Raw genomic sequence first — 47,523 nt, 5'->3', positions numbered from 1 at the left:
TAGGGCCTGTCCGGCGGATCAGGTCGGCTGCAAGGCGGAGGAGGGAGTCGACGCGGAGCGATGGGGGAGAGTGACGACAACGCGGCTGGGGGTCCCCCTCCGGGGGAGTGCGTGCCAGACCCCGCGACGCCGACATGATCCGCCGGACAGGCCCTGGCTGCGGGCACCCCGCGGGGCGTTCAGCCCCGAACCCCCCGCAGCGCCATCGACACCGCCGCGTCCGTGATCGTCGACGGCTCCTCCGCCGCCCCCAGCTCGATCCGCCGCACGGCCGCGTCCACAACCCCCTGCAGCAGCATCGCCGCAAGCCGGGGCTCCGCGTGCCCCATGTCCCGCAGCGCCTCGACGATCATCGCGACCAGCCCACCATGCGCGGCCCGGATCTTCTCCCGGGCCCCGGCGTCCAGCTCACTCGCGGAGATGGCGACCACGGCCCGATGCCGCCGATCCCCCACCAGGGCCAGCTGCGCCCGCACATACGCCTCGACCTTGTCCTCGGCCGACGACGCCCGCTCCATCGCCGCGGAGACCTCCGCGGCCCACACAGGAAAGTCGACCTCGCACAGCTCCTCGACCACGGCGGCCCGTGACCGGAAGTACTCGTACACGGACGACCGCGCGAGCCCCGTCCGCTCGGCGAGAGCCGGAAACGTCAGCGCCTCCGTCCCACCCTCGGACAGCAGGGAACGAGCCGCGTCCAGCAGGGCGGCTCGCTGCATCGACCGGTGCTCGGCCACGGAGGCCGCTCGAATCCTTGGCACGTCAACACTCTACGGACGCACCACCCACGACGGGAGTGCTCCCCACCGCCCGCTGCTGCTCACCGTCCGAAACTGGCCAGCTTCGCCCGCAGCTGAAGCACCGACTTCGTGTGGATCTGACTCACCCGGCTCTCGGTCACCCCCAGTACGTTCCCGATCTCGGCGAGCGTGAGCCCCTCGTAGTAGTACAGCGTCACAACGGTCTTCTCCCGCTCGGGCAGCGTGTTGATCGCCCGCGCCAGAAACCGCCGCAGCTCCCGGTCCTCGGCCACCTCGACGGGGTTGTCCGCGGCGGTGTCCTCCAGCGTGTCCATGACGCTGAGCCCGTCCCCGCCCTCACCCCCCACATGCAGCAGCTCCTCCAGCGCCACCACATTGGCCAGCGACAACTGGCTGAACACCGCGTGGAGTTCATCCACCGCGATGCCCATCTCGGCGGCCACCTCCCCCTCCGACGGCGTCCGCCGAAGCCGCGCCTCCAAGGTCGCGTACGCCCGCTCCACGTTCCGCGCCTTCTGCCGCACCGACCGCGGGATCCAGTCGAGCGCGCGCAGTTCGTCGATCATCGCGCCCCGGATCCGGGTGATCGCGTACGTCTCGAACTTGATCTCCCGGTCGATGTCGAACTTCTCGATCGCGTCGATCAGGCCGAACACCCCCGAGGACACGAAATCGGCCTGCTCCACGTTGGGCGGCAGGCCGACGCTGACCCGCCCCGCCACATACTTCACCAGCGGCGAGTAGTGCAGGATCAGCTGCTCACGCAGCCGCTCGTCCCCCGTCGTCTTGTACGACCGCCACAGCTCGTCGAGCGTCGAGGGAGCGGGCGGCCGCACGCTGCCACCGTCGCAGACGGCTGGGGGGATCGCCGCCCGGTCGGACCCGGAGGTGTGCTGGGCCATTCGTCGCCTTGTGCCGTTCTGCCGTGAAGTGCGGGAGCCTGGGTGAGCTGTCGCTCTGGTACGGGTCTGGTGTCGAGGTGCCGGTCTGCACCGGAATCCACGTGAGCGTAGCGTGACTGGAGTGTCGCGGTGCGCGAAGGCCAGGGCTCAGAGAGTGCGCAGATACGTTCCGCTAGGGGTCCCCCCGGGGCATGGCGGTCGCTCTGTGTGATTGACCGTGCGCATCAACTCCGGGAATTCCCAAGGGCGTCAAGGATCCCCCGGACGGCCGAACACGCTCGGTCAACATCGACTGCGACCTCCGCGGACCGAGGTCATCGCCTGGCGTGTCAACTTCCAGCCGTCGCCATGTCGTTCGACGTAACCAAGTGCTCGGAGTTCGTACAGCCGGGCGATGGCGTCGTCGTCCGTAGTCTGCGCCCCGCGGGCGATCTCGTCGGGTGGGGCCGCGCGGCTCCCGGGCAGGGCGCTGAGCACCCGCCGAGCGCCCGGCGCCAGGAGATCCCTTGGCAGGACGGGTCCGCGCCGGTCCGGAGCGAGCTCGCCCATGTCCCCGACGAGCTCGACAACTTCCGCGGCGTCCGTGACGAGGACGGCGTCCCCCCGCAACAGTTCATGCACCCCGGCGGAGAGCCCGCTGGTCGCCGGGCCCGGTACCCCTATCGTGTGGCGCCCCAACCGCTGCGCCGCCCGGGCCGTGGCGAGCGAACCGCTCCGATGCGCGGCCTCGACCACGACAGTGCCCCTGGTGAGCGCCGCGATCACCCGATTCCGGACGATGAACCGGCTGGGCGTCGGATGGTCCCCGGGAGGCAACTCCCCGATGACGAGCCCCTGTTCCGCGATCCTGGTGATCAACTGGGTGTGCCCGCGCGGATAGGGCCGGTCAACCCCACAGGCGAGCACGGCCACGGTGGCCCCTCCGGCAGCGAGGGCCCCCCGGTGGGCAGCCCCGTCAATACCGTAAGCACCCCCGGAGACAACCACCCACCCCCGCTCGGCGAGCCCACCACCGAGGACGGCGGCCATATGAGAGCCGTACTCGGTACAGGCCCGGGCCCCCACAACGGCCACAGACCGCAGCGCCCACATCCGCAAACTGGCCACCCCCCGAACCCAGAGCCCGACAGGCCGCGCATCCCCCAGATCATCCAGTTGCCCGGGCCACTCACCATCCCCCGGACGAACAAACCGAACCCCCGCGTCGCGAGCAACACCAAGATCCCGTCCAGGATCGGCCCACTCGGCCCGAGCCAGCAGCCCGGCCCACCGCTTCTCGCTCACCCCGTCGAGCCTGGCTCCCTTCGCCCGTAACCGCCGCACGACTTCCCGAGCCCCCAGTTCCCGCAGCCACCGCCCCGCGACCTCGTCCCCGGGCTCAAGAACCCGGGCGAGGAACACCCGGTCGTGGAGCTCCTCGTCCGGTTCACCATCGCGGCTCACGTCAACGCCCCGATGGCCATGGGGACCCCTCGGGGGACCCCGGTACGCAGTTGCAGCGCCAGGGCGACGTCCAGCGCGTCGGGCCGGTCGTGGCCGACCAGGTCGGCGACGGTCCAGGCGACACGGAGGACACGGTCGAGACCGCGGGCTGTCAGCACGCCCCGTTCCAGGCTGCGCTCGGCTTCGTCCATCGCGCCGGGCGCGGAGTACCAGCGGCTGCGCAGCTCCCGGCCCGGCACCTCGCTGTTCGTCCGCCACGGAGTACCGGCGAGGCGGGCCACCGCCCGGTCCCTGGCCTCCTGGACCCGGGCGGCCACCGTCGCCGTGGACTCGCCGCGGGCACCGCGCTCGGTGAGCTCGGCGCGGGTGACACGGTCCACCTCGACCCGCAGGTCGACCCGGTCCAGCAGCGGCCCGGAGAGCCGGGCCTGATACCGGCGGATGGCGGCAGGCGCGCATTCGCAGAAGTCGTCGTTCTGGGAGAACCGACCGCAGGGGCAGGGGTTGGCCGCGAGGACCATCAGGAACTTCGCCGGGAACCGGACGACCCCCGCGCTGCGCGCGATCACCACGTGCCCGGACTCCAGAGGCTGCCGAAGGGCGTCCAGAGCCTGACCGCTGAACTCCGGTGTCTCGTCCAGGAACAGCACGCCCCGATGGGACAGCGACACCGCGCCCGGCCGTGCGATGCCGGGGCCGCCGCCGACCAGTGCCTGCATCGTCGCCGAGTGATGCGGGGCGCAGTAGGGCGGGACGTCGATCAGGGGCTTGCCCGGAGGCAGCAGACCCGCCACCGAGTGCACCGCCGTGACCTCCAGCGACTCCTCCCTGGCCAACCGGGGCAGGACCGCCGGCAGCCGCTCGGCGAGCATCGTCTTGCCGGCACCGGGCGGCCCCTCCAGGAACAGATGGTGCCCGCCGGCCGCGGCGACCTCCACGGCCGTACGGGCCGAGAGCTGGCCCACGACGTCGGCGAGGTCATGGCCGCTGTCCTGCTGTGCCGCACCGGCGCTGTGCATCCCCGTGGCCGCGCCCGTGCCCGGCACCCGCAGTCCGGCGAGCAGCGGATCGGGGCGGCCCGGTTCGTGCGGTTCCTCGTCGGGCACGGGTTCGTCCGCCAGTACGGCGATCAGCTGGCGCAGACTGCGCACACCCAGCACGGAGACGCCCGGCACCAGGGAGGCCTCGGCGGCCGCGCACTCCGGTACGACCACCTGTTCGTAACCGGCGTTGGCCGCGGCCAGTACCGCGGGCAGGATGCCTCGGACGGGCCGTACCCGGCCGTCCAGGCCCAGCTCCCCGATCATCACGATGTCGGCGAGCACCCGTGGATCGATCCGCTCCGCCGCGCCCAGGACCGCGCAGGCGACGGCCAGGTCGAAGCCGCTGCCGGCCTTGGGGACCGACGCCGGGCTGAGCCCCACCGTCAGCTTCTTCTGCGGCCACTCGGCCCCCGAATTCACCACAGCCGCCCGAACCCGGTCCCGGCTCTCCGTCAGGCTCTTGTCCGGCAGGCCCACCAGTGTGAACGCGGCGACGCCCGGTTCGAGGTCGGCCTGGACCTCCACCACCACGCCCTCTACTCCGACCAGGGCCACCGAGCAGGTGCGTGCGAAGCCCATCACGCCACCCCCCGTACGTGTTCGACCACGGGGGCGCCCCGCTCGGGGAGGAGGACTCCGACGACGTCGATGCGAACGCCGCCTGGTGGTGCTCCTCCATGGGCCTGGATCCAGCGTTCGGCCAGGTGTCGTAGGCGCTCCGCCTTCTCGGGGGTGACCGCGGCCATCGGGTGTTCGAAGCAGTCGCTCCTGCGGGTCTTGACCTCACAGACGACCAGCGCGTCCCCGTCCCGCGCCACGATGTCGATCTCGCCGGTCCGGCCGCAGCGCCAGTTGCGCTCCAGGACCGTCATCCCGGCCTCGGCCAGCCTCCTGGCGGCCAGGCCTTCTCCGTACTTGCCGAGTGCACTGCGTGCGTTCATGTCGGCACCACCTCCGGCACCGACGATCACGCATCCACCCCCAAGAAAAGGATCTTGGTGGACAGCTCACCGCTTGTGGATAACTCCGTCACCCGCTCGGGAGCTCCAGGTCACTCTTGTTCAGCTCCTCGATATTCACGTCCTTGAACGTGAGCACACGCACCTGCTTCACAAAGCGGGCCGGCCGGTACATGTCCCAGACCCAGGCGTCCGCCATGGACACCTCGAAGAACACCTCTCCCTGGACCGAGTGCACCTGCATCTCGTAGTCGTTGGTCAGGTAGAAGCGCCGCTCGGTCTCGATCACGTATTTGAACAGACCGACGACATCGCGGTACTCCCGGTAGAGCTTGAGCTCCATCTCGGTCTCGTACTTTTCGAGGTCCTCGGCGCTCATGGCATGTTCCCCTTCAGCCGTGCGATCCCACCATTGTGCGCCAGTCCCGCGAGCCCCTAGACGATTTCGGTGTCAAGGGTCACGGGCCCGGCCGGGGGACCTTCGTCGAGCAGCCTGCGCAGCAGCTCGGCGAGTCTGGTCGGATACACCGTCTCATGTGCCCGGGTCAGTTCCTGACACGTCCACCAGCGCGCTCCGGCGACACTGCGCCGCTCCAGCTCGGTGAGGCCCATGGCCTCGGTGACCGTCTGTGCAGTTCGGGCCAGGTAGTACCACTCGTCCTGGTCCCAGCGGCGCCCCGCGAACGGGAACGAGCACGTCCGCCGCCAGAGCACCGGGCCGAGCTCGACCTCGGTGATGCCGGTCTCCTCGGCGAGTTCCCGCAGCGCGGCCTGTTCACGGGTCTCGTCGCCCTCGACGCCCCCGCCCGGCGTGAACCACCAGTCGTCGCTCACATCGTCCGGCTCATGCCCGTACAGCAGCAGGATCCGGTCCTCGGGGTCCAGCAGCACGACCCGGGCGACCTTGCGCATCCCGCCCGTGTATATGTCCTCAGCGAGCACCCGCGGGCTCCGTCCTGGTACGGGAGCGGCCCAGCCACCTGGCCAAGGGACCGTACGCGCCACCGCCGAGCACCAGCAGGCCGCCCACGACGATCATCACGCCCATCGTGCGCAGCGGCCCCGGCGAGGAGAGCGCGCCCAGCTCCTCGAAGCCGGAGGGGCGCTCCAGCATGCCGTCCATCGGCCAGACCACGGCATCGACCCGGGCGGTCACCGCGTCGCTCGCCACCGTGCCGCTCGCGGCGTCGGTCAGATGGGCCGTGGAGTCCAGCGAGCCCTGCCGCTCGTCACCGAGCAGAAACAGTCGCCCCTTGGGCACGGTGACGGTCGGGAAGTCGGTGATCTCGGCCAGGCTGTCCTCGGGCAGATACGGTTCGTCGACCTTCTTGCCGTCGACCGTCAGTTTGCCGTCCGTGCAACAGGCGACGGTGTCGCCGCCGACGGCCACGACCCGCTTGACCACGGGAGCGTTCGCCCAGGTCGCGTCCTTGAAGACGACGACGTCCCCACGGCGGATCTCGTCCCCGTCGACCCGCTCGGCCAGCACCCGGTCACCGGCGTCGATGGTCGGCGTCATCGAACTCGTGGGCACGGTGTACGGCCGGTAGACCACCGCCGCCCAGGCGAAGCCGCCCAGGAACAGCACCAGGCCCAGCGCCACCGCGAGCCCGGACAGTCGCTGTCCGGTCCTGCTGCCCGCCGGGCGCTTGCCCCCGCCAGTGCGCGGGGCCGTACGCGTCGTGCTCTCGCCACCCATGGATCCGCACCCTACCCGGGGGTACGCCCCCGGGTCAGCCCATGGTCTGGATCATTCGCCGCCCTGGCGGGATCGCTGACGGCGCCACAGGACGATCGGTACGACACCCGCGAGGGCCAGGCCCGAGGGCGCGACGGCCGCCGTCTGCGCGCTCAGGTTCTGGTCGAAGGTGTCCGGAACCGGCAGGGTGTCCCAGCGGTTGATCGGCCAGGCGACGACGATGGCGCGCCCGACGACCTTGTCGACCGGCACCATGCCGTTGTTGCCGTCCGACCGGTTGTAGCGCGAGTCCCGGGAGTTCTGCCGGTGGTCGCCCATGACCCAGATGTAGCCCTCGGGGACCTTCACCTTGAACTGGCCGCCGTCGGAGTCGTTGGTGCACGGCGTGTTGCCCGGGTAGACGTACGACGACTCGTTCAGGGCCTTGCCGTTGACCTTCACCGGGCCGGTGCCCTTGCACTCCACGGTGTCGCCGCCGACGCCGATGACCCGCTTGATCAGGTCCTTCTCCTCCGCGGACGGCATCAGGCCGATCCAGCTGAGGAAGGTCTGCAGGGCGTTGGGATCGGGCGTGGGCTCGCCGGCCAGCCAGTTGGCGGGGTCGTGGAAGACGACGACCTCACCGCGCTCGGGCTCGGAGCCGAACCAGGGCGTGAGCTTGTCGACAAGCACCCGGTCGCCCTGCTGGAGGGTGTTCTGCATCGAGGCGGACGGGATGGAGAAGGCCTGCACCAGGAACGTCTTGATCAGCAGCGCCAGCACCAGGGCGATACCGATCAGGATGGGCAGCTCCTTCCAGAAGGAGCGTGGCTTCTTCACCGTGGGGGCCGAGTCGCCGGGCCCCTGGCCGTCCGTGCGGGTCTGCTCCCCGGCCGTGCCGTCCTCGGCCGTGCCGGGGTCATTCCCGGAGGTCACAGCGCCGTCCGCGGCCGGGTCAGCCGCCTCCGCGGGGCGTCCGCGGTCCTCGCCGTCGTGCCCGGATCGTGCGCCTACCGCCACATCCCCCACGCCAACTCCTTACTCTGTGCCGCTGCCTGCCCCAGAGACGACGCAGGCCCACCACTCCCATAACGAGCGGGAGTTCCGCAGGGCTCGGGAGTCGGATCGATCCGTTCGGATCGTCGGAGGCAACCCTATGCGACAGCTCGGGAGCCGCGGTCGACCCGGTGACCGAGTCGGAGACGGATGCGTAGGTTTTCGGTTCGTCCAAGGTGCCCCAGTGACCGAAGGGCCAGGCGATGACCATGGCGCGGCCGACCACCTCGTCCTCGGAGACCGTGCCGCCGTTCTGGTCCTGGTGCGAACGGGAGTCGGCGGAGTCCGCGCGGTGGTCGCCCATCACCCACAGCCGCCCCTGCGGGACGGTGATGTCGAACTCGGTCAGGGACGGGACGTTTCCGGGGTAGAGGTAGTCCTCCTCCAGGGGGACGCCGTTGACGGTGACCCGCCCTTGCCCGTCACAGCACTTGACCCGGTCGCCGCCGACGCCGACGACTCGCTTGATGAGGTCCTTCTCATTGTCGGACGGCAGCAGACCGATGAAGGTGAGCCCTTCCTTGATCTGCTTGACGACGACGGGGTCCTCCTTCTTGACGGTGGGCTGCTCGTCCTGGAGCCAGCCGCCGGGGTCCTTGAAGACGACGACATCCCCGCGCTGCGGCTTGGAGCCGAACCACGGGGTGAGCTTGTCGACCAGGACCCGGTCGCCGATCTGGATCGTCTGCTCCATCGACCCCGAGGGGATCACGAAGGCCTGGACGAGAAAGGTCTTCAGGACGAGGGCTATGAGCACCGCGACCCCGACGAGGAGCGGTATTTCCTTGATCGCGCTGCGCCGGCGCCGTCGTTTGACCTTGCGCTGGAGCTTGCGCCGCTCCGCGCGCGTACGGCCGGCGCCGGAGCCGGAGGCGCGCCGGGAGCCGGTGGGCAGGAGGTCGTCGGCGGCGCTGCTGGCTGCCCCGCGTGGCTTTCCGCGGTTACCCATGGGCACCGTCCGCCTCTTTTGGCCCGATCGCCTCCGGGGCGCTCCAGCCGTCATCGGCGGCGGGCACGCGCGCGTAGGCGTCGGGGCGCTCCAGGCGGGTCCAGTGGGCGGTGGGCCAGACGATCCAGTCGGCCCTGCCGACGACGTCGTCGACGGGGATCATGCCGCCGCCCGGGGAGCCCAGGTGGTCGCGGGAGTCGCTGGAGGCGCTGCGGTGGTCGCCGAGGACGAAGAGGGTGCCCTCGGGCACGACGACGTCGAAGGACACGCTGGACGGGCCGTCCCCGGGGTACAGGAACGCCGATTCGTCGACCGACCGGCCGTTCACCTGGATGCTCCCCTCCTTGTCGCAGCAGACCACATGGTCTCCCCCCACACCGACAACGCGCTTGATGTAGTCGGCGTCCCCGAAATACCCGGTTCCGTCGAACACGACGACATCGCCACGCCGCGGCTGGGCACCGAAACGGTACGCCAACTTATTTACGAGAACGCGGTCCCCGATCCTCAATCCCCGCTCCATTGATCCGCTCGGAATCTGGAACGGCTGGAGCACGAACGTGCTGAGCAGCAGCAGGAAGAGCAGGCAGACCAGCAGGGTCAGGGTGATCCGTCCGCCGGGCAGCCACTCGGAGATCCGCGACACCAACGCGAAACGCGACCGTCCCTCCGGCCCCCTCGGATCCGAGGTGTCCTCGGCTTCGGAAGGGCGGGAGGAGCGGTCGCGCTCCGTCGGCTGTGCTTCGGTGTCCATCGGGGCCAGATGCTATCCGGCCCCGCTGTGACGTCCGGAAAGCGCTCAGTTCTCGCGCTTCTCCTTGATCTTCGCGGCCTTGCCGCGGAGCTCACGGAGGTAGTACAGCTTGGCGCGGCGCACGTCACCCTTGGTGACGAGCTCGATCTTCTCCACGATCGGGGTGTGCACCGGGAAGGTGCGCTCGACGCCGACGGAGAAGGAGACCTTGCGGACCGTGAAGGTCTCGCGGACACCGGCGCCCTGGCGGCGGATCACAACGCCCTTGAACTGCTGCACACGGGAGCGGTTGCCCTCGATGACGCGGACGTGGACGTTGACGGTGTCACCCGGGCGGAAGGCCGGGACGTCGCTGCGCAGCGACGCGGCGTCGACGGAGTCGAGCAGGTGAGACATTTCGTCTGCTTTCTTCGCCCATGCCACAGGTCATAGGCGGTAGCTGGTTTCCAAGAGGATGCTGTTCGCGTCGGGGCGGGCGTCGTGTCCCCCTGTGGCAGGGGCGCACACCGGACGGCGCACAACAGCGACCTATTCTTCCACGCCGTCCGGCCTGCGCCAAAATCGACCATGGGGCTCGCCCTCGGGATCCGGTGCCCAGCCCAGGATGGAGAGCATCTCGCGGTCCTTCTTGTCGAAGGCCTTGGGGTCGCAGCGCTCGATCAGGTCCGGCCGGTGAACGGTCGTGCGCTTGAGGGCCTCGTCGCGCCGCCAGCGGGCGATCTTGCCGTGGTGCCCGCTGAGCAGCACGTCCGGGATGCCACGGCCGCGCCACGCGGGCGGCTTGGTGTAGACGGGCCCCTCCAGGAGGTTGGCCATGGCGCCGGGCGCGAAGGAGTCGTCGCGGTGCGACTCGGCGTTGCCGAGGACACCGGGCAGCAGCCGGGCCACGGCCTCCGTGATCACCAGTACGGCCGCCTCGCCGCCGGCGAGGACGTAGTCGCCGATGGAGACCTCGTGGACCGGCATCCGGGTGGCGTACTCGTCGATGACCCGCCGGTCGATGCCCTCGTAGCGGGCCGGGGTGAAGATCAGCCAGGGGCGCTCCGAGAGCTCCACGGCGAGTTCCTGGGTGAAGGGCCGGCCGCTGGGCGTGGGGACGATCAGCACGGGCGCGTGGGAGCCCGTCTCGTAGCCGTCGGCCAGGACGGAGTCCAGCGCGTCACCCCAGGGGTCGGTCTTCATGACCATGCCCGGGCCACCGCCGTACGGCGTGTCGTCGACCGTGTTGTGCCGGTCGTAGGTCCAGTCGCGCAGATCGTGCACCTGGACGTTCAGCCGGCCACGCGCGCGTGCCTTGCCGACCAGGGAGACGTTCAGGGGCTCCAGGTACTCGGGGAAGATCGTGACGACGTCGAGCCTCATGCGCTCTCGTCCCCGGAGTCCCGCGTGGACGCGATCTCGGCGCGGTCGTCGATCAGGCCGGGCGGCGGGTCGATGACCGCCTTCTGCTCGGCGAGGTCGATCTCGGTGACGATCTCCTCGACGAAGGGGATCATCACCTCGCTGCCGTCGGGCCGCTCGACGATGAACAGGTCCTGCGAGGGCAGATGCGAGATCTCGGTGATCCGGCCGACCTCCATGCCGTCCTTGGTCACCACGTCCAGGTCCATCAGCTGATGGTCGTAGTACTCGTCCTCCTCCTCAGGCAGCTCATCGGGGTCGACGTCGGCGATGAGGAGGATATTGCGCAGCGCCTCTGCGGCGGTGCGGTCGCGCACGCCCTCGAAGCGCAGCAGCAGCCGGCTGCTGTGCACCCGGCCGGTCTCGATGGTGAGCGGGCCCGCGGATGCGGGATCGGTGGCCAATACGGCGCCGGGGGCGAGCCTGAGTTCCGGCTCGTCGGTACGTACCTCGACGGTGACCTCGCCCTTGATGCCGTGGGCGCGGCCGATCCGGGCGACTACGAGCTGCACTTTTCGAAGATCTCCTGTCGTACGTACGACTGCGGGCCGGGGACGGCACAGTGGCCCTCCCCGGCCCGAGCCGGTGCTGCGTTCGGCGTCAGCGGACGTGGTCCACGTCGACGAGGTCGACACGGACACCACGGCCGCCGATGGCACCCACGACGGTGCGCAGAGCGCGTGCGGTGCGGCCGTTGCGGCCGATCACCTTGCCGAGGTCGTCGGGGTGGACCCGGACCTCCAGCACGCGTCCGCGGCGCAGGTTGCGCGAGGCGACCTGCACATCGTCAGGGTTGTCGACGATGCCCTTCACGAGGTGCTCAAGCGCCTCTTCGAGCATGCTGCTCAGGCCTCGGTCGACTCGGACTCGGCGGCCGCCTCGTCCTTCTTCTCAGCCTTCTTCTTCTGGGTGATGGCCTCACCCTTGCCCTCGTCGTCGCCACCGAGGGCCTCGAACGACGGGCGCGCCTTCTTCGGCTCGGCAACCAGCAGCGGAGCCGGGGCGGGCTCGCCCTTGAACTTCTGCCAGTCGCCGGTCTTCTTCAGGATGGCGAGCACGGGCTCGGTCGGCTGGGCGCCGACGGAGAGCCAGTACGCCACGCGCTCGGCGTTGACCTCGATGCGCGAGGGGTTCTGCACCGGGTGGTACAGACCGATCTCCTCGATCGCACGGCCGTCACGACGGGTGCGGGAGTCGGCGACGACGATGCGGTAGTGAGGCGAACGGATCTTGCCCAGACGCTTCAGCTTGATCTTGACTGCCACGGGAGTGGGTTCTCCTGGATTTGACGTGGTTGGGCACGGCGAGATGGCCGCGTGGGGTTGCGGTACCCGAGTGCCCGATGGACGCGTCAGCCGGAGGAGAGAGGGGTCCTGTGCGGCTGTCGAGTACAGCTAGTCATTGTGCCACACCCTGCGGCTCGCTTCGGACCGAGGGCACGGGTGGCCGGGCATGGCTGAGGCGCACCCGGCGCGGAGGTGAGGTACGTCGGGTGCGCAGCCGGCGCGACGAGGTGCCACAGGTGGAGCGACACCGCGCGTAACCCACTGCACCGGCAGCCACGAGATGCCGGTACTCGGTCAGTGGTTACGCCGCGCCCACGACCTCGGGGATCCGGAACGGCTTTCCGCAGCCGCCGCAGACGATCGGGGCCTGCGCCAGGACGGAGGGGACGACGCGGACATTGCGGCCGCAGTCGCAGACCGCCTTGACGCGTACGCCGCCCCCGGAGGAGCCGTGCCGGGCCGCCGGGCCCCGGAAGGAGCGGGCCGTGTCCGCCGACGTCGCCGCCGTGTGCGCCTTCAGGGCGCGCTGGAGACGCTCGATCGTCGGACGGTAGCGGCGCTTGGCCTCCGGGTTCAGCGTGACCAGCGAGAATCCGCTGCTGGGGTGCGGTTCGTCGGGGTGGTCCAGGCCCAGCTCCTCTGCGATGGCGAGGAATCTGCGGTTGTGGTAGCGGCCGGCACGGGAGGTGTCGCGCACTCCTCGGGCGGCGGCGATGCCATGCACCGCCTCATGGAGAAGACGCTCGAAGGAGAGTTCGTGTCCGCACGCGGACGACGACTCTCCGATCAGGGACTCTGGCGCGGCGAGATCCGGCAGCTCGGGGTGGTGCCGCTGAATGTCGGCCCACGCCTGTGCCAGCTCTGCGGCGAGAACAGGTGGTGTCTGTGTCGTGCTCACGTAATGACAACGAGCCGGGGTGCCCCAGTGTTCCGATTCCGGGCCATCCCAAATAATTTGCACGTACCCGTCAGTTGCCGCTGATGCGTCCGGACGAGGGCGGGTGCGCTGATCTGCGGAGAAGCCTCACAGCTCACCATAAGCCGGTGCGTAGTCCTCCATACGCACTCGCGCGTACGTCGTCCCCGCGCGACGGGGTGGCAGTGTCCCGCAGAGGCGCAAGAGGCCTTTCGGTCGCTCTCGCACCTTCTGCCTCTTCATCAATAAGCGCGCGCGACGATCGCGACGTTACCGGGCGCGTCGTCGTCCGCCGGTACCGACCCGTCCTCGGCGACCAGACACCGTACGGTCACCGAGTGCTCGGCCAGCTCGGCCTCCCCCGCCGCGCCGAGCGCCGCCCACGGGATACGCGCCCAGCCGGTCGCGGCCGCCTCGACGGCCTCCTCGATGCTGGCCACCTCGGCCGTACGGGACTCCCGCCGCTCGCGGGACTGCTTCAGCAGCAGCGCCTGGTCGTCCTCCAGAATCCCGGGCAGCAGTTCTACGAGGGAATCGAGGGCCACCGGCTCCTTGCCGCCCGGAATCCGGCGCGCCACCATCGCGGTGCCGCCCTCCAGGTCGCGCGGCCCGATCTCGATCCGTACCGGCACGCCCTTGAGCTCCCAGTCGACCGCGCGCCGCCCGAAGGGGGTGTCCGTACGGTCGTCGACCTGCACCCGGATGCCCGCCGCCGTCAGCCGGTCGCCGAGCTCGCGGACCTTGGCCAGAACCGCATCGTCGCCCTTGATCGCGAGGACGACGACCTGGATCTGGGCGAGGCGCGGCGGGACACGGAGGCCGTTGTCATCTCCGTGAGCCATCACCAGGGCGCCGATCATGCGGGTCGTCGAACCCCAGGAGGTCTGCCAGACGAGTTCCTGCTTGCCTTCCTTCGAGAGGTACTGCGTATGGAAGGCCTTGGCGAAGTTCTGGCCCAGCTCATGACTGGTGGCCATCTGAAGCGCCTTGCCGTCGCCCATCATGCCTTCGAGCGTGAGGGTGTTGATGGCGCCCGCGAACCGCTCCTTGACGGTCTTGCGGCCGGGGACGACGTCCATGGCGAGGAGGTTCACCATGAAGTCCTCGTAGACCTGGCGATGGATGTGCGCGGCGAAGTCGCGGGCGTCCTCATAGGTGGCGTGCGCGGTGTGGCCCTCCTGCCACAGGAATTCGGTCGTACGAAGGAACAGCCGGGGCCGAAGCTCCCAACGCACCACGTTCGCCCACTGGTTGATCAGCAGCGGCAGATCGCGGTAGCTCTGCACCCACTTCGAGAAGTAGTCGTTGATGATCATCTCGGAGGTGGGCCGGACGACCGCCGGCTCCTCCAGCTCCTTGCCGCCGCCGTGTGTGACCACCGCCAGCTCGGGCGCGAAGCCCTCGACATGGTCGGCCTCCCTCACGAAGTACGACTGCGGGATCAGCAGCGGGAAGTACGCGTTCTGGGTGCCCGTCTCCTTGATGCGGGCGTCCATCTCCGCCTGCATCCGCTCCCACAGTCCGTACCCGTACGGTCGGATCACCATCGTGCCGCGCACCGGCCCGTTGTCGGCCAGCTCGGCCTTGCTGATCAGATCCTGGTACCAGCGCGGGAAATCATCCGCCCGCGGTGTGAGAACGGGTGCTTTTGCCATGGCGCGATGGTACGGGCCCACGTTGCCGGAATGTGAATTCTCGCCACAGGCACGGCCCGGCCACAAGCAGGGCCCGACGACCCCTGGACGCCGGGTCGAGCGCGGAGTTACCTGGCATACGGGGGGAGAGCGAGCGCACGTCACGGGGGCTAGGGAAACGGGCACAGCGGCAACTCTCGGCGGATTGGGGCGCTTTCGATGACACCTACGCTCGTGCGGCAACACCTGTCTCACGCGGGACCCACGCCCCGTGTGGACCTGTGGGCACGCGCGCGTGACTGGTCCGAGATCCAGGAGCGGATGCTCGTCCCGCTCTACGAGGCCGTCTACGAACGGCTCGAAGTGGGCTCCGGCACCCGGCTGTTGGGCCTCGGCTGCGGTTCCGGGCTCGCCCTGCTGATGGCGGCCACCCGAGGGGCCGCGATCACCGGTGTCGAACCCTCCTCGCCCGAGCGGCTCACCCTGGCCCGGCAGCGGCTGCTGCCCGAGCCATGGGGCGCACGCGCGCGTGCCGGCACCCGGCTCATGGACGGCTCTCCCAGGGACGCGGCCGACGCGGAGACGCCCGCGTACAGCCTGGTGACCGCTTTCGAGCCCATCGGGTGCCTCGCGGGCGACTCGGAGGGACTAGGCGAACTGCTTCAAGGGGCGAAGCCGCTCGCCGAACGGGGGGCGCCCGTGGTGCTGGCCGGCTGGGGTCCGCCGGAGCGATGCACCACGTCGTCCGTGCTGCGCGTGGCCACCAAACTGGCCGATCCACTGCGCAGCGCGGGCAGTTGGCGCCCCGCCCTTCGCGACGACCTGGAGGAGGTCGCCCAGCGCTCCGGCCTGCGCCCCGACGGCTCCGGACGTGTGGCGTGCCCCTTCGGCTACGCCGATGTCGAAAGCGCCGTACGGGGGCTGCTGTCGACCGGGCTGTTCGACGCGGCGATCTCCGCGACCGACCCGGCGCAGGTGGACAAGGAACTGACGGAGGCGCTGCATCCGTATCAACGGCCGGACGGGACCGTGTGGATGCCGAACGTGTTCCGGTACCTGATCGCCCGCGTCCCCTGAAGTCCCCGGCGGGGTAAGGGAGTTCCTTCAGGCGGTCGCGGACCCCGAGGACGCGACCGGCCAGCACTCATACGCCGAGGGCGCCCCGTCGGACAGGGACGCCCTCGATGCCGTAGAGCCGGGTCTCAGCCCATGAACTTCTTGAACTCGTCCGGCAGCTCGAAGTCCTGGCCGGCCTGCTGGCCCGGCAGCCCGAAGGCGCCTCCGCCCTGAGCCGCCGCCGCGCGCCGGGCGGCCTCCTCCTGCTCCTGCTGCTTGCGCTTCATCGGGTTGCCGGAGCGCTGCTTGCCCTTGGCCTTCTTCGGCTGCTTCTTCGTACGGCCGGGGCCGCCGCCCATGCCCGGCACCCCCGGCATGCCCGGCATACCGCCGCCCTGAGCCATGCGGGACATCATCTTGCGAGCCTCGAAGAACCGCTCGACCAGGTTCTTCACCGCGCTGACCTCGACACCGGAGCCCTTGGCGATACGGGCGCGGCGCGAGCCGTTGATGATCGTCGGCTCCTGGCGCTCGGCCGGGGTCATCGACTTGATGATCGCGGCGGTGCGGTCGACGTCACGCTCGTCGAGGTTGTTGATCTGGTCCTTGATCTGCCCCATGCCGGGCAGCATGCCGAGCAGCTTGGAGATCGAGCCCATCTTCCTGACCTGTTCCATCTGGGACAGGAAGTCGTCGAGGGTGAAGTCCTGGCCCTTCTTGGAGGCCAGCTTCTCCGCCATCTTCTGGGCTTCGGCCTGGTCGAAGGTCTTCTCCGCCTGCTCGATCAGGGTGAGCAGGTCACCCATGTCGAGGATGCGGGAGGCCATCCGGTCCGGGTGGAAGGCGTCGAAGTCGTCGAGCTTCTCGCCGTTCGACGCGAACATGATCGGCTTGCCGGTGATCTGCCGGATCGACAGGGCGGCACCACCGCGGGCGTCACCGTCGAGCTTGGAGAGCACCACGCCATCGAAGCCGACGCCGTCGCGGAACGCCTCGGCGGTGTTGACGGCGTCCTGACCGATCATCGCGTCGACGACGAAGAGGATCTCGTCGGGGCTGACCGCGTCCCGGATGTCCGCGGCCTGCTGCATCATCTCCTGGTCGATACCCAGGCGGCCGGCGGTGTCGACGATCACGATGTCGTGGACCCGGGACTTCGCGAAGTCGATGGAGTCCTTGGCGACCTTCACCGGGTCACCGACGCCGTTGCCCGGCTCCGGGGCGTAGACGGCGATACCGGCGCGCTCGGCGACGACACTGAGCTGGTTCACGGCGTTCGGGCGCTGGAGGTCCGCGGCGACCAGCAGCGGGGAGTGACCCTGCTCCTTCAGCCACCGGCCGAGCTTGCCCGCGAGGGTGGTCTTACCGGCACCCTGGAGACCCGCCAGCATGATGACGGTGGGCGGCTGCTTGGCGAACCGGAGACGGCGGGTCTCGCCGCCGAGGATCGTGACGAGCTCCTCGTTGACGATCTTCAGGACCTGCTGCGCCGGGTTCAGTGCCTTGGAAACCTCGGCACCGAGCGAGCGCTCCTTGACGCTCTTGATGAAGGTCCGGACGACCGGCAGCGCGACATCGGCTTCGAGGAGCGCGATGCGGATCTCGCGCGCGGTGGCGTCGATGTCCGCCTCGGAGAGCCGTCCCTTGCCACGCAGGTTCTTGAAAGTCGCTGAGAGGCGATCGGAGAGAGTATCGAACACGGCGCTCGCGGTCCTCGGGGTCGGTGGCTGTGGGAATCGCCCTCCAGGGTATCCCGGCGGCACAAGTGGCCGGGATCCCCCGGTCAGGCCCGCAGCGTCTCCTCCAGTTTCCGTGCCACGCCGGCCGCCTCGTCGCCCGGCAGGGGCGCTCCCTCGGGGCCGGTGACGTAGAAGGCGTCCACGGCGTTCGCGCCCAGCGTGCTCACATGCGCGCTGCGGACGCTTACCCTCGCGTCCTCCAGCGCCCGTCCGATCCGGAACAGCAGCCCCGGCGCATCCTGGGCCCGTACCTCGATCACCGTGGCGAGGCGGGAGGCGGTCGGGTGGACCGTCACGCGCGCGGGAGGCGCGACAACGCCCCGGCGCCGGGGATAGGCCGCGTCGCGTTCCGCCAGCCGCCCCGCGATGTCCAGGGAGCCGTCCAGCGCGCGTACCAGGTCCGCGCGCAGGCGGGCGGCCTGGGGCAGGGAGCCGTACTCCGCCGCGACCCGCCAGTTCAGCAGCAGGACCGTGCCGTCGACGCCGTCGGGGAGGTCCATGGCGCGCAGTTCGGCGGTGCGGACGGTCAGGCGGTGCATGGCGAGGACGCCGGACACGGCCGGGAGGACGCCGGGCTGGTCGGGGACCGCGATCAGCAGCTCCACGCCGAGCGGTTCCGGGTCGCCGGAGGGCTGCTCCTCCGTCGCGGGCGGCTCGGTCTGCGCGCGCAGGGCCAGCACCGGGCTCCCGGTCGCTACGGCCTCGATGGCCAGCCGCTCCTGCTCGGCGGTCGGCGCGGCGGCCTCCGGCTCCTCCGGCACGTCCCCGGCGAGCACGGCGGCGACGCGTTTGACCAGGTCGGCGACGAGCGAACCGCGCCAGGACGACCAGGCGGCGGGGCCGGTGGCCAGGGCGTCCGCCTCGGTCAGGGCGTGCAGCAGCTCCAGCGTGGACTGGGTGCCGACCGCCTCGGCGACCGAGCGGACCGTGGCCGGGTCCTCCAGGTCGCGCCGGGTGGCGGTGTCGACGAGCAGCAGATGATGGCGTACGAGGGCGGCGAGTACGGCGACGTCCTCGCGGTCGAAGCCGATCCGGGCCGCGACATCGCGCGCGATGATCTCGCCGGCCACCGAGTGGTCGCCGGGCCAGCCCTTGCCGATGTCGTGCAGCAGCGCGGCGACGAGCAGCAGGTCGGGGCGGTGGACTCGGCGGGTGAACTCGGAGGCGCGGACGGCGGTCTCGATGAGGTGCCGGTCGACGGTCCAGATGTGCACGGCGTTGCGCTGGGGGCGGCAGCGGACCCGCTCCCAGTCGGGCAGCAGGCGGGTGATCAGGCCTTCGGCCTCCAGCGCCTCCCAGACCTCGATCGTCGGACGGCCGGAGCCGAGCAGGGTCACGAGCTGTTCGCGGGCCTCGGCGGGCCAGGGTGTGGGCAGCGGGCGGGTGGTGGCGGCCAGGCGCCGTACGGCGTGCAGGGAGAGCGGGAGTCCGGCCTGTGCGGCGGCGGCCGCGGCGCGCAAGGGGAGCACGGGGTCGCGTTCGGGGCGTGCGGCGCGGGCGAGCACCACCTCGCCGTCCTGTTCCACGACGCCTTCGGCCAGCGGCGACCGTTCCGTCACCGGCTTGCCGCCGCCGAGCATGGCGCGCAGCCGGGGCCGCACGGCGCGCGACCGCAGTACGCGCCCCACTTCACGCCAGGTGACATCACTGGCGTACGAAATGACCCGCGCCGCCTCGTACACCTGCCGCAGCAGGGTGTCGGCGTCGAGGAGTCCCAGCTCGGCGGCGACCTGGTCCTGTTCCTGGAGTGCGAGCCGGTCGGTCGCGCGGCCCGTGGCCAGATGCAGGGCGTCGCGTACGTCGAGCAGCCGGCGCCGGGCGTCGTCGAGGCCCTCGCGGGGGGCGTCGGCCAGCCAGGAGGCGGCGACGGCACGCAGGATGGTCGCGTCCCTCAGGCCGCCGCGGGCTTCCTTGAGGTCGGGTTCCAGGAGGTACTGCAACTCGCCCTGGCGCTCGGCGCGTTCGGCGGTCAGTTCCTGGAGTTCGGGCAGGCGCTTGGGCGCCTGGTTGCGCCAGTCGGCGAGGACGGCGGTCCGCAGTCCCGCGGTCAGGCCGAGGTCGCCGGCGATGTGCCGGGCGTCCAGCAGGCCGAGCTGGACCTTGAGGTCCTCCCCGGCGGTCTTACGGGCCTCGCCGGGCGTGCGTACCGAGTGGTCGAGGGCGAGGCCGAGGTCCCAGACGGGGTACCAGATCCGGTCGGCCAGGGCGGCGACGGCGTCCGCGTCGGAGCCGTCGTGCAGCAGGAGCAGATCGAGGTCGCTGCGTGGGGACAGCTCGCCACGGCCGTAGCCGCCGACGGCCACCAGGGAGACCCCGCGCATGCCCTCGGCTCCGGCGGCGAACAGGCCGGTGAGCCAGTCGTCGGTGAGCTCCGCGAGGGCGGTACGGCGCGGCGGCCCGGACCGCGCCCCCTCGGTGAGGAGGCGCAGCCGGGCCGCCGCGTAGCCGCTGGGTCCCGAGTCATCTGCTTCTTTCCGCACGTCCGTACTCGTCACCCAGCGACTCCTGTCTTTACTTCTGCCGTTTAGAGCGCGTCCGGTCCGCGCTCGCCGGTGCGGACCCGTACGGCCGTCTCGACCGGCAGGGACCAGACCTTTCCGTCACCGATCTTGCCGGTGCGGGCCGCCTTGACGATGACATCGATCAGCTGCTCGGCGTCGTCGTCCTCGGCGAGGACCTCGATGCGGATCTTCGGGACCAGGTCGACGGTGTACTCGGCACCGCGGTAGACCTCGGTGTGGCCCCGCTGACGACCGTAGCCGCTGGCTTCGGTGACCGTCAGCCCGTGGACTCCGAAGGCCTGGAGGGCTTCCTTGATCTCGTCGAGCCGGTGGGGCTTGACGACTGCGGTGATGAGCTTCATGCGTCCACCTTCTTGCTCGCAGTGTCGGCGACCGGGGCCGCGGCGGCGGTCCGGGCGGCACCGCCGCCGGCACCGCTGAAGTCGTATGCGGTCTCGGCGTGCTCGGCCTGGTCGATGCCCGCCACCTCGTCGTCCTCGGAGACCCGCATACCGATGGTCTTGTCGAGGGCGAAGGCGAGGATCGCGGAGACGACGAGGGAGTAGGCCAGGACGGCACCGACACCGGCGCACTGCTTCCAGAACTGCTCCAGGCCGCCGCCGTAGAAGAGGCCCTCGACCTCGGACTGGCCCTTGCCGCTGGCGAAGAAGCCGACGAGCAGGGAGCCGACGATGCCGCCGACCAGGTGGACGCCGACGACGTCGAGCGAGTCGTCGTAGCCGAACTTGTACTTCAGGCCGACCGCCATGGCGCACAGCACACCGGCGATGGCGCCGACCGCGATGGCGCCGAGCGGGGAGACCGCACCACCCGACGGGGTGATGGCGACCAGACCGGCGACCGCGCCGGAGGCGGCGCCCAGCGTGGTGAACGCGCCGTGGCGGATCTTCTCGTAGATGAGCCAGGCGAGCATGGCGGCGGCGGTGGCGACCTGGGTGTTGACGAACATCAGCGCGCCGACACCGTCGTCGTTGCCGAGCCACGAGCCGGCGTTGAAGCCGAACCAGCCGAACCACAGCAGGCCCGCGCCGAGCATGACCAGCGGGAGGCTGTGCGGGCGCATCGGGTCCTTCTTGAAGCCGACGCGCTTGCCGATGACCAGGATCACGCCGAGGGCCGCGGCACCGGCGTTGATGTGGACGGCCGTACCACCGGCGAAGTCGATGACGCCCAGGTCGAAGGCCCAGCCGCCGCTCGGCGCCCAGACCCAGTGGGCGACCGGGAAGTACACGATGACGACCCACAGGGTGATGAACAGCGCCCAGGCGCTGAACTTCACGCGGTCCGCGAGGGCACCGCTTATCAGGGCGGGGGTGATGATCGCGAACATCAGCTGGAAGACGGCGAACACATAGATGGGGATGTTGTAGATGTCCCACAGCTCGGCGTTGCCGACGCCATTGAGCCCGACGTAGTCGGACGTCCAGCCGATGATCCCGCCCTGGGAGTCACCGAAGGCGAGGGAGAATCCGAAGAGCACCCACAGGATGGTGACGATCCCCAGGCTGATAAAGCTCATCATCAGCATGTTCAGGGTGCTTTTGACGCGGACCATGCCTCCGTAGAAGAAGGCCAGGCCCGGTGTCATGAGCATCACCAGGGCGGAGCAGATGAGCATGAAACCTGTGTTGGCGGCAGAGAGCTCCGTCTCTGCGGCAAGCGTGATGGCTGGTGCCATCGGCGTCTCCTCGTCGTTTGGTACGGCCCCGTGCGGGCGAAGCCTGAGCGGATTGAGGGGTGGGCCGGTTATGCGCCATGAGATTGGCGCAGCGCGGTTTCGGTGGAAGCCCCTCGTTGTTTCGCCGCCGTGACGAAGGCGCTCTGGGTGTTACGCGTCGATGAACTGCCGGATTACGGCCGCCTCGATCGTTATCGTGGCGCAACCTTCGAATGAAGGCATGGACCGGCCGCGGGCGGCCTTCCGATGACCTGGCATGGGGGAGCCGAGTCGGGCAGTTCGGGAGGGCCGGCCGCGGCCGGGGCTCAAGCGGTGGCGCGGGGTGTTCAGACCGCTTCGGCGGTCTCGGGCAGCTCGACGGCGAGCCGGTCGGTGAGGTCCACGACCTCGTGCAGATCACCGAAATCGCGTACGGCCGTGTCGACGGTCTTTCGGATACGAGTGTTGACGCGCTCGGAACGCACCTTCTTGGCGACCGTCATGGCGTCGGTGGCGTACTGCGCGCTCCGCTCGGGCTCGCGCTGGAGGAGATGCACGGTGGCCATGCCGATGAGATTGAGCGCGTAGGACCGCTGGTGTTCGGAGTCCTTGGCGAACAGGTCCACGGCCCGCTGCATCAGCGGCTCGGCGAGTGAGGCGTAGGTCGGGCTGCGGCCCGCGACGTAGGCGAGGTCGCGGTAGGAGTGGGAGTTCTCGCCGTACAGCTCGGCCTCGGAGAAGAAGCGGATCCAGTCGGGATCGGGCTCGTCCCATTCCCCGGCCTCGCCGAAGGTGTCCTCAGCCATCCGCACGGCCCGCTTGCACTTGCCGGGCTGGCCCATGTTGGCGTAGGCGCGGGCCTCCATCGCATACAGCATCGACTGGGTGCGCGGGCTCGCGCAGTCGCGGCTGCCGTACTGGGCGAGGTGGACCAGTTCCAGGGCATCGTCGGGCCGGCCGAGGTGGATCATCTGGCGGCTCATGCTGGAGAGGATGTACGAGCCGAGGGGCCGCTCGCCGGCCTCCTTGGCGGCGTGCAGGGCTAGTACGAAGTATTTCTGCGCGGTGGGCTGGAGTCCGACGTCGTACGACATCCACCCGGCCAGCTCGGCGAGCTCGGCGGCGACCTTGAACAGCTTGCGGGTGGTGGACTCGGGCTGGGGTTCCTGGAGGAGGTCGGTCACCTCGTGCAGCTGTCCTACGACCGCCTTGCGGCGCAGGCCGCCGCCGCACTGGGCGTCCCACTGCCGGAACATCACGGTGGTGGACTCCAGCAGCTCCAGCTCGGGCTTGGAGAGCCGGCCGCGGCGGGCCTGGGCGGGGGGCTCGGGTTCGCTGTGCGGGGCGGTCGGGGAGGGGACGAGCCAGCGCTGCATGGGCTCGATGAGGGACGGGCCCGCGGACAGGGCCAGCGAGGTCCCGAGGAAGCCGCGCCGCGCCAGCATCAGGTCGCTGCGCGAGAACTCGCTGAGCAGGGCAAGGGTCTGCGGGCCCGTCCAGGGCAGGTCGACTCCGGACACCGACGGTGCCTGGCGGGCGGCGCGCAGGCCGATGTCCTCGACGGAGACGACACAGCCGAACCGCTCGGAGAACAGCTCGGACAGGATCCGTGGGATCGGTTCGCGCGGGTTCTCGCCGTCCAGCCAGCGGCGCACCCGGGAGGTGTCGGTGGAGATGTGGTTGGCGCCCAACTGGCGGGCTCGGCGGTTGACTTGGCGGGCGAGTTCGCCCTTCGACCAGCCGCTGCGCACGAACCAGGACGTGAGCAGCTCGTTCGGGCGCTTGTCAGCGTGCGTCGCGCTTGCGGCGCTCGTGTCGCTTCCGCTGTTGCCGCTCACTGCAACGCCCCCATCCCTTGGACCACTTGTCACCGAGTGCGCCAAGCCCTATCAGAATGCCGGTGAATACGGCTGCCCGTCCCGTAGTTCTCACCCTTCGAACGGAAAGCCGACTTGCCTCCGGCATACCCACAAGCGCATGTGCCCCCAGGACTCGTGCACTCACAGTAATCCTACGATCACCCGTCCAGCCATGGCGATCCCGGAAACGCCACCATTCGCCACCCCTTCGAATGAACTCACGGTCGCCTCCAGACGATTCACTTGACATAGGACGACCGGTAGTGGCGGAGCGGTGCACTCAGGGGCGCGCATTGCCAGACGCACCACCCCGGGCGCTTCCGAGCGCCGCCCGGGATGCGTGGAGCCGGGCGCGAGAATGCACAAGGTGGATACAGAGGGTCACGTTCCGCATCCGCGTCGTAACCACCGGCGCGCCGGACCAGTTGGAGGGGGCATGGGCTTCACGATCGCCGGCATCCGCGACATCCGCTCCGGCACGCGTCGACGCGGCCGTTCGTCGGAGTGCACCGCCGTCGCCGAGTTCACCGGTCTGTGGGGCTGGGACGTCGTGCCGGGCGCGCGAGCGGCGGCCGGCGATTGTTCCTGCGGCCGCGCGGACTGCCGTGCACCCGGCGCCCACCCCCTGCACTTCGCGCCCCGGGTCCCGGCCGGCGCCACCCTCGACGAGGTGTCCCGCACCTGGGCCGAGTTCCCGGGCGCCGCGGTGATGCTGGCGGTCGGCCGGGCCTTCGACGTGATCGAGGTGGCCGAACCCGCCGGGCGCCGCGCGCTGACCCGCCTGGAGCGCATGGGTCTGCCCCTCGGCCCGGTCGCCGCCGCCCCCGACGGCCGCGCCCACTTCTTCGTCGCCCCCGGCGCCGCCGCCGAACTGCCCGACCTGCTCTACCGCATGGGCTGGGACGACCCGACCTCCCTCGATCTGCGCGGCCTCGGCCCGGGTACGTACATCACGGCCCCGCCGTCCGACCGCGGCGGCCTGGGCCCGGTGCGCTGGCTGCGCTCCCCCGAACTGGACTCGGCGACCAAGCCTCCGGCGGCGCGGTTGCTGCTGGGCACGCTGGCGTACGTCGCCCATCGGTCCCGCGCATAGCGGAGCGCCCGCCTCCGGAAGGGAGGCGGGCGCTTGTCACCTACGAACTTCGGTAGGTGGGTGTCACTCTCCGATAAGGGCGTCAACGAACGCCTCCGGCTCGAACGGCGCCAGATCGTCCGCGCCCTCGCCCAGGCCGACCAGCTTGACCGGCACCCCCAGCTCGCGCTGCACGGCGACCACGATGCCGCCCTTGGCCGTACCGTCCAGCTTGGTCAGGACGATGCCGGTGATGTCGACCACCTCGGCGAACACCCGGGCCTGCACCAGACCGTTCTGTCCGGTCGTGGCGTCGAGGACCAGGAGCACCTCGTCGAGCGGCGCGTGCTTCTCCACGACCCGCTTGACCTTGCCTAGCTCGTCCATGAGGCCGGTCTTGGTGTGCAGCCGCCCCGCGGTGTCGATGAGGACGACGTCGGAGCCCATCTCCTTGCCCTCCTTCACCGCGTCGAAGGCGACGGAGGCGGGGTCGCCGGCCTCAGGACCGCGCACGGTGTGGGCGCCGACCCGCTCGCCCCAGGTCTGGAGCTGATCGGCGGCGGCGGCACGGAAGGTGTCCGCGGCGCCGAGGACGACGGTGTTGCCGTCGGCGACCAGGACCCGGGCGAGCTTGCCGGTGGTGGTGGTCTTGCCGGTGCCGTTGACGCCGACGACCATCACGATGCCGGGCTTGCGGTCCTCCGGCTCGGTCTTCACGGTCCGGTCCATGTCGGTGCCGACCAGCTTGAGCAGCTCCTCGCGCAGCAGGCCGCGCAGCTCCTCGGGGGTCCGGGTGCCGAGCACCTTCACGCGCTCGCGCAGGCCCTCGACCAGCTCCTGGGTGGGCTGCACGCCGACGTCGGCGGTGAGCAGGATGTCCTCGATCTCCTCCCAGGTGTCCTCGTCCAGGTGCTCGCGCGAGAGCAGCGTGAGCAGGCCCTTGCCGAGTGCGTTCTGGGAGCGGGACAGACGGGCGCGCAGCCGCACGAGGCGGCCCGCGGTGGGCTCCGGGACCTCGATCTCGGCAGGCGGGAGCTCTTCGACGACGGGCGGTTCCTCGACGGCGGCCGGGGCCGAGCCGTCGGGCAGGTCCACCTCCTCTATCGTCCGGCGCGGTTCGTCGCGCGGCGTCTCGGCCTCGTCGCCGACGTGCGGCTCGGCCGGGGGGGCGGTGATGTCGGGCGCTGCGGGGGGCGGCGGGGGCAGCTGCTTCTTGCGCCGGCTGCCGACGACGAGCCCACCGAGCGCGCCGAGCACGACCACGGCGATGACTACAGCAAGGATGACGATGTCCATAACGCGTCCAGTATCGGCCATGGAGCCCCCCGACACCCCTCTGGATGTCTGACACATCGTCAGCTAACGTCCTCCCCCCACACCCGCCCGGTGAAGGGGGACCCCCCATGCCCGTCACGGTCGTCCGTTTCAACCTCGTCGAGCCCGACGCGACCCCCGCCTCGCTCGCCGCCCGCTACCGGACCGCCCTGGAGATGGCCGCGTACGCCGACGAGCACGGGATCAGCACCGTGCAGACCGAGGAGCACCACGGCGTCGCGAACAATTGGCTGCCGTCGCCGTTCGCCTTCGCGGGCGCAGTCTTCGGCGCGACCCGGCGCCTCGCCGTGACGGTCTCGGCGGTCATCGGCCCGCTGCACGACCCACTGCGCCTCGCCGAGGACATCGCCGTACTGGATCTGATCAGCGGCGGCCGCCTGGTGACGGTCGCGGGGATCGGGTACCGGCCCGAGGAGTACGCCCTGTTCGACGTGGACTGGAAGCGGCGCGGCCGGCTCCAGGACGAGGTCCTGGAGACGCTGCTGAAGGCCTGGACCGGCGAGGAGTTCGAGTACCGCGGCCGTACGGTACGCGTCACCCCGCGCCCCTTCACCGAGCCGCACCCCCTGCTGCTGGTCGGCGGCTCCTCGAAGGCCGCCGCGCGCCGGGCCGCCCGCCTCGGCCTGCCGTTCTTCCCCAGCGCGCATCTGCCGGAGCTGGAGGCGTACTACAAGGAGCGGCTGACCGAGTACGGCACCGAGGGCTGGACGATGATGCCGGCCGCCGAGACCCCGCTGCTGCACCTCGCCGAGGACCCGGAGGGGACCTGGGCCCGGTACGGCGAGCACTTCCTGCACGAGGCGCGGACGTACGCCTCCTGGCAGTCGGGCGACATCCGCTCGGCCGTGCGGTCGGCGGCCACGACCGTGGGCGAGCTGCGCGCGGAGGACGTGTACCGGGTGCTGACGCCCGAGCAGTGCGTGGCGCAGGGCCTGGACAACCTGGTGCTGCATCCGCTGTGCGGCGGGATGCCGGTGGAGGAGGGCTGGCGCAGTCTGCGGCTGCTGTGCGAAGACGTACTGCCCCGGCTCACAGGCTGAGCCGGGGCAGTACGTCTCTTCACGAGTACGGGGAGAGGGGCAGCGGGGACTTGGCCCTTCTCCCCGAGTTCAGCGGGGAGCGGGCGGTCAGCCCATCTCCTCCAGGGCCTTGCCCTTCGTCTCCTTCACGAACCTGAGGACGAACGGGATGGAGAGCGCGGCGAAGACCGTGTAGATCACGTAGGTCACGGAGAGGTTCCAGTCGGCAAGCGAGGGGAAGCTCGCGGTGATGGCCCAGTTGGCGATCCACTGCGCGGCGGCGGCCACGCCCAGGGCGGCGGCGCGGATCTTGTTCGGGAACATCTCGCCGAGCATGACCCAGACGACCACACCCCAGGACAGGGCGAAGAAGAGGACGAAGATGTGGGCGGCGATCAGGGCGGTCCAGCCCTGGGCGGCCGGGAGCTTGCCGTCGACCAGGTCGAAGGAGAAGGCCCAGGCCTCCAGCGCGAGGCCGATGACCATACCGACCGAGCCGATGATGGCGAGCGGGCGGCGGCCGACCCGGTCCACGAAGATCATCGCGATCACGGTGCCGACGATGTTGATGATCGACGTCGTGAAGGAGTAGAAGAACGACTCCGTCGGATCCACACCGACCGACTGCCACAGCGTCGAGGAGTAGTAGAACGCGACGTTGATGCCGACGAACTGCTGGAAGACCGACAGGCCGATACCGATCCAGACGATCGGCTTGAAGAAGAAGCCGCCGCCGAGCAGGTCCTTGAAGGTGGACCTGTGCTCGCTGTTCATCGCGTGCTCGATCTCGGCGACGCGGGCGGTCAGGTCGATGTCCTTGCCCTCGACCTCCTGGAGGATCTCGCGGGCGCGGTCGTGCTTGCCGACGGAGATGAGGAAGCGCGGCGACTCGGGGATCGCGAAGGAGAGCAGGCCGTACAGGACGGCCGGGACGACCATGACGCCGAGCATGACCTGCCAGGCCTCAAGGCCCATCAGCTCGCCGCGCTGGTCGCCGTCGGCGGCGTTCAACAGACCCCAGTTGACCAGCTGCGAGACGGCGATGCCGATGACGATCGCGGCCTGCTGGAAGGAGCCGAGCCGGCCGCGGTAGGCCGGTGGGGCGACCTCGGCGATGTAGGCGGGGCCGATGACCGAGGCCATACCGATGGCGAAGCCGCCGACGACCCGCCAGAGGGCGAAGTCCCACAGCGAGAACGGCAGCGCGGAGCCGACGGCGCTGACGACGAACAGCACGGCGGCGATCTGCATGACCCGGATACGGCCGATCCGGTCCGCTATCCGGCCGGCCGTCGCGGCGCCGATGGCACAGCCGATCAGGGCGATGGCGATGACCTGGGCGAGGGCCGCGGAGCCGATGTCGTAGCGGTCCCGGATGGCCTCGACGGCGCCGTTGATGACGGAGCTGTCGTAACCGAACAGGAAGCCGCCCATGGCCGCCGCCGCGGCGATGAAGACGACGTGCCCGAGATGTTCGGGGTGAGCCGACCTGGCTCCTGACTTGGGTGCCTGCGCTGTGCTGGTCACGTACTACTCCTCGGGCCACCGGCAACGTCGCCGGGGGTGGGGTGCATCGGGTACGCCGCTCACACCTGAAGGTAAAAGCAACTTTGCAGAGACTATGTCTTCAAGTTTCGAAGTCAATAAGTGATCCGCCGCGAATCTGAAGATTCGGCGAGACAACACGAGTTCAAGAGTTGAACTCAACTGGGAGAGCGCAGCAACAGCGCAGGTCGTAACCGATGCAGACCACACGCATCTAGCGAAGGCGCTGGGAGATGACCTTCGACACACCGTCGCCCTGCATGGAGACGCCGTACAGCGCGTCGGCGACCTCCATGGTCCGCTTCTGGTGGGTGATCACGATGAGCTGGGAGGCTTCCTGAAGCTCCTGCATGATGCGGATCAGCCGCTGCAGGTTGGTGTCGTCGAGGGCCGCCTCGACCTCGTCCATGACATAGAACGGGCTGGGCCGCGCCTTGAAGATCGACACCAGCAGGGCCACGGCGGTCAGCGAGCGCTCGCCGCCCGACAGCAGCGACAGCCGCTTGACCTTCTTGCCCGGCGGACGCGCCTCGACGTCCACGCCCGTGGTCAGCATGTTCTCGGGGTCGGTCAGCAGCAGCCGCCCCTCGCCACCCGGGAACAGCCGGCTGAAGACGCCCTCGAACTCACGGGCGGTGTCCCGGTAGGCCTCGGTGAAGACCTGCTCGACCCGCTCGTCGACCTCCTTGACGACCTGGAGCAGATCGGCGCGGGTCTTCTTGAGGTCCTCCAGCTGCTCACTGAGGAACTTGTGGCGCTCCTCCAGAGCGGCGAACTCCTCCAGGGCGAGCGGATTGACCTTGCCGAGCTGCTGGTAGGCCCGCTCGGCCGCCTTCAGCCGCTTCTCCTGCTCCCCGCGCACGAAGGGCCTGGGCCGGTTGCGCGGATGCTCGGGATCCTCCGGCAGCTCCTCGCCCTCGGCGGGCGGCGAGGGCGGTACGAGCTGATGGGGGCCGTACTCCTCGACCAGCCCGGCAGGCTCCACGCCGAGCTCCTCCAGCGCCTTCGTCTCCAGCTGCTCGATCCGCAGCCGCTTCTCGGCGCCGAGCACCTCACCGCGGTGTACGGAGTCGGTCAGCTTGTCGAGCTCGGCCTTGAGGTCGCGGCCCGTGTTCCGGGCGGCGGTCAGCTCCTGCTCCCTTTTGGCCTTGTCGGCCTCGGCGGCGGCCCGCTCCGCCTCGGCCCGGCCGAGGGACACCTCGACATGCGCGAGCAACTGGCGGGCGCCAAAGGCGACGGCCTCGGCGACGGCGGCCTCGTGCCTCAGACGCGCCCGCCGCTGCTCGGCACGCGCGCGTGCGTCGCGCTCCGCTCGGGCGGCGCGGTCGAGGGAGTCGGCGCGGCCGGCGAGGCCTTTCACACGCTCTTCGTGCGTACGGGCCTGGAGGCGAGCCTCCATTTCGGTCTGGCGGGCGTTTGCGCCGTCGGCGGCGAGGCGGTCCCGGACCGAGGTGTCGGGCTCCTCCTCGACGGGCATCTCCTCGGCGACTTCGAGCCGCTCGGCGAGTACCTCGACCTCTTCCAGGGCCTTGTCCAGCGCATCCTGCGCCCGCGCGGCGGCCGCGACGGATCGCTCCGCTTCCCCCGCCGCGCCTCGCGCCTGCCCGGCGAGCCGGCCGAGCTGCTGGGCCACGGCCGACTTCTCCCGGTCCGCGGCGCGGCGCCGGTCGCCCAGCTCTTCGACGCGTGCGGCACATTCCTTGCGGTGTTCCCCTGCGGCGTGCTGCGCCTCGGTGAGCTCCGCGCACCGCACGGCCAGTTCCTCAAGCTCGGTGGCCGCCTCGTCGACGGAAGCCTGTACCTCCAGGAGGCTCGGTGCCCCGGCAGAACCGCCCTGCGCGAAGTGGGCGCCGAGGAGGTCGCCTTCAGCGGTCACGGCGGTGAGTTCGGGCCGCGTGTAAACCAGATCCTCGGCGTCCTCAAGGGTGCCGACCACGACGATCCCGCGAAGCAGCCGTCGTACGGCAGGCATGAGCTCGGCAGGGGCGCGGACCAGATCGGCGGCGAAGGGAGGACCGTCCGGCCTGGTCTCTTGCGGTACGTCGTCGGGGGCGCCGCTCAGGAGCAGGGCCGCGCGCCCGCCGTCCTGTTTGCGCAGCAGCCGGATCGCCTCGGCGGCGGAGGACGGGGTCGTGACGGCGATGGCGTCCGCGGCGGCGCCGAGGGCGGCGGCGAGCGGGACCTCGTATCCCGGGGTGACCGTCAGCAGTTCCGCCGCCGGGCCCAGCAACCCCGTGAGCCGGTCCTTCGCGCCCAACAGCGCGCCCGTGCCGTCCTTGCGGCGCAGGCCGAGGGCCAGCGCCTCGTGGCGGGCCTGGGTCGCGGCGCGCTTGCGTTCCGCTGCCGTGGCCGCCTCTCGGGCCGCCGTGAGTGCCGTCTCCGCCTGTGCGAGGGCCGTCTTCGCCGCGTCGTGCTGTTCGGCCAGTTCCGCGTCGCCCGCGTCAAGGCCGTCGACCTCGGCCTTCAGGGCCTCGTACTCCTCCTGCGCGGCGAACGCCCGCTCCTGGGCCTCGTCCCGGGCGGCGGCGAGTCGGTCGATCTCGGCCTGGGCGGAGGCGGCGCGCGAACGGGCGGCGTTGACCTGGCCGTTCAGCCGGGCGAGGCCCTCGCGGCGGTCGGCGATGGCCCGGGCGACGTCCTTCAGGCGCCGCTCTTCCAGGGCGAGTTCGCGCTCCAGTTCGGCGCGATGGGCGACGGTGTCGTCCAGGGCGCGCTCGGCCGCCTCCAGGGCCGCTTCCAGCTCGGCCTCCTGCTCGCGGATCCGGGCGGCCTCCCGCTCCATGTCCTCGGGGTCGCGGCCGCGCCGCTCCTCGGGGGGTGCGGAGGTGGCGCTCTTCACGCGCGCGTCGGCGAGGGAGACGGTGCCGCGGACGCGTTCGGCGAGCTGGGAGAGCTCGTACCAGGTGTGCTGGGCGCGCTGGAGGCGCGGGGTCAGCTGCCGTACCTCGTCCTCCAGGAGCGCCTCGCGCTGGAGCGCCCTCTTCAGTTCCAGTTCGGCGGCTTCCTTGCGTTCCTTCAGGGCGGCCTCGTCGGCGACCTCGGCCTTGAGGGCCTCACGCAGCCGTACGAGATCGTCGGCGAGGAGGCGGAGGCGGGCGTCGCGCAGGTCGGCCTGGATGACGGCGGCCCTGCGGGCGACGGCGGCCTGGCGGCCGAGGGGCTTGAGCTGTCGGCGCAGTTCGTCGGTGAGGTCCTGCACGCGCGCGAGGTTGGCCTGCATCGCGTCGAGCTTTCTGAGCGCCTTCTCCTTGCGCTTGCGGTGCTTCAGCACACCCGCGGCCTCTTCGATGAAGGCCCTGCGCCCCATCGGGTCCGCGTGCAGCACCGAGTCCAGCTGGCCCTGGCCGACGATCACATGCATCTCACGGCCGATGCCGGAGTCGGAGAGCAGCTCCTGGATGTCGAGCAGCCGGCATGTGTCGCCGTTGATCTGGTACTCGCTGCCGCCGTTGCGGAACATGATCCGCGTGATGGTGACCTCGGCGTACTCGATGGGCAGCGCCCCGTCGGAGTTGTCGATGGTCAGCGACACCTCGGCGCGGCCCAGCGGGGGACGCCCTGTGGTGCCGGCGAAGATGACGTCCTCCATCTTGCCGCCGCGCAGCGACTTGGCACCCTGCTCACCCATGACCCAGCTGAGCGCGTCCACGACATTGGACTTGCCCGAGCCGTTCGGTCCGACGACACACGTGATGCCCGGCTCGAACCGGAGTGTGGTCGCCGAGGCGAACGACTTGAACCCACGGAGGGTCAGGGCCTTGAGGTGCACGCCGCTGGACTCTACCTTCCGGGGGTGTCTCACTCCATGAACCCGCGGTTTCGCCTATGAACGTGCAGGGCACACCAGACGTTAAAGAGAGTGAAAGGATGCGTGGGGGCAAGAAAGAAGGGACGCCGAAGCGTCCCTTGCAAACTTCTGACAACTTAGCGGTTGATACGGGCTTCCCAACCACTGCGTATGCCGTTGTGGAGCGGTTGCAGCGATCAGGTGAGCGCAGGCTCCGCCTGGTGTGCGTCGATGCTCTCCATGATCCTGTCGTGAGAAGCGGCAGCCGTCAGCGCGTCGTTCTCCGCCTGGATCCGTACGAGCTCGGATTCCAGGTCCTGTACGCGCTGCTGGAGCCGTCGCATCTCGGCGAGGAGTCGAGGGTCGGAGCCGCCGACGTAACCGAGAAGCGCCTTTGCCATGATGGATGGTCCTCCACACTGAGTGACCGACCGAAGCGGTGTGGGTCGTGAGGGATTCGCACCCACGGTGCTTGGCACTCTTGAGTTCTTGCTGCCGTTCTTACATGCCAAACAGCTAAGGTGCGCGGGGCTTTCAGCGTCTCACCAAAAAGTTTGACGGTCAACACGATCACGCCCCGTATTGGCGGGCGTCCCGGGGGCGCGCGGCCGGAACGGCGGCGCTGCGACTCCTGCGGGGCCCTGAGGGCGTGGCGATCATCCTGGCGTGCGGAGCGTGCCGACGCAAGCGTTTCTCGGCAACCACCTGCTCCTTTCTCCTGGGGGCAGGTGCCGGTGGCACGCTCCTCCGCTTCCGGGGGGCGATGCCGGGTCCCGGGATCACCGGATGGCGAAGCCGTCGTATCCCCCGCGAGGTGTGTCCCAGATCTCGGTGACACCGTCCACGCGGCCGGGCGTGTCGTCGCTCTGGAGCCAGTCGAGGAGTCCCTGACAGCCGGTGCGCGTGCCTTCGGCGACCACCTGGACGCGTCCGTCGTCCAAATTGAGAGCAAAACCACTCAGGCCGCCGATCTCCAGTGCCTTGGCACGTGTGAACCAGCGGAAACCCACACCTTGGACGCTTCCTCGCACCCAGGCGACCAGCCGCACATCCTCGCTCATGGGTGCAACCTAACCGGCCAATGTCTCACTGGGCACTTCCACACCCAGCGCCATGCGGTACCGTCCCGACCCAATGAATCTCATATGAAACTCACTCGATCGAGTGAGTTGGGTTGATCGCAAAGGACGAGTCGACCGCACGGACGAGGAAGGCCAGGACATGGGACGCCACCGACGCTCCGCCGCCGGCCGCGCCGCCACGGGCCGCGCCACGGGGGTCAATCACATAGGGGGTTCCTTCCCGAGGAGCCATGACCCGCTGGACTCGTACCCGGACTCGCCCCCGGACGAGACGGTGGGCATCGCGCCCTATCTGCACCAGGACGCGTACGCCGGGGCCTACGCGCAGACCGAGGCCTATCTCTTCGCGGCCGAGGACGGTCGCGGCGGCTACGCCGAGGACTCCGCCCGCGTGATGGAGACCGCCGTCTTCGCGAGCGAGGGCTTCACGCCCGACGACGGCTCCCGGCGCGCGGGCTCGCACCGCCGCAGGAAGAAGAAGGCCATCATCCCGGTGCGCACCGGTCTGCTCGGGGTCTCCGCGGCGGTGGCCATCGGCACCGTCGCGGTCGCCACGGGCGTCCTGCCCGGCGGTGACAACTACACCCTCGGCGGGGGCAGCGGCGACAAGGTACAGGCCGCCGACTCCCCGACCAGCTCCCCGAGCGAGCAGGGCGGCACCTCCGGCAACGCGGAGAGCCGCGACGACAGCACTCCGGCCAGCCGCGACGAGAAGCGGGAGGCCTCGCCGTCGGCGTCCCCGTCGACCTCGTCGGCCGCGCCGACGAAGACCCCGTCGAAGAAGCCGCAGGCCACCCCCTCCAAGAAGCCGAAGACCACGCCGTCGCGGGTCGCCACCAAGGCACCGGAGAAGACCAGCGCGCCGGTGACGCTCCCGGCGGAGGCCGCCGCCGCGGCCCAGGTGCTGAAGCTCGTCAACGATGAGCGGGCGAAAGTCGGTTGCAGTGCCGTCGCCGCCAACAGCGCGCTCGCCGAGCTCGCCGCGGAATTCAGCGAGGACATGGCCGAGCGGGACTTCTTCGACCACACCGACCCGGATGGGGCAAGCCCCTGGGACCGTGCCGCGAAGGCCGGTATCACCACCCTCGGCGGCGAGAACATAGCCCGGGGCCAGGCCGACGCGGCCGCGGTGATGGACGCGTGGATGAACAGCCCCGGCCACAAGGCCAACATACTGAACTGCGACTTCAAGACGCTGGGCGTAGGCGTCCACTTCGGGTCCGGCGGACCCTGGTGGATCCAGAACTTCGGCTACTAGAAGCACGTACGCGCGAGGGCTCCCATCCGGTGACCGGGTGGGAGCCCTCGTGCGTGTGCCCTTACGCGGCTACGGCGGCCCGGCCCCGCGCGAACACCCGCGCGGCCTCGGCTACCCGGCGGCCGAGGTGCTCGGCGGTCGCCACGTCGGCCTTGTGGACGGCGTCGGGGCCCTCGTCGACGTTGGTCTGCGCGGCGGCGCCGGCGAACACGCCGAGCCGGTTGAGGTCGTGCTCGGAGCCCTCGCTGTTGTTCCAGCCCGGGTGCAGACCGAGGTTGATCCAGTGCATGCCGTGCTGCGCGGCGAGGATCTGGAAGAACTGGAGCGTGTGCAGCTTGTCGCCGCTCTTGGAGCCGGAGTTGGTGAAGCCGGCGGCCAGCTTGTCCTTCCAGTCCTGGCCGAACCAGCGCTTGGAGGTGGCCTCGGCGAAGACATGGAAGGGGCCGGAGGCGGTGCCCATATAGGTGGGCGAGCCGAAGACGATGGCGTCGGAGCCGTCGAGGGCCGTCCACTGCTCCTCGGTGATCTCGGCAACGTTGATCAGGTGCACCTCGGCACCCGCCTCGACGGCACCGGTCCGGACGGCCTCGGCGAGAACGGCGGTGTGGCCGTAGCCGGAGTGGTAGGCGATGGAGACGACGGGGGTGGTCACGATGTGCACTCCTGGAATGAGCAGGTCACTGGCGATTCCGAAATGAAAGCACTAACTTCTGGTTAGTGCAACCCCCGGGTTAGCGCTGTGCTGGAGTACGCTTCAGCCATGGACATCACCCAGGAGCGCACGGCGGAGCAGGACCTGCCGTACAACGTGTTCGCCAAGGCCTGCCCCTCGCGCGGCACGCTGGAGCACGTCACGGGCCGCTGGGGCGCGCTCACGCTCGGGGCCCTGCACGAAGGACCGCTGCGCTTCAACGAGCTGCGCCGACGCGTCGACGGTGTGAGCGAGAAGATGCTGTCCCAGACCCTGCACGCGCTGGAGCGCGACGGCCTGGTGCACCGCGAGGCACAGCCGACGAACCCGCCCCGCGTGGACTACGAACTGACGCCGCTCGGCCAAGAGGTGGCCACCCGGCTGCTCGGCCTCATCCACTTCCTGGAGGGCCGCATGGACGACGTGCTGGAATCGCGCGAGCGTTACGACGAAACCCGCGGCGCCCGCTGACACTTGGGGCAGAAGTAGCTCGACCGGTTCATCCACGGCCGTCGGCGCATCGGCGTGCCGCACCTCTTGCACGGCAGGCCCTCACGGCCGTACGCGTCCAGGGACCGGTCGAAGTAGCCCGACTCGCCGTTGACGTTGACGTACAGGCTGTCGAAGCTGGTGCCGCCCACCGCGAGGGCCTCGTTCATCACATCCCGTACATGGCCCAGGAGTTCTAGGCTGCGCGGGCGGGTGAAGGTCGCCGTCGGGCGGTCGTAGTGCAGTCGGGCGCGCCAAAGGGCCTCGTCCGCGTAGATGTTGCCGACGCCGCTGATCAACGACTGGTCGAGCAGGGCCCGTTTGATGGTGCTGCGCTTGCGGCGCAGCGCCTGGTGGAACGCCTCGTCGTCGAAGAGCGTGTCGAGGGGGTCGCGGGCGATGTGCGCGATGACGTCGGGCAGCCCGTCCGGGGTGTTGTCGTGCAACGACAGTCCGCCGAAGGTGCGTTGGTCGACGAAACGGAGTTCGGTGCCGAGGGCGTCGGCGAACCGCACCCGGATCCGCAGATGCTTCTCTGCCGGCGCCTCGTGCGGCTGCACCAGGAGCTGGCCGCTCATGCCGAGGTGGGCCAGGACCGACTGGCCGGTGTCCTCCAGCGGCAGCCACAGATACTTGCCGCGGCGGCTCGGGACGCCGACGCGGTGGCCCTTGAGGCGGTGCGCGAAGTCGTCGGGGCCCGCGATGTGCCGGCGTACCGCGCGCGGGTGCAGCACCTCGGCGTCGGCGACGGTCCGGTGGGCGACCCACCGCTCCAGACCGCGCCGGACGACCTCGACCTCGGGCAACTCGGGCATGGGATCCCCCGTACGAGCCGGTGTAAGAGCCGAGCGCCCGCCCCGGTACGGGTGCGGGCGCTCGGATCGCGCTGTTCTGCTTCTCAGGCGGAGGCGGACGCCTCGTCGGCGTCCGCCGGGGCGACCTCCGCTGCCGCGGCTGCCTGCTTGACGCGCTCGTCCGCCGCGGCCCGGATGGACCGCCAGGCGGACTCGGCGGCCTGCTGCTCCGCCTCCTTCTTGCTGCGGCCGGTGCCGGTGCCGTACGAGACGCCTCCGACGCGGGCGGCAGCAGTGAAGGTCTTCTCGTGGTCGGGGCCGGTCTCCGTGACCAGGTACTCGGGCACACCGAGCCCCTCGGTCGCGGTGAGCTCCTGGAGACTGGTCTTCCAGTCCAGGCCGGCACCGAGGTTCGAGGACTTCTCGATCAGGGGGTCGAACAGGCGGTGCACCAGCTCCGCCGCCGAGTCCAGGCCCTGGTCGAGATAGACCGCGCCGATCACCGCTTCCAGGGTGTCGGCGAGGATGGACGCCTTGTCCCGGCCGCCCGTGCCCTCTTCACCGCGGCCGAGCCGGATGAAGGAACCGAGGTCGAGCCCACGGCCCACCTCCGCCAGCGCACGCGAGTTGACCACCGCGGCCCGCAACTTGGCCAGTTGGCCTTCGGGCAGGTCGGGGTGGGTGCGGTACAGCGTGTCCGTGACGACGAGGCCGAGCACGGAGTCCCCGAGGAACTCAAGACGCTCGTTCGTCGGCAGACCGCCGTTCTCGTACGCGTAGGAACGGTGGGTCAGCGCACGCACCAGAAGGGCGGACTCGAGTTTGTACCCGAGCCGCCCTTCCAACAGCGTGTGGGACGAGGCCGTGGTCTCCGCAGAGTTCTTCTTCGGCGTGGACACAGTGCCTCTCACCAGCCGCTCAGACCTCGAGGACCTGGCGCTTGTTGTAGGTGCCGCAAGACGGGCACGCGATGTGCTGCTGCTTGGGCTCGTGGCAGCGCTCGCACGCAACCAGGGTGGGGACCGCAGCCTTCCACTGCGACCGGCGGTGGCGCGTGTTGCTGCGCGACATCTTCCGCTTCGGAACAGCCACGGCTACTTCTCCTGCTTCTCGTCGACGCCCGCTTCCGCTTCGGCGCCGCTCATCTCGTCCTTCTCGCCGTCTCCGAGTGAACCGGCGAGTCCCTGCAGTGCCGCCCAACGGATGTCGACGGCGTCATGGTGGTGGTCCGGGTCGTCCGCAAGGCGCGCGCCGCACTCGGCGCACAGACCTGGGCAGTCTTCCTGGCACACCGGCTGCATCGGCAGTGCGAGCACCACCGCATCGCGCAGCACGGGTTCGAGGTCGAACAGGCCGTCCTCGATGAAGAGCCTGTCCTCGTCTTCCTCGGCGTCGTCGGTCGGTTCCGCCTTGGGGCGGCCCCGATCGTCGGCGTCAGGGTACGAGAACATCTCCTGGAAGTCCGCTTCGAGATCGAGCTGAAGCGGCTCCAGACACCTTACGCACTCCCCCTCGGCCAGTGCACGGGCGGTGCCTGTGACAAGCACCCCTTCCATGACCGACTCAAGTCGGAGTTCGAGCTCCATGGGGGCGCCTTCCGGCACTCCGATGACGTCCTTCAGACCGAGGTCCTTGGGGGCGTCGACCGTGCGGGTCAGGCGCTGGAGCGCGCCAGGACGCCGCCCCAGCTCGTGTGTGTCGAACACGAGAGGGTTGCGGTGGTCGAGGCGGGCGTTCAGAGCCATTCCTGCTTTCGATCTTCTGAGCTCAGGGGACGCTGCCCCTCGGTGTCCCCGGGCAGCGCTGATCGCGGACGTACGCGCGACCGAAGAGCCAGGATACTGGACCTTTCGCCAACAGCCCAATCCGGTGTGCTTCCCCGGCCACCGCCCGCGGCTCAGCCCTGGCCGCGGCCCTGCTCGTACGCCCGCAGCTGCTCCGCGCTGATCATGCTGGTGTCGAAGAGGCTGGTCTCGTCGAGGGCGTAGCCCTGCTGGGGCTGCTGGGCCTGCTGGGGCATCTGGTGCGGGTCGTAGGCGGCCTGCTGGGCGTCGTAGCCCTGGTAGGCATAGGGATCGGCCTGCTGGTAGCCGTACGGGTCCTGCTGGGCGTACGCCGGCTGCTGGTAGCCGCCGTAGGTGTCGTACGTCGGCTGCTGCGGAGCGTAGTCCGGCTGCTCGGGCTGCTGCGGGGCCGGGGCGTCCTGCTCGGCCAGGGCCGCGAGGTCGGCGAGGTAGTCGGCGTCGCTGGAGTGCTGGACGGTGCTCATGTCGTCGGCGAGGGCGCCGAGGTCGTCCGTGGCGATCCGGCCGTGCAGCTTCTGGCGGCCGCGGCCGACGGCCTCCAGGGTCTTGGCGAGGACCGCCTCGAAGGCGCCGAGCTTGACGTCGACGTACTCGTCGGCGGTACGGCGCAGGGTCTCCGGGTCGTGGCTGCGCTCGGGGGCGTCCTCGTCCTCGTAGCCCTGCTCGTCGACGCCGGGGCCGGTGCCGAGCAGCTTCTCGCGGCCGCGGCCGACCGAGCCGAGGGTCTTGGTGAGGACGACCTCGAAGTTGGCGAGCTTGGAGTCGACGTAGTCGTCGGCCTCGGCGCGGATGTCCTCGGCCTCCTTGCGGGCCTCGGTGAGGATCCGGTCGGCCTCGGCCTGGGAGCGGCGGGCGACCTCCGTGTCGGAGATCAGCGAGCCGCGCTCGGCGTGCGCGGTACGGATGATCCGCTCGGCCTCCTGACGGGCCTGCTCGACCATCTGCTCGCGGTCGCCGATCAGCTCCTGGGCCTGCGCGAGGGAGCCGGGCAGGGCCTGGCGCACCTCTTCGAGCAGCGAGAGCAGCTCGGCGCGGTTGACCACGCACGAGGCCGACATCGGCATCGACCGGGCACTGGAGACCGCCGCGACGATCTCGTCGAGCTTCTTCTGCACGTCCACCGTGTGCTCGCCACTCTCTACAGCTGTGATGGAGACGGACGGGACGACTGTAGCCCCATCAGTCCTTGCGCAGACGCTCGTTCAGGGCTTCCAGCACGGCGGGCGGGACCAGGTGCGAGACATCGCCGCCCCAGGTCGCGACCTCCTTGACCAGCGAGGAGGACAGGAAGCTGTAGGTGGGGTTGGTCGGCACGAAGAGGGTCTCGACGCCCGAGAGGCCGTTGTTCATCTGGGCCATCTGAAGCTCGTAGTCGAAGTCGCTGACCGCCCGCAGACCCTTGACGATGGCGGGGATGTCGCGCTGCTTGCAGAAGTCGACGAGGAGGCCGTGGAAGGCCTCGACCCGGACGTTCCCGTACTCCGCCGTGACCTGGCGGATGAGGTCGAGTCGCTCGTCGACCTCGAACAGGCCCTTCTTGGCCTTGTTGATCATGACGGCGACGTAGACCTCGTCATACAGCCTGGAGGCGCGGGAAATGATGTCGAGGTGTCCGTTGGTGATCGGGTCGAACGACCCGGGACAGACGGCGCGGCGCACTGCTGATCCCTCGCTCTCGGGTCCGGTCATCGTGCGTCTTCGCACGTGGAGGCGGCGCGACCGTACCAAAACGTTCCCTCGCCGTAACGACGGGCCCGAATCGCTTCGAAACCGTCCGGCCACCGGAATTCGCCACCTCTGGTGCTGCGCTCCACGGTGACGAGTGCCTCCGGCGCGAGCCAGCCCCCTGAGCGGAGTGTGAGCAGAATCTCGCGAAGATCGTGATCTGTGACTCTGTACGGCGGGTCGAGGAAGACGATGTCGTACGGCTCGGTCGGTGCCGGGGTCTGGATGATCTGTTCGGCTTTGCCCGACCTCACCTCGGCGCCGGGGAGGCCGAGATTCCTGACGTTCTCGCGGACCACGCGGGCGGCTCGGGCGTCGGCCTCCACGAGGAGCGTGTGGCCGGCGCCGCGGGAGAGTGCCTCCAGGCCGACGGCTCCTGAACCGGCGTACAGGTCGAGGACCCTCTCCCCCGCCAGGGGGCCGCCGAGGAGGGACTGCCAGGTGGAGAAGAGACCTTCGCGTGCGCGGTCGGAGGTGGGGCGGGTGCCGGTCCCCGGCGGGACTGCCAGGCGACGTCCGCCGGCTGCGCCGGCGATCACGCGGGTCATCTTCGGTCCTTGGTAGGGGGTGGTTATGGATTAAGTGTGGCAGCAGATCCGTCGTGGTCGCTCGCGCCCGCGCGGCGGAGCCGCATATCGATACAGCCCCCGCCCCTGTCGGGGCGCTTCCAGTTCACCCCTTTTCCAAGTACTGCTCCCTTTCCTCGTCCAAAAGTGCGTCCAGGGCCGTCCTCAGGCCTGGGAGGTGGGTCAGCTCCGGGTCCGCCTCCACCACCGCCGTTGCCTCCTCCCTTGCCTCCGCGATGATCTCCTCGTCCTCGATGACCGCCAGCACCTTCAGCGAGGTGCGGGCGCCGGACTGGGCCTGGCCGAGGACGTCGCCCTCGCGGCGCTGTTCGAGGTCGATGCGGGAGAGTTCGAAGCCGTCGAGGGTGGAGGCCACGGCGTTCAGGCGCTGGCGGGCCGCGCTCGCCTCGGGCATCTCGGTGACCAGGAGACAGAGGCCGGGCGCTGAGCCTCGGCCGACGCGGCCGCGCAGCTGGTGGAGCTGGGAGACGCCGAAGCGGTCGGCGTCCATGATCACCATGGCGGTGGCGTTGGGGACGTTGACGCCGACCTCGATGACGGTGGTGGCGACCAGGACGTCGGTCTCCCCGGCGGCGAAGCGACGCATCACCGCGTCCTTGTCGTCGGGGTGCATACGGCCGTGCAGGACCTCCACCTTGAGGCCGCCGAGGGGGCCCTTGGCCAGCTGGTCCGCCACGTCGAGGACGGCGAGCGGCGGGCGCTTCTCGGCCTCGTCCTCGGCGGACTTCTTCTTCGGGTCCACTTCCTCGTCGCCGATGCGGGGGCAGACGACGTACGCCTGGTGGCCGTTCTCCACTTCCTCGCGCACGCGCTCCCACGCGCGCGTGAGGAAGTGGGGCTTGTCGGCGGCCGGTACGACATGGCTGGCGATCGGGGAGCGGCCGGCCGGGAGCTGGTCGAGGACCGAGGTCTCCAGGTCGCCGAAGACGGTCATGGCGACCGTGCGCGGGATCGGGGTGGCCGTCATGACGAGGAGGTGCGGGGGCTGCTTGCCCTTGCCGCGCAGGGCGTCCCGCTGCTCGACGCCGAAGCGGTGCTGTTCGTCGACGACCACCAGCCCGAGGTCGTGGAACTGCACCTTGTCCTCGATCAGTGCGTGGGTGCCGATGACGATGCCGGCCTCGCCGGTGACCAGGTCGAGCAGTGCCTGGCGGCGGGCGGCGGCTCCCATGGAGCCGGTCAGCAGGACCACCTTGGTGGCCTGCTCCGCCCCGCCCAGCATCCCGCCCTCGGCAAGCTCGCCCATCATTTCGACGACGGAGCGGTGGTGTTGCTGGGCGAGCACCTCGGTGGGGGCGAGCATCGCGGCCTGGCCGCCCGCGTCGACGACGGCGAGCATGGCGCGCAGGGCCACCATGGTGTTGTGGGTCACGGTGAAGTTGTCGGTGACGTAGGCATGGCTCGGGTGAGCGACGCTGATGCACTGAACCGGCTTGCGGCCCACGTACTCGACCGCGCGGATCCCCCGTCGGAGCGTGTTGTATTTCGGGCGGGGACGCACCCTTTGGACCTTCCGAGTGAGCCTGAACGGGGCGTACTCTTCGGGCAGGGAAACCGATACGTCGAATGCCGCTCGCTTCGGCAGGATGCGTGCCTGGCCGCCCAGCGACCGCACCAGCCAGGCGACGTCCTCCGCGAGCCTTTCCGACGCCGAGCAGAGCGAGACGGCGAGGCCGTCCATCTGGACGGTGCCGTCGGTGTCCATGAGCCCTTGCAGCAGAGCGAGACGGTTCTTGATCGATGTGTTCTTGAACGCCTCGGGAATGAATGTGCCGCGCGACGTCATGCCCCAGAGCCGCAGGTCCCGCAAGGCCTCGATCACCGGATGGCGAGCGCCTCCTGCGCGGCGAGTCAGCTGAATCGTGTGGTCGCCGCGGGATCCCCTCACCGGAACGAGACGGCAATCCGGCGCCACGGCAGCCGCCACGGCATCACGGATCTCGTCGTCGATGGCGGGCAGACGCAGGTTGTGCCGGAAGGACCCAACTCCCAGCAGGAGGCCGAACAGGTAGGGATCCAGGGGGAGCCCGGAGTCGTCTCCAAGATCAACCGGCGCGGCCGCGGGGAGGTACCACTTCGAGGACCCGTTGGCCTCGAGCGTGTCCAGGCGAATCTCCCGAGTCGTCATGACCTTGGGAGCCTGGCCTCGATGCCATCCGCGGCTCGTCCCAACGATCCAGAGATGCTCGTCGTCACACTCGACCGAGCTTCCGTCCGACAGAACCAGGCGCCAGACCTCGCGCTCTCCTTGCGGGAAGACGCCATCGATCAGAGCGATCTCACCGTCTGGCACGACGATCTCGTCCCCCACCCTCAAGTCCCCCATGCGACGGAAACCGGCGGGTGTGAGCACGAGCGAGTCAAGAGGCTGAGCCTTCCCCGAACCGACCTCGCCCTGGAGCAGCCGGTGCATCGGGTGCTCTGTCGCCAGGTCGTCGAAGATTTCCTTGGTTACTCGTTGCTGACCTTCGGTGAGGGTGAAGGGAAGGCGGTCGTCGAAGGCCGTGAGCAGGCCGTCCGGCTTGGGTTTCCGGGCCACCGCGGGGAGTTGGGCGTCGGCGTGGCGGCGGCGGGCCAGGGCCACCTGGAGGACGAAGGCCTCGTCCCACTTGAGGCGGGAGCGGGCGTCCGTGATGTCTGCCTTGGTGTGCGGTCGGTGGATCTTCAGCAGGGCCTCGGGGAGCGGGAGGAGGCCGCGGCCCTCCCGGAGGCCGTCGGGGAGGGGATCAACGGCGTCCTGGGCCGTCGGCAGCACCGTCTGGATCGCCTTGCCGATCTTCCAGGACTCCAGTTTGGCGGTGGCGGGGTAGATCGGGATCAGGGCGCCGGCCCAGGTCTCGACCGTCTCGTCGCCGTCGCCGCGCAGCAGCTCGTACGCCGGGTGGGCGAGCTGGAGGCGGCGGTTGAAGACGGAGACCTTGCCCGCGAACATCGCGCGTGTGCCCGGCAGGAGCTCCTTGTGGGGCTTGTGAACGCCGTTGCCGAAGAAGACCAGTTGGAGTCGGCCGCTGCCGTCGGTGATGGTCACCTCAAGGCGCTGGCCCTTGCCGCGCGGGGCCTTGGCGGAGGCGAAGGTGTGCAGCCGGGCGTCGGCGACCTGGGCAACCACCGTGACGTGCTCGTCCATGGGGAGGTCGGCGAGGTGGGTGAGCTGGCCGCGCTCCTCGTATCTGCGCGGGTAGTGGTGCAGGAGGTCGCCGACGGTGTGCAGGCCGAGATGCTCGGCCATCACCTTCGCGGTGGCGGGGCCGAGCACCGACTTCAGTGGCTGCTGGAGGGGTTCTTGCAGTGCGGGCACGAGATCCATTGCACACCACGGCACTGACAATGCCGTAGACTTTCCACCGCAAGGCCCGTATACGTCTGAGGAAACCCCTGGTCAGACGGGTGGTCCGGGCCTTAGGATGACGCGCCTCCGGCCATCCTTCGCGGTCACCGCCTCACACGGACCGCCCGACCCCGCGCCTATGCCCTCCCCCCACCGGCGCAGCGACGATGGACTCCCAGACCTCACAGTCATCCCAGGCATCCCAGTCACCTCATACGTTCCAGGTCGACCTGCGCGGTCTGGTGGACCTGCTCTCCCATCACCTCTACTCCAGTCCGAAGGTCTATCTGCGCGAGCTGTTGCAGAACGCCGTGGACGCCATCACCGCCCGGCGGGCCGAGCAGCCCGATGCCCCGGCGCGGGTGCGGCTGTACGTCGACGCGGACGGCGGTGGGCTGCGGGTGGAGGACTCCGGTATCGGGCTGACCGAGTCCGATGTGCACAGTCTGCTGGCGACGATCGGCCGCAGCTCGAAGCGGGCGGACGGGCTTCAGGCGGCCCGCTCCGACTTCCTGGGCCAGTTCGGCATCGGGTTGCTGGCCTGTTTCGTGGTCGCCGAGCGGATCCGGGTGGTCAGCCGCAGCGCCCGTACGCCGGGAGCGCCTCCGGTGGAGTGGACGGCGACGGACGACGGTTCGTACACCGTGCGGACGCTGCCGGACGCCGAGCGGCCCGAGCCGGGCACCACCGTGCATCTGGTGGCGCGGGCCGGTGCCGGGGAGTGGCTGGCGAGGGAGCGGGTGCTCGCGCTGGCGCGGGACTTCGGCTCGCTGCTGCCGTACGACGTGCGCGTGGGCGAGGACGAGGTCACCGACCTGCCGGCGCCCTGGGACCGTGCCTACCCCTCGCCCGCCAACCGCAGGGTGGCGCTGGCCCGGCACTGTCATGAGCTGTTCGGGTTCACTCCGCTGGACTCGATCGACCTGAACGTTCCGCTGGCGGGGATCCGCGGGGTGGCGTACGTGCTGCCGTCGGCGGTCAGCCCGGCCCAGCGCGCCGGTCATCGCGTCCATCTCAAGGGCATGTTGCTGACCGAGCGGGCCGAACAGCTGCTGCCCGACTGGGCGTTCTTCGTGCGCTGTGTCCTGGACACCGACAGCCTGCGGCCCACGGCCTCGCGGGAGTCGCTGTACGAGGACGAGACGCTGGCCGCCGTACGGGAAGCGCTCGGCGAAAGGATTCGGTCCTGGCTGACCGGGCTCGCGGCGGGTGATCCGGAACGGCTGGCGGCCTTCCTGTCGGTGCACTACCTGGGCGTGAAGTCCCTGGCGCGGCACGACAAGGAGATGCTGCGCACGATGCTGCCGTGGCTGCCCTTCGAGACGACCGACGGGCGGCTGTCCCTGGAGGAGTTCGCGCAGCGGCACCCGGTGGTGCACTTCACGCGGACCGTCGAGGAGTACCGGCAGGTCGCCCCGATCGCCTCGGCGCAGGGCGTCGGGGTGATCAACGGCGGTTACACGTACGACAGCGAGCTCGTCGAGGCGCTGCCGTCGGTGCGGCCGGGGACGGTGGTCGCCGAGCTGGACGCGGACACCGTGACCGCCCATCTGGACGCGGTCGACCCGGCCGAGGAGCTGGCGCTGTCCGGCTTCCTGGCGGCGGCGCGGGCCAAGCTCGACCCCTTGGGCTGCGATGTGGTCCTCAGGGCCTTCCACCCGCTGTCCGTGCCCGCGCTGCACCTGGACGACCGCGCGTCCCGGCACGAGCAGGCGCGGGCCGAGGCCGAGGAGCAGGCCGACGATCTGTGGGCGGGCATACTCGGCTCGCTGCGCGGCAGCGCGCCACGCGCGCGTCTTGTGCTCAACCACCTCAACCCGCTGATCCGCCGGATCAGTTCCCTGGGCGACGCCGAACTGATCGGCACCGCCACCGAGTCGCTGTACGGACAGGCTCTGCTGATGGCGCAGCGGCCGCTCAGGCCCGCGGACTCGGCGCTGCTGAACCGGGCCTTCATGGGCCTGCTGGAGTGGGCCACGAACGGCGAGGAGGGTCGCTGATGACCGGGATCACGGACTTCGACGCACTGCGCCGGGCGATGGCGGAGAACTCCGAGGAGCCGGAGGGTCCGGCCCGCAACGCGCGCGCGGAGCATCTGCTCGCCGAGGCCGAGAAACTGAACGTCCCTCTCGCGGTGATCGAGGCGCTCGGGCACCAGCTGAAGGTCTACAACTACAGCTCCGAGAAGGACAAGATGTTCGTCCCGTTCGCGCGGCTGCTGCGCATGTGGGACGAGCGGCCCGAGGACTTCGACGAGTACGAGGCCCATTCGCTGCACTGGGTCTTCAAGTGGATGACGGCCGGCATGCTCGACCAGCCGCACGTCCCGCTGTCGTCCATAGAGAAGTGGCTCGGCGAGATGGAGCACCGCTACCGGCTCGCCGGCCACTCCGAACGGGCCGTGCGCAGCGCCGAGTTCAATGTGGCCTCGCACATCGGGGACGTGCAGCGGGCCGAGCGGGCGTACGCCGCCTGGCTGGCCGCCGACCGGGACAGCATGGCCGACTGCCACGCCTGCGAACTGCACGGGCAGGGCTGGTGGCAGTCGGAGCGCGGCCGGGACGAGCGGGCGCTGGAGCTGTGGGCGCCGGTCCTGGAGGGCGAGTTCGCCTGCGCCCACGAGCCGCACACCGCGCTCGCCTCCTCGCTCGTGCCCCTGCTGCGGCTGGACCGCGTGGAGGAGGCGCGCGCCCACCATCTGCGCGGCTTCCGTCTGGTACGGCCCATGGAGAGCATGCGCGGCGCCTACGCGGACCACGTGGAGTTCTGCGCGCTGACCGGCAACGAGGCGCGTGGCCTGGAACTGCTCGCGGAGCGGCCCGCGTACTTCACCGACACCGGACATCCGCGCAGCAGGCTGGAGTTCCTGACCGTGGTGACGCTGCTCATGGAGCGGCTGACCGGTCTCGGGCTCGATGAGCAGCGGGTGCCGGGGCCACCGGGCCGGGCCTGGACGGCACACGAACTCGCCGCACACGCGCGTGCGCAGGCGCTGGAACTGGCCGGACGGTTCGACCGGCGCAACGGCACCTCTCACGTCAGCGATCTGGCACGCGCGCGTATGGCGCAGGAACCGCTGGTGGAGCGGCTGCCGCTCGGGGTGCGCTCGGCGCGTTCCACAGTGGCCTCCGTCGCTGTTCCGGTGCCGGAGGTTCCGGCGCAGGATGAGCCCGTGGAGGCCGAACTGCCGACGCTGCTGGCCGAGGCCCGGCGGCTGTCGGCCACCTTGCAGCCGCACGCCGTGGAGGCGTGGGCGGCGGTGGCACGGGCCGCCGAGGGCGTCGAACTTGACGTACGCGACCGCGCGGAGATCATCGACCACCGGGCGATGGACCTCGGCCCCGACGGCGTCGAGCTGTTCGAGCGGGCCGCCGAGCTGTACGCCGAGGCG

44 protein-coding genes (1 of these 44 cut by a window edge) are annotated in these 47,523 nt (G+C 70.1%); 7 read left to right on the top strand and 37 right to left on the bottom strand.

Annotated elements, in window-relative coordinates:
- Nucleotides 1-179: 179 nt before the first annotated feature.
- The 18 genes from H4N64_RS15850 to proS all read right to left on the bottom strand — a co-directional run bounded on the left by H4N64_RS15850 (nt 180) and on the right by proS (nt 14,803).
- Nucleotides 180-737, bottom strand: coding sequence for a TetR family transcriptional regulator (locus H4N64_RS15850; protein ID WP_186282945.1), 558 nt, complete (start codon nt 735-737; stop codon nt 180-182).
- Nucleotides 738-820: 83 nt separating this feature from the next.
- Nucleotides 821-1,663: an RNA polymerase sigma factor WhiG gene (whiG, locus tag H4N64_RS15845; protein ID WP_186282941.1), complete on the bottom strand. Its 843-nt coding sequence runs from the start codon at nt 1,661-1,663 to the stop codon at nt 821-823.
- A 282-nt stretch (nt 1,664-1,945) separates the two neighbouring features.
- Entirely contained in the window at nt 1,946-3,106 is a 1,161-nt protein-coding gene (gene dprA / locus H4N64_RS45095; protein WP_186282940.1) for a DNA-processing protein DprA, read from the bottom strand.
- On the bottom strand, nt 3,103-4,728 hold the full coding sequence (locus tag H4N64_RS15835; protein ID WP_186282939.1) for a YifB family Mg chelatase-like AAA ATPase: 1,626 nt from the start codon (nt 4,726-4,728) through the stop codon (nt 3,103-3,105). The genes dprA and H4N64_RS15835 overlap by 4 nt, the downstream gene beginning before the upstream one ends.
- A complete protein-coding gene (locus H4N64_RS15830; protein ID WP_186282938.1) occupies nt 4,728-5,090 on the bottom strand; it encodes a YraN family protein in 363 nt (120 codons plus the stop codon). Before H4N64_RS15830 ends, H4N64_RS15835 begins: the two co-directional genes overlap by 1 nt.
- 88 nt (nt 5,091-5,178) lie before the next feature.
- On the bottom strand, nt 5,179-5,487 hold the full coding sequence (locus H4N64_RS15825; RefSeq protein ID WP_003993268.1) for a DUF2469 domain-containing protein: 309 nt from the start codon (nt 5,485-5,487) through the stop codon (nt 5,179-5,181).
- 56 nt (nt 5,488-5,543) lie between these two features.
- Entirely contained in the window at nt 5,544-6,020 is a 477-nt protein-coding gene (locus H4N64_RS15820; protein WP_186282944.1) for an NUDIX hydrolase, read from the bottom strand.
- 19 nt (nt 6,021-6,039) lie between these two features.
- On the bottom strand, nt 6,040-6,807 hold the full coding sequence (gene lepB / locus H4N64_RS15815; RefSeq protein WP_186282937.1) for a signal peptidase I: 768 nt from the start codon (nt 6,805-6,807) through the stop codon (nt 6,040-6,042).
- 51 nt (nt 6,808-6,858) lie between these two features.
- Nucleotides 6,859-7,815: a signal peptidase I gene (gene lepB, locus H4N64_RS15810; protein WP_186282936.1), complete on the bottom strand. Its 957-nt coding sequence runs from the start codon at nt 7,813-7,815 to the stop codon at nt 6,859-6,861.
- Nucleotides 7,742-8,791, bottom strand: a complete 1,050-nt coding sequence (gene lepB / locus H4N64_RS15805) for a signal peptidase I (protein ID WP_186282935.1) — start codon at nt 8,789-8,791, stop codon at nt 7,742-7,744. Before lepB (H4N64_RS15805) ends, lepB (H4N64_RS15810) begins: the two co-directional genes overlap by 74 nt.
- Nucleotides 8,784-9,545 (bottom strand): signal peptidase I, encoded by a 762-nt coding sequence (lepB, locus tag H4N64_RS15800; RefSeq protein WP_186282934.1) that lies wholly within the window; start codon nt 9,543-9,545, stop codon nt 8,784-8,786. The genes lepB (H4N64_RS15805) and lepB (H4N64_RS15800) overlap by 8 nt, the downstream gene beginning before the upstream one ends.
- A gap of 45 nt (nt 9,546-9,590) precedes the next feature.
- Nucleotides 9,591-9,941 (bottom strand): 50S ribosomal protein L19, encoded by a 351-nt coding sequence (gene rplS, locus H4N64_RS15795; protein ID WP_018531094.1) that lies wholly within the window; start codon nt 9,939-9,941, stop codon nt 9,591-9,593.
- A 132-nt stretch (nt 9,942-10,073) separates the two neighbouring features.
- Complete coding sequence (gene trmD / locus H4N64_RS15790; protein WP_186282933.1) at nt 10,074-10,907, bottom strand: tRNA (guanosine(37)-N1)-methyltransferase TrmD; 834 nt, start codon at nt 10,905-10,907, stop codon at nt 10,074-10,076.
- Nucleotides 10,904-11,458 (bottom strand): ribosome maturation factor RimM, encoded by a 555-nt coding sequence (gene rimM / locus H4N64_RS15785; protein ID WP_186282932.1) that lies wholly within the window; start codon nt 11,456-11,458, stop codon nt 10,904-10,906. Before rimM ends, trmD begins: the two co-directional genes overlap by 4 nt.
- A gap of 88 nt (nt 11,459-11,546) precedes the next feature.
- Nucleotides 11,547-11,786: an RNA-binding protein gene (locus H4N64_RS15780; protein ID WP_003973401.1), complete on the bottom strand. Its 240-nt coding sequence runs from the start codon at nt 11,784-11,786 to the stop codon at nt 11,547-11,549.
- Nucleotides 11,787-11,791: 5 nt separating this feature from the next.
- Nucleotides 11,792-12,211: a 30S ribosomal protein S16 gene (gene rpsP, locus H4N64_RS15775; RefSeq protein WP_186282931.1), complete on the bottom strand. Its 420-nt coding sequence runs from the start codon at nt 12,209-12,211 to the stop codon at nt 11,792-11,794.
- Between the two features lie 322 nt (nt 12,212-12,533).
- Nucleotides 12,534-13,130: a hypothetical protein gene (locus tag H4N64_RS15770; protein ID WP_186282930.1), complete on the bottom strand. Its 597-nt coding sequence runs from the start codon at nt 13,128-13,130 to the stop codon at nt 12,534-12,536.
- Nucleotides 13,131-13,390: 260 nt separating this feature from the next.
- A complete protein-coding gene (gene proS, locus H4N64_RS15765; RefSeq protein ID WP_186282929.1) occupies nt 13,391-14,803 on the bottom strand; it encodes a proline--tRNA ligase in 1,413 nt (470 codons plus the stop codon).
- Nucleotides 14,804-15,001: 198 nt separating this feature from the next.
- Here proS and H4N64_RS15760 point away from each other — a divergent pair, with 198 nt between their 5' ends.
- Nucleotides 15,002-15,859 (top strand): SAM-dependent methyltransferase, encoded by an 858-nt coding sequence (locus tag H4N64_RS15760; protein ID WP_186282928.1) that lies wholly within the window; start codon nt 15,002-15,004, stop codon nt 15,857-15,859.
- A 125-nt stretch (nt 15,860-15,984) separates the two neighbouring features.
- On the opposite strand, the gene ffh is transcribed toward H4N64_RS15760, so the two are convergent.
- The 5 genes from ffh to nsdA form a co-directional block, all read right to left on the bottom strand.
- On the bottom strand, nt 15,985-17,538 hold the full coding sequence (gene ffh, locus H4N64_RS15755; protein ID WP_186282927.1) for a signal recognition particle protein: 1,554 nt from the start codon (nt 17,536-17,538) through the stop codon (nt 15,985-15,987).
- An 83-nt stretch (nt 17,539-17,621) separates the two neighbouring features.
- Nucleotides 17,622-20,072 carry a [protein-PII] uridylyltransferase gene (locus H4N64_RS15750; protein WP_186282926.1) on the bottom strand — a complete coding sequence of 817 codons (2,451 nt, stop codon included), beginning with the start codon at nt 20,070-20,072 and terminating at the stop codon, nt 17,622-17,624.
- Nucleotides 20,073-20,101: 29 nt separating this feature from the next.
- Nucleotides 20,102-20,440: a P-II family nitrogen regulator gene (locus H4N64_RS15745; RefSeq protein WP_003997576.1), complete on the bottom strand. Its 339-nt coding sequence runs from the start codon at nt 20,438-20,440 to the stop codon at nt 20,102-20,104.
- Complete coding sequence (locus tag H4N64_RS15740) at nt 20,437-21,777, bottom strand: ammonium transporter (RefSeq protein ID WP_186282925.1); 1,341 nt, start codon at nt 21,775-21,777, stop codon at nt 20,437-20,439. Before H4N64_RS15740 ends, H4N64_RS15745 begins: the two co-directional genes overlap by 4 nt.
- Before the next feature lie 326 nt (nt 21,778-22,103).
- On the bottom strand, nt 22,104-23,594 hold the full coding sequence (gene nsdA / locus H4N64_RS15735) for a transcriptional repressor NsdA (RefSeq protein WP_186282924.1): 1,491 nt from the start codon (nt 23,592-23,594) through the stop codon (nt 22,104-22,106).
- Nucleotides 23,595-24,051: 457 nt separating this feature from the next.
- On the opposite strand from nsdA, the gene H4N64_RS15730 reads away from it, so the two are divergent.
- Nucleotides 24,052-24,708, top strand: a complete 657-nt coding sequence (locus H4N64_RS15730; RefSeq protein ID WP_186282923.1) for a bifunctional DNA primase/polymerase — start codon at nt 24,052-24,054, stop codon at nt 24,706-24,708.
- A 63-nt stretch (nt 24,709-24,771) separates the two neighbouring features.
- Here H4N64_RS15730 and ftsY read toward each other — a convergent pair whose 3' ends face one another.
- A complete protein-coding gene (ftsY, locus tag H4N64_RS15725) occupies nt 24,772-25,983 on the bottom strand; it encodes a signal recognition particle-docking protein FtsY (RefSeq protein WP_186282922.1) in 1,212 nt (403 codons plus the stop codon).
- A 107-nt stretch (nt 25,984-26,090) separates the two neighbouring features.
- On the opposite strand from ftsY, the gene H4N64_RS15720 reads away from it, so the two are divergent.
- Nucleotides 26,091-27,062 (top strand): LLM class flavin-dependent oxidoreductase, encoded by a 972-nt coding sequence (locus tag H4N64_RS15720; RefSeq protein WP_186282921.1) that lies wholly within the window; start codon nt 26,091-26,093, stop codon nt 27,060-27,062.
- An 87-nt stretch (nt 27,063-27,149) separates the two neighbouring features.
- Here H4N64_RS15720 and H4N64_RS15715 read toward each other — a convergent pair whose 3' ends face one another.
- The 4 genes from H4N64_RS15715 to H4N64_RS15700 all read right to left on the bottom strand — a co-directional run bounded on the left by H4N64_RS15715 (nt 27,150) and on the right by H4N64_RS15700 (nt 33,434).
- Nucleotides 27,150-28,568: a sugar porter family MFS transporter gene (locus H4N64_RS15715; protein WP_186282920.1), complete on the bottom strand. Its 1,419-nt coding sequence runs from the start codon at nt 28,566-28,568 to the stop codon at nt 27,150-27,152.
- Nucleotides 28,569-28,800: 232 nt separating this feature from the next.
- Nucleotides 28,801-32,355: a chromosome segregation protein SMC gene (gene smc / locus H4N64_RS15710; RefSeq protein WP_186282919.1), complete on the bottom strand. Its 3,555-nt coding sequence runs from the start codon at nt 32,353-32,355 to the stop codon at nt 28,801-28,803.
- A 215-nt stretch (nt 32,356-32,570) separates the two neighbouring features.
- Nucleotides 32,571-32,774, bottom strand: coding sequence for a hypothetical protein (locus H4N64_RS15705; protein ID WP_058922942.1), 204 nt, complete (start codon nt 32,772-32,774; stop codon nt 32,571-32,573).
- A 378-nt stretch (nt 32,775-33,152) separates the two neighbouring features.
- Nucleotides 33,153-33,434, bottom strand: a complete 282-nt coding sequence (locus H4N64_RS15700; RefSeq protein WP_186282918.1) for an acylphosphatase — start codon at nt 33,432-33,434, stop codon at nt 33,153-33,155.
- A 160-nt stretch (nt 33,435-33,594) separates the two neighbouring features.
- Here H4N64_RS15700 and H4N64_RS15695 point away from each other — a divergent pair, with 160 nt between their 5' ends.
- Nucleotides 33,595-34,713 carry a CAP domain-containing protein gene (locus tag H4N64_RS15695; protein WP_186282917.1) on the top strand — a complete coding sequence of 373 codons (1,119 nt, stop codon included), beginning with the start codon at nt 33,595-33,597 and terminating at the stop codon, nt 34,711-34,713.
- A 61-nt stretch (nt 34,714-34,774) separates the two neighbouring features.
- Here the strand turns inward: H4N64_RS15695 and H4N64_RS15690 are convergent, their stop codons facing one another.
- Nucleotides 34,775-35,365: an NAD(P)H-dependent oxidoreductase gene (locus tag H4N64_RS15690; protein ID WP_186282916.1), complete on the bottom strand. Its 591-nt coding sequence runs from the start codon at nt 35,363-35,365 to the stop codon at nt 34,775-34,777.
- Between the two features lie 108 nt (nt 35,366-35,473).
- Here H4N64_RS15690 and H4N64_RS15685 point away from each other — a divergent pair, with 108 nt between their 5' ends.
- Nucleotides 35,474-35,875 carry a winged helix-turn-helix transcriptional regulator gene (locus H4N64_RS15685; RefSeq protein WP_186282915.1) on the top strand — a complete coding sequence of 134 codons (402 nt, stop codon included), beginning with the start codon at nt 35,474-35,476 and terminating at the stop codon, nt 35,873-35,875.
- Here H4N64_RS15685 and mutM read toward each other — a convergent pair.
- The 8 genes from mutM to H4N64_RS15645 all read right to left on the bottom strand — a co-directional run bounded on the left by mutM (nt 35,848) and on the right by H4N64_RS15645 (nt 44,111).
- Nucleotides 35,848-36,708, bottom strand: a complete 861-nt coding sequence (gene mutM, locus H4N64_RS15680) for a bifunctional DNA-formamidopyrimidine glycosylase/DNA-(apurinic or apyrimidinic site) lyase (protein WP_186282914.1) — start codon at nt 36,706-36,708, stop codon at nt 35,848-35,850. The two genes, H4N64_RS15685 and mutM, sit on opposite strands and share 28 nt — an antisense overlap.
- Before the next feature lie 83 nt (nt 36,709-36,791).
- Entirely contained in the window at nt 36,792-37,598 is an 807-nt protein-coding gene (rnc, locus tag H4N64_RS15675) for a ribonuclease III (protein WP_418896269.1), read from the bottom strand.
- 7 nt (nt 37,599-37,605) lie between these two features.
- Complete coding sequence (rpmF, locus tag H4N64_RS15670; RefSeq protein WP_003951102.1) at nt 37,606-37,779, bottom strand: 50S ribosomal protein L32; 174 nt, start codon at nt 37,777-37,779, stop codon at nt 37,606-37,608.
- Nucleotides 37,780-37,781: 2 nt separating this feature from the next.
- Nucleotides 37,782-38,432 carry a YceD family protein gene (locus tag H4N64_RS15665; RefSeq protein WP_186282913.1) on the bottom strand — a complete coding sequence of 217 codons (651 nt, stop codon included), beginning with the start codon at nt 38,430-38,432 and terminating at the stop codon, nt 37,782-37,784.
- A 152-nt stretch (nt 38,433-38,584) separates the two neighbouring features.
- Nucleotides 38,585-39,613, bottom strand: a complete 1,029-nt coding sequence (locus tag H4N64_RS15660; protein WP_186282912.1) for an ATP synthase subunit B family protein — start codon at nt 39,611-39,613, stop codon at nt 38,585-38,587.
- Nucleotides 39,614-39,671: 58 nt separating this feature from the next.
- The gene (coaD, locus tag H4N64_RS15655; RefSeq protein WP_336246710.1) at nt 39,672-40,151 is read right to left on the bottom strand and encodes a pantetheine-phosphate adenylyltransferase; all 480 of its coding nucleotides are present in this window, start codon (nt 40,149-40,151) and stop codon (nt 39,672-39,674) included.
- 26 nt (nt 40,152-40,177) lie between these two features.
- A complete protein-coding gene (gene rsmD, locus H4N64_RS15650) occupies nt 40,178-40,765 on the bottom strand; it encodes a 16S rRNA (guanine(966)-N(2))-methyltransferase RsmD (protein ID WP_186282910.1) in 588 nt (195 codons plus the stop codon).
- 124 nt (nt 40,766-40,889) lie between these two features.
- The gene (locus H4N64_RS15645) at nt 40,890-44,111 is read right to left on the bottom strand and encodes a helicase-related protein (protein WP_186282909.1); all 3,222 of its coding nucleotides are present in this window, start codon (nt 44,109-44,111) and stop codon (nt 40,890-40,892) included.
- Between the two features lie 188 nt (nt 44,112-44,299).
- Between H4N64_RS15645 and H4N64_RS15640 the strand changes: the two genes are divergently transcribed.
- A complete protein-coding gene (locus tag H4N64_RS15640; RefSeq protein WP_186282908.1) occupies nt 44,300-46,132 on the top strand; it encodes an HSP90 family protein in 1,833 nt (610 codons plus the stop codon).
- Nucleotides 46,132-47,523, top strand: the 5' portion of a protein-coding gene (locus H4N64_RS15635) for a tetratricopeptide repeat protein (protein WP_186282907.1). Its footprint extends 1,536 nt past the window's final position; the window shows 1,392 of its 2,928 coding nt (coding positions 1-1,392); it begins with the start codon at nt 46,132-46,134; its stop codon lies off the right edge, out of view. Before H4N64_RS15640 ends, H4N64_RS15635 begins: the two co-directional genes overlap by 1 nt.

Origin of the sequence: Streptomyces cupreus (assembly GCF_014257025.1) — a bacterium.
Taxonomy (GTDB): Bacteria; Actinomycetota; Actinomycetes; order Streptomycetales; family Streptomycetaceae; genus Streptomyces; species Streptomyces cupreus.
This window is presented reverse-complemented; position numbering and strand designations above follow the sequence as displayed.

What these genes read in the sequence shown, in the direction of transcription:
- whiG (WP_186282941.1), bottom strand. Translation starts at nt 1,663, where the DNA reads ATGGCCCAGCACACCTCCGGGTCCGACCGGGCGGCGATCCCCCCAGCC.
- H4N64_RS15835 (WP_186282939.1), bottom strand. Translation starts at nt 4,728, where the DNA reads ATGGGCTTCGCACGCACCTGCTCGGTGGCCCTGGTCGGAGTAGAGGGC.
- H4N64_RS15830 (WP_186282938.1), bottom strand. Translation starts at nt 5,090, where the DNA reads ATGAACGCACGCAGTGCACTCGGCAAGTACGGAGAAGGCCTGGCCGCC.
- H4N64_RS15825 (WP_003993268.1), bottom strand. Translation starts at nt 5,487, where the DNA reads ATGAGCGCCGAGGACCTCGAAAAGTACGAGACCGAGATGGAGCTCAAG.
- H4N64_RS15820 (WP_186282944.1), bottom strand. Translation starts at nt 6,020, where the DNA reads ATGCGCAAGGTCGCCCGGGTCGTGCTGCTGGACCCCGAGGACCGGATC.
- lepB (WP_186282937.1), bottom strand. Translation starts at nt 6,807, where the DNA reads ATGGGTGGCGAGAGCACGACGCGTACGGCCCCGCGCACTGGCGGGGGC.
- lepB (WP_186282935.1), bottom strand. Translation starts at nt 8,791, where the DNA reads ATGGGTAACCGCGGAAAGCCACGCGGGGCAGCCAGCAGCGCCGCCGAC.
- lepB (WP_186282934.1), bottom strand. Translation starts at nt 9,545, where the DNA reads ATGGACACCGAAGCACAGCCGACGGAGCGCGACCGCTCCTCCCGCCCT.
- rplS (WP_018531094.1), bottom strand. Translation starts at nt 9,941, where the DNA reads ATGTCTCACCTGCTCGACTCCGTCGACGCCGCGTCGCTGCGCAGCGAC.
- trmD (WP_186282933.1), bottom strand. Translation starts at nt 10,907, where the DNA reads ATGAGGCTCGACGTCGTCACGATCTTCCCCGAGTACCTGGAGCCCCTG.
- H4N64_RS15780 (WP_003973401.1), bottom strand. Translation starts at nt 11,786, where the DNA reads ATGCTCGAAGAGGCGCTTGAGCACCTCGTGAAGGGCATCGTCGACAAC.
- proS (WP_186282929.1), bottom strand. Translation starts at nt 14,803, where the DNA reads ATGGCAAAAGCACCCGTTCTCACACCGCGGGCGGATGATTTCCCGCGC.
- H4N64_RS15760 (WP_186282928.1), top strand. Translation starts at nt 15,002, where the DNA reads ATGACACCTACGCTCGTGCGGCAACACCTGTCTCACGCGGGACCCACG.
- H4N64_RS15745 (WP_003997576.1), bottom strand. Translation starts at nt 20,440, where the DNA reads ATGAAGCTCATCACCGCAGTCGTCAAGCCCCACCGGCTCGACGAGATC.
- H4N64_RS15740 (WP_186282925.1), bottom strand. Translation starts at nt 21,777, where the DNA reads ATGGCACCAGCCATCACGCTTGCCGCAGAGACGGAGCTCTCTGCCGCC.
- H4N64_RS15730 (WP_186282923.1), top strand. Translation starts at nt 24,052, where the DNA reads ATGGGCTTCACGATCGCCGGCATCCGCGACATCCGCTCCGGCACGCGT.
- ftsY (WP_186282922.1), bottom strand. Translation starts at nt 25,983, where the DNA reads ATGGACATCGTCATCCTTGCTGTAGTCATCGCCGTGGTCGTGCTCGGC.
- H4N64_RS15720 (WP_186282921.1), top strand. Translation starts at nt 26,091, where the DNA reads ATGCCCGTCACGGTCGTCCGTTTCAACCTCGTCGAGCCCGACGCGACC.
- H4N64_RS15705 (WP_058922942.1), bottom strand. Translation starts at nt 32,774, where the DNA reads ATGGCAAAGGCGCTTCTCGGTTACGTCGGCGGCTCCGACCCTCGACTC.
- H4N64_RS15700 (WP_186282918.1), bottom strand. Translation starts at nt 33,434, where the DNA reads ATGAGCGAGGATGTGCGGCTGGTCGCCTGGGTGCGAGGAAGCGTCCAA.
- H4N64_RS15695 (WP_186282917.1), top strand. Translation starts at nt 33,595, where the DNA reads ATGGGACGCCACCGACGCTCCGCCGCCGGCCGCGCCGCCACGGGCCGC.
- H4N64_RS15685 (WP_186282915.1), top strand. Translation starts at nt 35,474, where the DNA reads ATGGACATCACCCAGGAGCGCACGGCGGAGCAGGACCTGCCGTACAAC.
- mutM (WP_186282914.1), bottom strand. Translation starts at nt 36,708, where the DNA reads ATGCCCGAGTTGCCCGAGGTCGAGGTCGTCCGGCGCGGTCTGGAGCGG.
- H4N64_RS15665 (WP_186282913.1), bottom strand. Translation starts at nt 38,432, where the DNA reads ATGGCTCTGAACGCCCGCCTCGACCACCGCAACCCTCTCGTGTTCGAC.
- rsmD (WP_186282910.1), bottom strand. Translation starts at nt 40,765, where the DNA reads ATGACCCGCGTGATCGCCGGCGCAGCCGGCGGACGTCGCCTGGCAGTC.
- H4N64_RS15645 (WP_186282909.1), bottom strand. Translation starts at nt 44,111, where the DNA reads ATGGATCTCGTGCCCGCACTGCAAGAACCCCTCCAGCAGCCACTGAAG.
- H4N64_RS15640 (WP_186282908.1), top strand. Translation starts at nt 44,300, where the DNA reads ATGGACTCCCAGACCTCACAGTCATCCCAGGCATCCCAGTCACCTCAT.